Here is a 57,671-nt window from a genome sequence, read left to right on the forward strand (position 1 = left end):
GCCCTTGAAGTTGAACGTCAGATTGTCCAAATGCGGCCCGCGCAGCGTCGAGCAGTTACGCGGTTCGTAGAACCGCGTAACTTACAAAATGAGCATTGCATCGCCAAAGCTGAAGAAGCGGTAGCGCTCCTCGATGGCGGCGGCGTAGGCATCCATGATCTGGTCGCGAGTGGCAAGCGCGCTCACGAGCATCATGAGCGTGGAGCGCGGCACGTGGAAGTTCGTAATCAGCGCGTCGACCACGTGATAGGTCGAGCCGGGCATGAGGTAGAGCTGCGTCGTAGCGTTCTCGCGCACCACGATGTCGCCGCGGCCGAGCGTATCGGCCCCGTCCTCGCGGCCCTCAAAATAGCGCGCCGTCACAGCCGGATCGGACACCGGCGCCTCCGCATCAAAGGCGCTCTCGAGCGAGCGCACCGCCGTGGTACCGACAGCGATCACACGATGGCCCTCGGCCTTCGCCTTATGCACGGCGTCGACAACTTCTTGCGACACGTGGTAGCGCTCAGTGTGCATCACGTGCTGCGTGGGATCGTCCTCCTCCACCAGACGGAAGGTATCGATGCCCACCTCGAGCTCGACGGCGGCAAATTTCGCACCCTTGGCCTCGATAGCGGCCATAAGCTCGGGCGTAAAGTGCAGACCTGCCGTGGGAGCGGCAGCCGAGTGCTCCTCCTTCATGGCGTAGACGGTCTGGTACTTCTCGGGATCGCCCTCGTAATCGGTAATGTAGGGCGGCAGCGGCACGTGGCCGGCAGCATGGATGGCCTCGTCGAGCGTGCGCGGGTCGCCGGTGGCATTGCAACCGGCCGGCTCAAAGCGCACCAGGCGGCCGCCGCGGCTATCGGTGACAAAGTCGATGACCTCGGCCGTCAGCACCACGGGAGCCCCCTCGGGCGCATGGGCGCCACCGGCGCGATACTCAATCTGAGCGCCGGGCTTCAGGCGCTTGCCCGGCTTGACCAGGCACTCCCAAACGTGACCCAGCGGGTCAACGTCCTCACGGCGCTTGAGCAGCAGGGTCTCGACCACGCCGCCCGAGCCGGCCTTGCGACCTATCAGGCGGGCCGGCATCACGCGCGTCTTGTTGATGACGAGCACGTCGCCCGGCTCGATATAGTCGATGATGTCGCGGAAGATGCGGTGCTCAACGGTACCGCCGTGCTCCAACGGCGTTCCCGCCTGGGAGCCCTTGCGATCCACCACCAGCAGGCGGCAGGAGTCGCGCGGCTCGGCAGGCGCCTGGGCAATCAGTTCCTCAGGAAGGTTATAGTCAAAATCATCGGTACGCATAGACACGTCGGATACTCCTTATATAGCTAAAGTCCGCTCTACATCCTAGCAGGCTGACGTCCCAAATGAACTACTTTTTGGCAGCCTTGCGCTCGTCGCGAATGCGGGCGCGGTCCATGGCTGCTTCGACGGCCGAGAAACGACAGCCGCAGTAATTCTGCCGATACATGCCCAGCTCGCGCGAACGACGCGTGGCCTCGGAATAATACGGGCGAAAATCGCGAATGACCGGGGTGAGCCCATGTGCCGCTGCCAAGCGTTCCAGCACATCATTGCAGGTCTCGAACAGCTGATACGGCGAGACGGCGAGCGTCGTGCCCACATATTCGAACCCGCGCTCCTGGGCCATGCGGCACGCCTCGGCCAAGCGCAGGGCATAGCACGCACGACAGCGACGGGGCCGATCGGTACCCAGCGGTGCCACGCCGGTCTCCCAGCGATCGCGGTCCTCCCCCGCCTCGATAAGCTCGATGTCGCCATCGGTACACCACCGGCGCAGCTCGTCCAAGCGGCGCTGCCATTCATCGCGCGGTTGAATATTGGGGTTGGTCCAGCAAATCGTGGGCTCAAACCCTTCCTCGCGCAGCAGGCGAACCGGCTCAAGCGAGCATGGTGCACAGCACGCATGCAGCAACAACGACTTCATCGACATCTCCTCACCCAAAAAAGCGCACGCCAAAGGACGTGTCCTCGCAAGCGACAATGCGACGGTCGCGCAGAATGGTCCGCACGTAATACCAATCGCCCACGCAACCCGACAAATGCAAGCCGGCCGCCAGGTAGCACAGCAGCGGATAGCCCGAGAACGCAAACCCCAGGGCAAACGCCGTCGTCAAGGCAACCGTCGGCGCCAGGCAAACCGCCATGTACCGCCGGCGCGAATACACAACGCCCTCGGCGCAGGCGTAAATCATGCAGGTTTCGAGATTTGCCCCAAAGGTCACCCGAGCACCGGCGGGCGCGAACAGCTTAAAGAACACCGAGTGCACCAGCTCGTGCACGGCGAACGACGCCATTGAGATCGCAGCCAAGCCGACTATCCAGCCCACGACAGCCATCCAGCCGCCCGCGTCAGCCGCATCCAAGTCTGCAGGCCCACCCAGCAACATAAACACCGGCACCAAGCACACGGCAAACACGCCGACGACGACCATCCCCCACACAAAGCAAGCGTGCAGAAAATCCTCGTCTTCAAACGCATGTATGTTGGAAATCTCATTCATAGCATCTTAGGATAGCGCCCCTGCCACGTACCCGTCCGCATGTGCGATAATGTCGAACGATATGCACGAATTGACCACCGCGTCGCCAGGCCTTGCGCCCGGCCGCGCTCTCACCATATGCGAAGGAGTCCCATGGCATCCAAATACTCCATGAACGACCGTCCCAGCTGGCCTCGCCGCGCCATCGTTACCGCCGGCGAGCCCTACGGCAACAAGGGCCTTCACTTTGGCCACGTTGGCGGCGTCTTTGTCCCTGCCGACTTCTTCGCCCGCTTCCTGCGCGACCGTCTGGGCCGCGAGAACGTCATCTTCACCTCGGGCACCGACTGCTACGGCTCGCCCATCATGGAGAGCTACCGCAAGCTCAAGGAGAACGAAGGCTACGATAAGTCCATCGGCGAGTATGTCGAGTCCAATCACTCCCGCCAGGCCGCGACCCTCAACAACTACAACATCAGCTGCGATATCTACGGCGGCTCGGGCCTTGAGCCGGCTGCGCAGATTCACAACGAAGTGACCGCCGAGATTATCGAGCGCCTGCATGAGCAGGGCACCATCTCCAAGCGCTCCACGCTGCAGTTCTACGACGCCAAGGCCGGCACGTTCCTCAACGGCCGCCAAGTGATCGGCCGCTGCCCCATCCAGGGCTGCAAGTCCGAGAAGGCTTATGCCGACGAGTGCGACCTGGGTCACCAGTTTGAGCCCGAGGAGCTCATCGCACCCAAGAGCCAGCTCACCGGCGAGGTGCCCGAACTGCGCCCGGTCGACAACCTCTACTTCGACCTGCCGGCCTACCTCGACTTTATGAAGACCTACACCGCCAAGCTCGCCCAGAACCCGCAGGTTCGTTCCGTGGTCTCCAAGACCATGGAGGAGTGGCTGCTGCCGGCCCAGCTCTATATCCAAAACAAGTTCCGCGAGGCCTTCGATGCCGTCGAGGACCAGCTGCCCGAGCACACCGTGCTGGAGCCCGAGGGAAACAAGAGCAGCTTTACCGTCACCTTCCCCAGCTGGAAGGAGCGCGACGACGCCCATGCGGTGCTCGCCAACGGCGGCGTGCGCTTCCGCAGCGGCAAGGCGCTCGTGCCTTTCCGCATCACCGGCAACATCGACTGGGGCGTTCCGGTGCCCCAGGTCGACGGCGTTTCCGACGTCACCTGCTGGTGCTGGCCAGAGAGCCTGTGGGCGCCCATCAGCTATACGCGTACCGTGCTCGCGCGCGATGCCAAGGCCGCCGGCGTGACCGAGGGCGTCGCCGCCCAGGATGCCGCCCTCATGGGCGAGCCCGCTGCCGACTCCACACAGGTGCCCGCGCCCACCTACCAGCACAGCTCGCTCGACTGGCGCGACTGGTGGTGCTCGGACGACGCACAGATCTACCAGTTTATCGGTCAGGACAACATCTACTTCTACTGCATCGCGCAGACCGCCATGTGGGAGGCCCTGGGCTGGGACCTCACGCAGAGCACCGTCAGCGCCTGCTACCACCTGCTCTACATGGGCAAAAAGGCCAGCTCGTCCTCGCAGACGCCTCCCCCGCCGGCAGACGACCTACTCAACCACTACACCTGCGAGCAGATGCGCGCGCACTGGCTGTCGCTCGGCCTGTCCGAAAAGCCGGTGAGCTTTAGCCCCAAGGCATACGACACGCGTGTGACCGGCAAGGACAAGGACGGCAACGAGGTGCGCGCCTGCGACGACAAGCGCGTTATCGATCCGGCCCTTAAGGAGAGCGCCCTTTTGACCGGCGTATTCAACCGTCTGGCCCGCAGCTGCTTCTACGGCGTCGCCGTCAAGGAAGGCGACGAGAGCCCCTATCGCAACGGCTGCATCCCCGCCGGTGCAGCCTCTGCCGCCGTGGTCGAGGCTGCCGAGCAGGCAGCTCTTGCCTTTGAGCAGGCCATGTACAAGTTCGAGACGCACCGCGCGCTTGCCGTGTGCGACGACTACCTGCGCGCCGCCAACAAGCGCTGGAGCGACGCCTCCAAGGCCGCCAACAAGCTCGAGGGCGACGAAGCAAACGCAGCGATGACGCAGGCCCTGGTTGATGCCTTTACCGAGCTGCGCGTGGCGACCGTCCTGATGCACGGTATCGTCCCGGCCGGCTGCGAACTCATCTGCGAGTACTTCGACGTCGATCCGGTCGCCTTCTTTAGCTGGGATAACATCTTTGCCTCCACGGACGAGTTCGTAGAGAGCCTGGGCGAGAAGCCCGGCGACCACCGCGTGAAGCCGCTGCCCCCGCGCTTCGACTTCTTTAGCAAGCACGAGAGCCAGTACTAAAACACTCGACATGTAATGGAATGGGAAGGAAAGACGGATGTCCAAGCCGCGTCGTCGTAAGCAGAATAAGCAGGTTAAGCCCGAGCTCAAGCTCAGGCAGTTTGCTGCCACCGAGCTTTCCGACCAGCTTGCCGCCCTTCCCTGCGCCGCCGACCTGCCGCGCTTTATGGTCGACACGGTCGCCGGCGCCTATGCGCCCGCCGATGCCGAGCTCATGATCGAGGGCTTCGGCGCCGCGGCCACACGCCCGGTCACGCTGCGCGCCAACACGCTCAAGGCGACCGCCGAGGACATCGCTGCGGCGCTCGGTGCCGCCGGCATCGCCCACAACCCCGTCGCTTGGTATCCGGACGCCTTTATCCTGCCCGAGGCCCAGGTTTCCGACCTATGGGACCTCGACATCTACCGCGACGGCAAGATCTACCTACAGAGCCTGTCGTCCATGATGCCGCCTTTGGTGTTGGGCGCCCAGGCAGGCGAGGACATCCTGGACATGTGCGCAGCCCCTGGCGGCAAGACGACGCAGATCGCCGCCCTCACCCAGGGCCAGGCACACCTCACGGCCTGCGAGATGAGCATTCCCCGCGCCGAAAAGCTTGAGTCCAACCTCCACCGCCAAGGTGCCAAAAACGTGCCCGTCATGCGCATCGACGCACGCGAGCTCGACGAGTTCTTCCGCTTTGACCGCATCCTGCTCGACGCTCCCTGCACCGGCACGGGCACCGTCATCAGTGGCAACGAGAAAAGCCTGCGCGGCCTCACCGAGCAGCTGCTCGTCAAGTGCGCCCGCTCGCAGCGCGCGCTTCTGGACCGCGCCATGGGAGCCCTCAAACCGGGCGGCACGCTCGTCTATTCCACCTGTTCGATCATGCCGCAGGAAAACGAGGACGCCCTGCAAGAGGCCCTCGACAAGCACATGGATTGCGAGCTTATCCCCCTCGACGGCACACCGAGCGAAAGTGAAGCGCGTCGCGCCCAGGATGCCGGCGAGGAGCCGCATATCGAGTGCAACGCCCTCACCGAGGCCATCGCCGCCGGCCATGTCTCGGCCATCGCCAACGGTATGCCCGGCACGCTGACCATTCCGCCTAGCCGCGATTTTGAGGGCTTCTACATTGCCCTGATCCGAAAACGCAGCTAGCGCACGGATCAAAAACTCAACAAGCTATCTCTGTGCGCGTTTGCCCTGCTGGTCGCGATGCTGTTTAAGCATCGCGCGCTCCTTGCGTTCGGCCCTTTTGCCCTTAATGGCCGTGACCACAAAGTAGATGACCGCGGCGGCAACGATTGCGCCCACGCACAGGCCAATCGAGCCAAACATTGCTGTCAATTCCATACCGCGTCACCTCTCTTTTAAACGGGACTTTCAAGATAGCACCTCGATCCTCGCCACCACAGCTCCTTCACGTTCTCCCGCCCTTCGGTCTAACGGATGGTGCGGCGGGGAAAAATCAACTCGTCAAACGATTTAGCATTCGCAATTCCGGCTGCATCGCGCCGGCCACCATCGCATAGAATCGAGCCTCCATGGATACCCTCAACGACCTAAACGAACGCGTCGACGCCTTTGTCGGCACCAGCTCCTTCGACACGCCTGCCGCGGCAAACGACCAAGCTCCCATCGATTTACCCGCCGAGGTTCACGAGGACATCGTCGCCTCGGTCGATTTCTCCGAGGTCGAGCTCGCAGACGAGTTCACCGAACCCCAGGTAGCCGTGACCCCCAACGGACTGCTTCCCATGGAGCCGCTGCCCATCGACGGGCGCCTGCGCAAGGCGGCCCTTCGCATGCCCGACGAGATCGAGGAGGCCAGCGGCTTCACGCTCTTCGGCCGCCGCATCAAGTCGCTCATTTACACTACCGATGTCGCGGTTATCCGCAACTCCAACGCCGATGCCGTTTTTGCGGTCTACCCTTTCACGCCGCAGCCCGCCATTACGCAAGCGCTGCTGACCGTCGCCGAGTGCCCGGTCTTTGTAGGCGTGGGCGGCGGAACTACGACCGGTAAGCGCTCCGTGCAGATGGCAGCCGTCTCCGAGATGCAGGGCGCGGCGGGCTGCGTGGTCAACTCCCCCGCTACTGCCGAGATGGTCGAGCACATCACCAACATCGCCGACATCCCCGTCATCGCCACGGTCGTACGTTGCGACGACGATGCGCATGCCAAAGTGCGCGCCGGAGCCAAGATTCTCAACATCGCCGCCGGCAAAAACACGCCCCAGGTCCTGCGTGAACTGCGCGAGCACTATCCCAACCTGCCGCTCATCGCGCCGGGCGGCAAGACGCCCGAGAGCATCCGTGAGACCATCGCCGCCGGCGCCAACGCCATCATCTGGACGCCGCCTTCGGCACAGCAGCTACAGACCGACATGATGCAGCGTTATCGCAAGATGAAGGAAGAAGCCACACCTGTCATCTCGCGCGACGATGTGCCCATTATCGACCAGGTCGCCGCCGCCGAGGTCAGCCAGGTCGAGAACATGAATCCCGATGTGCCGATTCCCGACGAAGTCATCGAGCGCGTCGCTTCGATCCACGAGCGCGTCGAGGAGCATCGCGCCAACCGCGGCCTCAAGCCGTCACTGCACGGCTTCTTCTTCCGCGGAAAGAAACGCTAATCGTAACAGCAAGGCCCGCCCCACAAACGTGAGGCGGGCCGTTATCGTTTGAGCAATCATGCAGCGACGTGATGGGGCAAATTAATCCACGCGCTTGTCGCCCATAAAGAAGAGCGCCACCGTACCAGGTCCGGTATGCGAGCCAATCAGAGTACCAATGTCATTGATCTCAATCTTGCCTTTAAGCTGCGGAACCTGTTCCTCAATCAGCGCCGCAACCGCCTCGGCATCCTCGCGGCACGCCGAGTGCGACATGATGCACTTACCCGAATAATCCACACCGTCCTGCACGTGTGCCATCATGGTCTTAGCCATCTCGGAAATCGCTCGCTTCTTAGTGCGAATTTTCTCACGCGGCGACAGCTTACCTTCGCAATCGACCGTCATAAGCGGGCAAATCTTAAGCGCCGTGCCAATGATCGCGCTCGCAGCCGAAATGCGACCGCCTCGTAGGTAGCTCGACAGATCGGTCGAGAAGAACCAGTGGTGCAGGTTGAGCTTGCGCTCCTCGATCCAGGCAGCCGTCTCGTCGAGTGAAGCCCCGCTATCGCGCACATCGGCGGCATATTCCAGCAACAGACCAAAGCCCGAAGACGCCGCCAGCGAATCGATGACGCGCACTTTGCCGCCCTGGGGATAGCGATCCGCGAGCATCTGCGCCGCAACGCAAGCCGATCCATACGTGCCCGAAATACCCGACGACAACGTCAGGTGCAGCACGTCTTTACCCTCGGCAACAAACGGCTCCCAAAACTCCTCGTACTCACCCACGCTCACCTGAGACGTCTTGGGCATGGCGCCCGCGGCAATCTGGGCAAAAAACTTGTCCGGCGTAATCGACTGATACAGATTGTCCGTATAGACAACATCGTCGATCTCGTAATGAAAACACACGACAGGAATATTGCGCGACGCAAAGAACTCACGGGTTCGGTCGGCGGCGGATTCACAGGTCAGGACAAAATCACTCATATGAGGCTCCTTACTCATTGCTGCGCAAATTATCGCACAGTGAGCCTATATGCGGTACATATGTCCACTATTTACCAAATCGAACCAAAAATAGTGAACATCTTTACCACCATCGTCTCCACCGACCCCACGCATAAATATCTGAGAAAACACCCTCTGTCGTCTCCACCCAACCGACACATCTACCTTCACTAAATCGATTTACCAAACCGTTCAGCCGACAATTCAGCCGCTGGCGCAAAATCGAAACAAAAGCGGCGCATACTGGTAAACGTTTGACGCTGTTTATCAGTTTTACCAGCCCCATCGGAAGGTGTTTCATGGTCGCATTCGATCGCAACCCGCAAGACTTCAAGTATCTGCGCCTGCTTTCGAGACAGTTCCCCACCGAACAATCCGCGTTTACCGAAATCATCAATCTCTCGGCCATCCTCAACCTGCCCAAAGGCACCGAGCATTTTATGAGTGACGTGCATGGCGAGTACGAAGCCTTTATGCACATCCTCAACAACTGCTCGGGCGTCGTGCGCGAGCATGTCGACGAGATTTTTGGCGACACGCTCACCTTTGACGAAAAGGGCGAGCTGTGCACGCTCATCTACTACCCGCACGAGAAGATCGAGCTGGTCCGCAGCCAGCGCGAGGACTCGCCCACCTGGTACAAGACGATGCTTGACCAGCTCATCATGGTCGCTCGTTCGCTTTCAAGCCGCTACACGCGCTCCAAAGTGCGTAAGGCCATCCCGCGCGATTACGCCTACATCATCGACGAGTTGTTGCACACGCACCCGGACGAGAACAACTATCGCGTGCGCTATCACGAGCGCATCGTGGAGTCCATCCTGGAGACCGCCAGCGCAGACGACTTTATCGAGTCGCTCGCTTCGCTCATCAAGCGCCTGGCCGTCGACCACCTGCACCTGGTGGGCGACATCTTCGACCGCGGCAGCGGCGCGGCCAAGATTATGGACCGTCTGCTCACCTACCATTCACTCGACATCCAGTGGGGCAACCACGACCTGCTGTGGATGGGCGCTGCGGCCGGTGAGCCCGCCTGCATCGCCACGGTGCTGCGTAACAACCTACGCTACGACAACTACGAGATCCTCGAGAACGACTACGGCATCTCGCTGCGCGAGCTTGTTGCCTTTGCCGATGCCACCTACACCGCCGGTGAGCCCATCACCCCGCTAATCAAGGCCATCAACGTGCTGCTCTTTAAGCTAGAGGGCCAGATTATCCAGCGCCACCCCGAGTTCGATATGACCGGCCGCCTGTTACTCGACAAGATCGAACACGACAACGGCACGGTCACGCTCGCCGACGGTAGCGTATGGCCGCTAACGACCAACGACTTCCCCACCGTCGATCCGGCGGACCCCTATACGCTCACGCCCCAGGAGCAGCACATCATCGACAAGCTCGTGTCCGAGTTTGTCACCGCCGATCACCTGCATCGCCATATCGATTTCCTCTACACCCACGGCTCGATGTACAAGGTCACCAACGGCAACCTGCTGTTCCATGGTTGCGTTCCGCTCAACGAGGATGGTACCTTTAGCAGCATGAACTGCCTGGGTACCTGGCACGCCGGCCGTGATTATCTCGATTTTTGCGACCGCATCGCCCGCCGCGCCTGGCGCGTGGGCGACCGCGATGCCCTCGACTGGATGTGGTACCTGTGGATCGGCTTTAACTCACCCGCTAGCGGACGCTTGGTGCGTACCTTTGAGCGCGCCTATATCGCCGATAAGAGCACCTGGGTCGAGCCGATGGACCCGTACTTTACGCTTACCAAGTCGCCCTCGGTCTGCGACGACATCATGCACGAATTTGGCGTCGTGCCTATGGCATGTTCGCCGACTGGCCACATCATCAACGGCCACACGCCCGTTAAAACCACCAAAGGCGAGCAGCCCATCCGCGCCGAGGGCAAGCTGCTGGTCATCGATGGCGGCTTTTGCCGCGCTTACCATCCCAAGACGGGTATCGCCGGCTATACGCTCATCTCGAGCTCGCGCGGCTGCCGCCTCAAGTCGCACCGGGCCTTTACGACGGTTGCCGAGGCACTCACGCGCAACGTGGACATCGAAAGCGAGACCAACCGTTTTGACCAAGCAGACCGTCGCCGCATGGTGAGCGACACCGATACTGGCGCCAAGATCCGCAGCCAGATCCAGGACCTGCGCCAGCTGCTCGATGCATATAGAAACGGTGCTATCGAGGAGCGCGCCTAGCACCACCCGCGGGGATTGGCTAAACTTGCTAAGTTTGTCATCCCCACGGCGCCCCGGCGCCGGCTTAAGGCAGGTACCATGCAAAAGCTCCTTGCGCAGATCATGAAATTTGGCGTCGTCGGTGTCATTGCCACGGTTATCGACTTTGGCATTATGAATCTGCTCCACTACGGTCTGGGCCTCAACATCCTAATCGCCAACACCAGCGGCTTTATCATCTCACTCATCTTTAACTACCTCGCAAGCATGAAGTACGTGTTTGCGCACAAGGAAGGCATGAGCCGCCGCCGCGAGTTCATCATCTTTGTCGTGCTGTCCGTGATCGGCCTGGCACTCAACGACGGTATCGTGCTGACACTCAACGCCGGTCTGGGGCTCGAGGCCAATATCGCCAAGATCTGCGCCACCGCGCTTGTCATGGTCTACAACTTTGTGACCCGAAAGATCTTCCTGGAGGGTGACGAGACCAAGTAACTCGCAACCTTACAGCCTTACGATGCCCACGGACAATGCGTGCTCAGTACAGTATCGCCCGTGGGCATCGTTCGTTTACGGGCAAATTTTCAACGTTTGCGGATTAGCTCTTGAAAATTTGGCGAGTTCATATAGTTCTTGGCAAAGACCTTACGTTTCCCTTGTAAAAGCTCTAAAGTATCCTCTGCTCGATTCATCAACGCATTGGATGTGATTACGTGCGCAAGGCGCTGGCACAACCTCATACCAAGCAGTTCCTCAAGTTTGCTGTCGTGGGTCTTATCTCCTTTGGCATCGACTGGGGCATGCTCATTGCGCTCGTCGAGCTGTTCCACCTTGACTTTTTGATGAGCACCACGGTTTCGTTTATCACGTCCGTCGTGGTCAACTACTGGCTCAGCATGAAGTACGTGTTCGACCACCGCGAAGGCATGAGCCGCAAGCGCGAGTTCACGATCTTCACCATCCTGTCGGTGATCGGCCTGGGCCTCAACGACCTGTACATGTTTGTGGGCGTCACGTTTTTGAGCATCGGCTACCAGGCCATGAAGGCCATCGCCACGTTCCTCGTCACCTGGTACAACTACTTCAGCCGCCGCTTCTTCCTCGAGGGCGCACGGTCGTAGTCGATTCACTATTTGCTTGAATGTATAACCGGTTGGAATTCCCGTTCCAACCGGTTTTTTTGTTTGCAGAGAGACCCGGCGACCCAGTCCCATTCGCATGAAAAACGGGCGGTCCGGATGTTGGTCCGAACCGCCCGTCTGGCGCGCTATGTCGAGGCCTCTAGCCCGTTACGTAATACCAAACAACGTTGTCGCCATTGGAGAGAACGTAGTTACTGCAGGCCGTCATGGGCGTTGTGCCGTTGACGGAGTACATCCAGCCGCTCGTGCCGCCGTACTGTTTCTCGGCCAAACCACCAATCGCGGAGACATACGTACCGTACGACGAGCCATGTGCGTTGACAGAAAGGCCCAGCGCGCACAGGGCATCGTAGACGGTAGCGCCTTCGTTAAAGGTAAAGGTGCCACCAGAGGACACAGGATTGCCCACAGAGCTCGATGTGACCGAAACCGTCACCGTAACGTAGCTAGGCTGCTGCGAGCTGCCCTGGTCGCCAGTAGAGGCGTTGCCGTTATCGGGGGCAGAAGATGCCCCGCTGGATGAGGAGGAGGCGCCAGGCGTAGAGCCGGCCCCGCCAGAAGAAGTCGAGTTCTGAGAAGTCGACTGATTGCCGTCGGTCTTTTTATTGCTGTTCTTCTCTCCAGACTTCTTGCCATCCTTGTCTTCGGACTTTTTGCTATCCGAGCCCTTGTTTGATTCCTTGTCCGAAGACTCGGACTCCTTCTTAGAGTCAGATTTATCCGAACCCTTAGACTCGTCGTTCGCACCATCCGAAGATTTGGAATCCTTGGAGCCAGCTTTACCCGAAGCGACGGTCGAGTCAGACCCCTTGGCGTCCTTCGCGACGACGCTCTCCCCCGTCACGGTCTGAACGATCCAGTCAATGGACCAGGCGCCGCTCTCGGAAGGATGGACGAAGCCCAGCGATATGACAATTAGCGCAACGCACGCGGCGGTCAGGACGCCAGTAAGCGCCTTCCGTCGAGGGGCGGACGCCGCCGAAGCGGCGCCCTGTTGCTTTGCATCGTCGAACTGAATGAACGAGGAATTTGGTTGCTTGGGGTCAGCGTCCTTGGATTTATTGGACACAGCCCTCACCTACCGACGTTTGGTGAACACGAACACGCCGACGATGGCGAGACCGATGACGCCGGCGGCAACGCCAACAATGGCGAGCGGGTTGGCGCCAGTCTCCTGCTCGGAAGCACTAGAGGGCTTCTTAGCAGTGGTCGTAGAAGCAGCACCCGTATCGGACTTGGAATCGGACTTCTTGTCGGACTTGCTGTCCTTCTTGTCAGACTTCTTGTCAGACTTCTTGTCAGACTTCTTCTCGTCCTTCTTATCGGACTTATCGGAGTCCTTCTTGTTGGGCTTGTTGTCCTTGGTCTCGGTCTTGGTCGACACCGTCGTCTTGGTCATCGGCTTATGACCCGGAGCGACAGCGCCGCCAGCCTGCTGGCCCTTCGTGCCGGAGCCGGAACCCGTGCCCGTGCCAGCGCCAGCACCGGAACCGTTGCCAGCGCCGCCATTGCCGCCATTGGAGCCAGAACCGCCATTGCCGCCAGGGTTAACAGCATTCTTGGTCCACTTGGCATACAGCGTCAGATCGGCCGTCACCGGCGTACTGAAGTCATACGCCCGCGTGCAAGCCTCATCGGTGAACCAACCGCCGAAAGTGTAGCCATCGCGCGTCGGATCGGCCGGCTTGACCAGCTTGCCGTCGTCCGTAGCAACAAACTTAGTGTCGCAAGCAGACCCGCCGTTGGAATTAAAGGCAACCGTCCAAGACTCAACGGCCCCGAGCTTGAACAGCGTGCCCGAATCATTGATGTAGTACAGGCTGCCAGATGCATCGGCAATGACCGGAGAGTCGCAGTGCTGGTAATGGCCAGCCGCATCATAAATCTGCGTCGCCTCTGCATCGCCGAGCGTATAGCGATACACGCCACCACCAGCAGAGTAGTTAACGTAATCCTTGCTATCCGCGCTGTTAACGGTGAAGTACACATAGGTCTTGCCGCCCTGAACACTCACCAGCGGAGTAGCAGCAATACCGTTAAATCCGGCCGGCAGTTCTTTACCGTCAGCAGCGGTGACCATCGTGGTTTTACCGGTCTTCAGATTATAGAAAGCCAGAGCAGAGCCAGTAGCCGTCTGTCCGCCGACAATCAAGTTTTCGCCAGCCACCGCCGGTGCGCTCATGTTATTCGTAAGACCCAGGTCGACCGTCTTCTGCTCGCTCAGTACGCCCTTCGCCGAAAGCGAAATCACATGGAGCTTTCCATCGTGCGTCATCTGATAGAAGGTCGAACCATTGGACGGATCGGCGACACAGTCGGCGTTCGCGAGAGCGCCGAGCTTCATGGTCGAAACGACATCGCCCGTCGTCTTATCAATGCACTTAAGCGTGCCCGCGCTCGTAGGAACAATGGCATACTTATCCGTCAAAGCCGCACCAGTCCAGTAATAGCCCTCGGCAGGGTCGATGTTCTGCCAAGAAACTTCGCCCGTGGCAATCTTAATGCGCGAAAGGGAGCCGTTGCCGTAGGTCGCGTTGTAATTCTCGTCATACGAAATATCGACCGTACCAACATAGACGTACTCGCCGTCCGAAACGACGGTGCAGGAGCTCTGCGTCAAGTCCGTCAAACCGGGCGTCAGCCACTTGCAGATCAGCTTGTCTGCAGTAATCGCCTGGACCGCACCGCCGTTGAGCGGAACGATGATAAGGCCATTGGTATAGATCGGACGAGAGGTATAGCTCACCTTGGAGGCAAGCGGCGCAGAGGCAACCTTTTTGCCCGTGGACGAATCGATCTTAATGAGCTCGTTCTCGGTCGCGATGTACACAAAGCCGTTAGCAATGACAGGCTCGCTGCAGTTGGCATACTGCTGACCAGACTCGGCCTTCCAATCGAAGGCCCACTTAAGACCGGCGGCCTGCGCAGGCGTCTTGGCATCCGTTACGGTCGAACCGTTGCCACTGTTGCCGTAGCCGGCCCACTCGGCATCCCAATCAGGAGTCGTCGCGCTCGGATCCACGACAATCTTGTCGGGATCGGGCATGGGCGAATTTTCGGTGGTATAGGCAAGCGTGACCTTATCGCCGCTCTTGAGCGTAATCTGATTGGCGCAAAGTAAGGAGGGCTCTCCGTTGATATACAGATGCCAATATTTATTGGTCGCAGCATCCCAACCATACGGTTTGTGATCAAACGGCGAAGTAATGGAATTCAGGAACCAGTACTCACCACTCTGGGAGCCGTTGTACGCAACGCCCTTGGCCTTCAGAACTGCCTCAATAAGGTTCTGGGCCGTGGAGCCTTCGGGCAGAGAAACATTGCTTGCCGTGCCCCAACGCGTATTGTTCCCGTTGACATCGGGACCGATAACATCGACAGAACCAAGAACCTGGCCAGGAAGGGCACCGGCGTCAGCACCATACATAAAGGTGACGGCGTCACCCTCTTGGAGCTCGTAGGCACCGGCGCCAACGTCGGCGAACTTGCCATTTACGTAGAAGCGCCAATAGCTATTGGTCGCAGCATCCCAGCCATAGGACTTACCATCGAACGGCGAAGTAATGCCGTTGAGGAACCAGCCCCAAGGCGATTCGCCAGCATCGAGAGTAAGGCCGGTCTGCTCAAGGAGATCCTTAGCAGTGGAGCCTGCCTTGAGGCTCGTCTGGCCCGTCGAAGCCCAAACCTGCTGCTTGCCGTCCTTGTCCTTACCAAGTACCTGAACAGAAGCATGAACAGAATCAGAGGGCAACTGGTCGCCCCAGCCACCGTAGAACCACGTAACGGTATCGCCAGCATGAATGGTGACATTGTCCGCCGTGTAGTCGCTCGACTTGCCGTTGATAAACAGCTGCCAATAGGTCGAATAATCGAGCGGCGTACCCAGCTCAACGCCGTTGTACTTAAGGCTCAGAATGAAGGAGCCCGCAGCAACGGCGTCAATATCATTCGCCTCGAGCGCGACCTTCGTAAGGTCAAGCGCGCTCGAGCCGGACGTCACCACATACTGCGCGTTATCGACCCAAGTCTGAGTCTTGCCCTGGGCATCGCGACCAATGACGGTCACATTTGCGGCAACCTGGTCCTTAACGACAGGGGACGAGCTACCAGCCGTATAGGCAAACTCAATCTTCTGCCCCTGGGTGAGCTTGACGCTGCTCGCGCCAACCGAGGAAGACGCGCCGTCGACGAACAGCTGCCAGAAGGCATAAGTCGTCGGATCGTAGGCGAGCGTGCGGCCATCGCTCGGGGATGTGATGCTTTCGAGGTAGAAACCGTATGCCGTGTTCGGATCGTACTTCGCCTTGAAGCCCGTCTTCTCCTGCAGCTTAATGAAGGCATCCGCAGCCGTCGCGCCCTCATCGAGCTTGAGCTGCGTAGGTGCCACCCAGGTCTGAGCCTTGCCGTCGGCATCGGTGCCGATAATCGAGAACGAGACCTCGACTTGCTTCTTGGCGACATCGCCGGTTTCTGTCGGGTTCTCTGTCTGGACGGCAGTCGCGGCGGCAGATCCTGCTTGGCCAGCGGATGCCGTCGAAGACTGCTCGCTCGTGGCAGGGCTCCCCCCCGTCGCCGAGCCTTCGTCGCCAGTTGCTGCCTCTGTTGTGGCGGCACTGGCTGCAGGCGCGCTCCCGGAATCCGAAACCTCGGCGCCGCTCTGCTCAGCGGTACCGCCCGCAAGCGCTGCGTCCTCGCCTGGCGTCGTAGCCTGAGCCACAGCGTCGGTAATGCCCTCGGCACCCTCGGCCCACAGCTGAGCCGGCGTGGTGCTGAAGGCCATCGCGAAGGCCAGGAATGCCACCAGGCCGCGCTTGGCTACGCCGCGCGCGATTACGCCACGGCGACGAAGCGAGGCACGCTGGCACTCGTCCTCAAACATATCCATTTGTCTCCTACTGTCTGTACTTGGAGCGTTGCCTTGAAGCTGCCCCACGTCATCGCGCATGTTGCGCTCGAGTTCCCCCATCGGGGTCCCCCTTCCCTCCAGAGCCCTATGCACACCGGCGGCATACGCCGCAGCCGCATGCAAGATGGGAGGCGATCCGACTTAACCTTAACGACTCGGGCGCGCCGTCCGATCTGCGACGCGAACATCCCGAGCCAAGAGGAATTACGGTTACTGGTACAGCCGGGGACTTGCACCCCGATTCTCCCAAACGCGCAGGAAAACCGCGCATTCGTGCGTCTCCGCACCACCATCTAGGCCATCGATTAAAACCGTCAATATGCTATCACGCAAAAGGGCCTCGCACGCAGGCGAAGCCCAAGGTAAAAGCTATTGTTTGCGATAGGAAAATGCGGTGACGGCCGCAGCCTCTAGTGCTTGCCGCCGTGACTGTTGAGCCAGATATTGCGACCCAGCATAAGCGCCAGCACCAGCGCGCTCACGTAGCCCATAAAGCCAATGACTGGGATACCAAACACAACCGGCTCGATGCGTGCGTAGTACACCACCGACGAACCGATAAACAGGCCGGCGATAACGATAGCCATCGACATGCGGTCGATAATTCCGCCCAGCTGTCGCAGCGCCTTATCGCTGCTCATGATCTGCGTGTTTACCTTAAGCTGGCCGCGCGTAAGCATACGCGAAGCCAAGCCCAGATACTCGGCCGCCTCGAGCGAGCCTTTTGCCGCGCGATAGCTGCTCGCGGCAAGATCGCGGCTCATCTCGCGCATGCGGGCGTAGGTGCTCTTCTCGTTTTTGATGTGCGTCTGGATGATCTGGATCATGTTGACGTTGGGCATGTACTCGGTCAACAGGCCCTCGAGCGTCACCATGCCGCGGGCGAACATCGTCACCACGCTCGGCAGCTCAACGTCATTTTTGCGCGCGAGGTTTAACAGCGAAGTCAAAAACTCGCCGATATCCAGGTCTTTAAGGTCGAGCCCGGCAAAGTCGGCAACAATAAAGTCCAAGTCGGACAAAAAGGCCGAATGGTCAAGCTCGGCCGAATCGCCGCGCGTCACGGCAAAGCGCATGAGCGAATCCTTGAGCTTGGGCACGTCACCCTCGGCCACGGCGAAAATCATGTCTTTGACGATACCGCGGTCATGGCTCGACATACGTCCGACCATACCCAAGTCGATAAAGTAGACGATACCGTCCTTGAGGATGATGTTTCCCGCATGCGGGTCGGCATGGAAAAAGCCGTCGTCGAGCACCTGCGTCGAGTAGTCCTCGACAATCGCGGCACCGATCTTTTCCAAGTCATAGCCCTCGACCACCAAGCGTTCAGGATCGGCGATCGAAATGCCGTCGACGTAGTCCATAACCACCACGTGCTCGGTGCACAGGTCCAGATAGGATTTAGGGCACGTCACGCCATGAACGCTCTTATGGAACTCGTAGAAGTCGTTGAGGTTTTTGGCCTCGGCCAAAAAGTTGGTCTCCTCGCGAAACGAGGTCCACAGCTCCTCGACTACGCCGTGCAGGTCAACGAATTGATCGGTGTTGACGAACTTGGAAACGATACGCACCACCGAGCGGATGATATCGATGTCCTGTGCCATAACCTGCTGCGCACCGGGGCGCTGAACCTTGACGGCCACGTCCTCGCCCGTCACCAGACGAGCGCGATGTACCTGTGCGAGCGATGCGCTACCAAGCGGATTGGGGTCGATCGCATCGAACATCTCCCCCAGGCGCAGGCCGTATTCCTCTTCCAGACAGCGGAGCACCACCTCATACGGCACCGGCTCCACGTCGGAGCGCAGACGACGCAGCTCGTCGCAAAAGCGTTGCGGCAGAATCTCGGACCGGTTGGCCAGAATCTGCCCCATCTTGACGAACATGGGGCCGAGTTCCTCGAGCAGGCGGCGCAAACGAACCGGCGTGAGGTTATCCCACACGCGGTACTTTTTGACCAGGCGAACAATCTGCCCGATGCGTTCGCGACGACCCGCCGGCGTGAGCTGGTATTCCTCGTCCGGCGCCATCGCGTCGGGCTCCTCGGGCACCATATCGACAGCGCGCGGCTTCTTGCGAGCGCCCGAGACGGCGGCGTCGACCTCATCGACAACCGCCGCCTCGTCACCCAAGGGATCTAGATTGTTGTAATCGGTGGTGGAATCTGCCATCTGCGCTGCTACTCGGCCTCTTCGGTATCCTTCGCATCGTCGGGCTCAACGGACTCGACGGGCACCGAGGTCACGTTGTCCTCGACCGAATCGACGATGTCGCGCACATGGGCCAGGAAGGCCGTGCGCTCGGGGGCGGTCATAACGCGGACGCGAGCCAGAATGAGCTCGTCGAGCACGCGCTGGGCCGCGGTCTCGCCCTGCGTGCCCAAGCGCTCGGTCAGATCGGAGATGGTACCGCCGGCCTGCTCGAACATATCGGACACGCTGCGGGCGATATCGGGGGCGCCTGCGTCCTTGCGCACCTGCTCACCCTTGGTATTGAGGTCGTCGAGAACCTTCTTGCTGCCCTCAACGGCAACGGCGGCAGCGCCAAAGCCAACGTTGATGGCGCCGTTAACAAGCTGATCGAATTTCATAACCATGGTTGTCTCCAATCACAAACAACTGCATTGGCGTTCTTGTACCCAAGATTGAGTGAAAGCGACAAAGCGTTTTAGCGCTATTCGATCGACGGGAAATCCCTACCTCACGTTGTCGTTCATCGCGAAAGAGTTCTTCATGGCGCAGCTCGTGGTGTAGAGCACCTTGCCCAGCAGGGCATCGGTCTCCACGCGGACACGCTCGGCAAAGGCCTCGTTGGCGCGTGCAAGCTCGGCAGGCACCTCGGCCTCGGGCAGAGCGGCTACGGCAGCGTCGACGTCATGGATCTGCTTGTGGCCCATGCCACCGACCTTCTCCTGATAGTCCTCCACAGCGCGGCCGCACTCATGAAAACGGACGTCGGCTAGCGCGCCGATCAGGCGGTTGGCCCAGTAGAAATTCTCGGACGTCACGCGAGCCTGCGTGTCGGCATAGTACTCGGGCATGGTCTCGACATTGGCGTACAGCGGCACGAGCGCGTTAAACGAGTTAGAGCCAAACGCCATCCACTGCACGGCGCGATACGCCGGCTGTACATAGGGACGCAGCTGCAACACGGCAAGCTGGCTGTTGCGGTTGATGCCGATGGGACGATAGGCACCGCGCGTGGCGGGCGTGCCCTTGCTGCCGTAGCAGTCGTACTCCGTGCCCTGGTAGTGGCTCGAAAGCACGTACTTGATGTCCTCGATGGTCACCTTGCGCTCGGGCACGCGGCTCCAAGGGATGTCGTCGCTCTCGGGCGTGTAGTCGGCGTCGGGACCGTCCCATACATCGCTGGGGTTGAGGCAGCGCTGCATATACCAGGCGCGCGGCGTGTTATAGACGTGGTCACTGTCGCTGTGCGAGCCAAAGGCCTCGCGCGGGTTAAAGACCGTCGCCGGACCGTCGCCCCCGACGCCCAGCGTCAGGTCCAGATGCCACTCGGCCATCCAGGAGCGCAGGTCGGCAGAGCACATATGATCTGCCTGGGTGCCCTCGGCATCGTCCAGGTCAAAGCCGTCGATACCCAGCTGGTTGGGCATGGTCACATAGGCGTCATCGGGCACGCGCTTGGCGATCCAGTGGTGGCCGCCGATGGTCTCGAGCCACCAGATCTCGTCAACGTCACTAAAGGCGATGCCGTTGTTCTCGTAGGTACCGTAGCGCTCAAGCAGGTCGCCCAGAATGCGCACGCCGTCGCGGGCGGACTTGGCGTACGGCAGCACCAGGGTCACCATGTCCTCCTCGCCCAGACCGCCGGGCTGCGCCGGCACATAGCCGTCCTCGCCCTCGTTGCCCTTGGCGGGAACGTAATCGACGAGCGGGTCGGCGCCGCGAACGCGCTCGTTGGTGGTGAGCGTCTCGGTTGCGGACATGCCAACGTTAAGCTCGTTGAAGCCGGCCTCAGCCCAGATGCCGTGGCCCGGGACAACATCGGGGACGCTCGTGTAGCGCATGGGGTTATCGGGCAGTTCAACGGTCAGGTGACTCAGGACGCTCGTGTAGACGCGCGGCTGCTCGTCGGGATGCACCACGCGCATACGCTTGGGCTCAAACACCCCGTTGGACGAGTCCTCGTTGCGGGCGACAAGCGTCGACCCGTCGTAGCTCGCGTTCTTACCAACCAAAATCGTTGTGCACGGCATGCGCATCCTCCTTAAGCGAAGAAATCAAACGATAACAGTGTATCGCTTCGACACGAAAAGGGCGAAACCACGGCTTCGGCAGCCCCTGTGGGCAAAAACGCCTATTTCGATGCGCGCCCCGCCGCCTCGATCACGTGTTTGGCGAGGATCGCCGTGGTCACAGCCCCCACGCCGCCCGGCACGGGAGTAATTGCGCCAACGATCGGTTCCGTAGCATCAAAATCGACATCGCCGACCAGCTTGCCAGCGGCCTCGTCCCAGTTAATGCCAACATCAATGATCGTCTGGCCCTCGCGAACGGCATCCGCGCCAATCGTGCTCGCGCGTCCAACGGCCGCAACAACGATATCGGCAGAACGGCACTCGGCAGCAAGATCGCGTGTATGCGTATGGCACGTCGTCACGGTCGCATTGCGCGCCGTAAGCATGGCGGCAACAGGACGCCCGATCACCAGCGAACGCCCGGCCACAGCAACCTTAGCTCCATCCAGCTCAACACCGTAATGGTCCAGCAACGCTAACACTGCCTCGGCCGTGCAGGGAGCAAAACCCTCGCCGCGCCCCGAAAGCGTGGTAAGCAGCGAAGACGGCGTCATGGAGTCAACGTCCTTGGCGGGATCGAGCGCTGCGGCGACGGCGTTCTCGTCAAGGCCGGCGGGCAGCGGGCGGAACATCAGACAGCCATGAACAGCCGAATCGGCATTGATGTCCTCGACGGCCGTCAACAGCTCGTCCTGCGAAACATCGGCAGGAAGCAAAACGCGGCGAGCCTCAATGCCAACCTTCTCGCAGCGCTTGAGGGCACCGCGCTCGTAGGACAGGTCGTCCTCGCGCTCGCCCACACGAACGATGGCCAGCGTCGGTACAACACCGCGCTCGCGCAGGGCTGCACAGCGAGCAGCAAGTTCCTCGGTCAAAGCGCGAGCAACGGGAGCACCCTTCAGCAGTTCAGCCATGGCTATCCTCTCTTCCTTGCAGCGTCGGAGGCGCGGCGCGCCAGCGCATCGGCGCGCGGCAACCATGTGTCGAGCAACTCATCACACGCCGTCTCGAGCTCCTCAGCACGAACGCGATCTTTCATAGACGTGGTGTTCGCAAAGAGCGTCAAGCTCGCGCCCTGCATAGCGGCACGGCAGAACACGGCGCCGCACGCCACATCGGACAGCAGCTGACGCGAACCCTTGTCGGCCATGTCCTCGAGCAGCGCCAGCGCACGCCCGCAGGCATCCATAATGCGATACGGCGGCATAGCGGCCACATGCAGCGCATCCTGAATCGCGGTCGCTCGAGCCGGATCGTCACGCGGAATACCGTACGCCGTGGACACCTGCCCGTAGGCACGAACGTCCTCGGCGACCAGACCCACAAGTTCCTGCGCCAACTCATCCGCCTGGGCAAACGCGCGCGTCAGATCGTCTGCGCGATCGGCAAGCGCAGGATTTGTCGCCCCATAGCGAGCAACCATCCCGCAAAGCGAGGCGCCCAGTGCACCTACAAAGGCGCTCGCGCTACCGCCGCCGGGAACCGGCTCGCGTGCGGCAAGCGCCTCGGCAAACTCTCGACATGTTTTATCCATCATCTCTTGGCTCATACGCACGCACCTTCAAGTCATATACATCGGTCGGGTGGCAACCGCCGACCGACCGCATCAATCACATAATGGTGCTAAGTCTAGCCCATAAGTACATGAGCGTCAGCGCACCTGGCCATCGCGGATTTCTATGACGAACGATAGGCGTCGGCACCGCAAACATGGGACACATGGCCCACCTTTCGAGACTTCCGGACGTCAAAAACTGAGGCATATCTATAAACAAGGAACCTGTTGGGGCAACGCCCACGCACGCGCGCCCCATTAAATCAACGGGCACCTCACCCCGGGGAGGGCCGACAGCATCGGCCCTCCCCTCTTTTGCGTCCGGACATATTGCCACTTAACGGCGCAAATCCGGCACCCAGAATGGGACACATGGCCCACCCTAGCGAGCCGTCCGCGCGTACAGTAAAGGCAGGTAATCCATGGGCGGTTACAGATCGAGGAGGACACGACCATGAAAAAGAAGGCCTTTGCGATTCTCACCCTCTGCATCAGTCTCTTTGCCGCAGTTGCCCTGGTGGGTTGTGGCGGAAGCGGTGGCGCTACCGGCAGTGGCGGTGGCGGCGGAGCAGAAAAGCCAGCCGTGGATATGAGGACCGACTTCATTTGGTTTAAGGTCGAGGTCCCCGAGGGCGTCGAGGTCATCGACGTCGCAGGCGATACCGCCGACAGGGCCCAGTTTAAGTTCACCGAGAGCGAGCACGCCAGCGATCGCTTCATCCCCGTCTTCGATCCTGACAAGAACGCCGATGAGCTGTTCGACTACGAGGCAAAGTGGAATGCCAGCTTTGAGTGGACCGAGAATGACCCCGTCAAGTACAACGGCAAGACTTGGCGCAACGCTTCCTATACACACTCGGGCGGCGTGACGACTGAGTACTTCACCGAAGCAGGCGGCGGCAGCGTCTACGTGCGCATCGACAACGTCGAGGAGCACAAGGATGCCGTCGAAACCATGATGAAGTCTCTGGAATTTGCCGACGACATCGCCAAGGCAAAGACCAAGGCCATGGACGTTAAGCTCGACGATATCGAGATCAAGCGCTAAGCGACTGGCGAGCGCAGCGGGAAACGCGGGCGCAGTGCAAACAAGCGACGGTGCCCCAGCGCTTCGTACCCAGGGAGGGCCGGTAAACCGACCCTCCCTTTCTTATGCCGGCAGCCGACGAACGCGAAGATGCCGGACGCCGGAACCACTCCAAATGTGGCAACAGTACGAAAACGGCAAGCACCCCAACACGTCCACCCGCCGATTTATAGCGCCGCGCACACAATTTAAGCCGGCGCCTTTAAACATCTGGACGGTATAGTTACCAAAATGAGTGCATAACCGCACCCTGCGAACGGAGGAGTTATGACCGAACACCACGCCATCAGCCGTCGAGCATTCACGTTGGGCCTAGGACTCGCAGCATTGTCGCCATTTGTAAGCCTGCCCGAAACCGCGGGATTGGGCCTTCCCATGCGCGCGGCATTTGCAGAAGACACGCCCACACCGGCGAAGAGCCTCCATAGTTTCGTCATTCGCCTTCGCCCCGCGGGCTATTTTCGCACCGCAAGCGTCAACGAAGGCGGCAACGTCATCGGCAACGTCTGCCACCTGTTTAATGACGGCACGTCCAGCAAACTCATCCTTGAGCGCGTAGAGACCGATGCAGATAATTCAAATTGGTATGCCATCCGCACCTTACTCAATTTCGAAGAGCATAAAAAGACGGGCTACAGCATTTGGTCGGTCGACGGCGACTCGGACAAAGATGGAAAGGTCATCCACGTATGGAGTGGCGAGTATGACAACAAGCCCAGCCGCGCTTTTGCGTTTGAACGCCAGTCAAACGGAACCTATATCATCCGAGACCGCACAAACGAGAAAAAAGACATTAATTACCTGGCCATAGAAAAGGACGGCAAAGACCAGGACAACAACAAGATCTGCCATAAGAGGAAGAGCATTCCGTGGGAGCTCGAACTTGTCGGTTACGACATGGGCAAGACCAATACCACGGTTAGCAGTATCGACTGGACCACGTATAGCAGCTACGTCGACGGGCCCTGTTGGATGAAATACGTCGACAACAACAAGTTCCTCGACGAACTGAGCATCCCGGGCACGCACGATTCGGGCACCTGCAGCGTGGACAACGACACCGAGCCCCAATCCTCCCAAGCAAAATGCCAGCAGGATTACATCCCCACGCAGCTGCTCGAAGGCGTTCGCTATTTTGATATTCGACTCGGAAAGGGTGAGAACCCCGGCATCGACCACGGAGCTTGTTACCTGCTCAAAAAAGACGGGAACTTTATGCATCTCTCCGATGTCATCGGGTACTTCAATACGTTTTTGAGCGAAAACCCGACAGAAGCGCTCATCATGCTCGTGTCGCGGGGCAATGGCGAGGCTACCGACGAAAGCCTCACGACGGCTTTGGGCAAGGTTTTTGATGAGAACCCCGACCTGTTCTACACATCGAGCCGCATCCCCACGCTGGGCGAGGTGCGCGGAAAGATCGTCCTGCTGCGTCGGTTTGGGCTCGCCGGCAACAGCGTAAGCAGCCACACATGGGGCCTCGACCTCACCCAATGGGACGACAAAATCGCAGCACACACCGACAGCACCTCTATGTGTCTCGTTCGAGACGAGCGGGGCTTTGAAGCCGTGGGGAAAACGGGTGACGAAGAGCCCTATTGCACCAAGGTATACGCCCAGGACCATTACGAATGCACAGGAACCGACAAAATCGGCTGGGTCGATATGGCGCTGCAGGAGACAACCAAGCTCGCCCGCATCATGGTGGACGTCGAGGACAATGACGGGGCCAAGGTAAAGGTCCTGGAGCACAGCTGGTGTATCAACTACACCAGCTGCACGAACTACAAGCAAGGAAGCAATCCTTTTACCGCAGCACGAGTGGTCAACGAGCATCTATACAAGAGCCAGTATATAAACAGCACCGGAAATGAGAGCACAAAGGAGGACTGCCTCAAGCACATTGGCATCATTGCGTCCGACTTTGTTGATGCGGCACTGGCCCGAAGCATCTACCAGCGCAATTACGATGCGAAGCACAAGCAGACCGTTTCGTACTACCTCCCGACCCGTATACGCATGACATACGGCGACTCGTTGAGCGATGCCTCACTCCAGGATGGAAAGACCGTTGGCGAGGGTCGTTTCCGCCTTGTCGACAGCAGCAACGTACTCAGCGTGACGGCTTCGGGCAACACGTTTGCCATCGAATACGTGGATGTCGACGCTTTGGGCAACGAGACCGTTACGGAACTGCAGGGTTCCGTGCCCATCGATATCGACCCGCGCGCACTGACGCCCCACTTTGAAGGGCTCGAGGGCCTTAAGGCCGGCGAGGACGTGCGCGCAAAGATCGCGGCACCGCTCGAGGGCAAGCTCGAAGGCGATGCCTGCACCGCCCAGCTCGAGTTTATGCACGATGCAAACGGCGCTCCGGGCACGGAAATGGCCGAGGGCGAGGCATTTACCGCGGGAACGTACTGGGTGCGTGCGAATGGGCTTTTGGGCGACGCGGCGCAGAACTACACGCTTGCCAGCGACGGAGCCGCAAGCTTTACCGTAGCGGCCTCGGACGGTGCAGGCGGCGCCGGCACCGGCACTGGCGCCAACGCGGGCAGCGCTGATAAGAACGGTAAGGGCAACAAGGGCAAGGGCTCGGGCGGAAAGCTCGCCGACACGGGCGACGGCTCTGGCATCGCCGCCGGGCTCGCCGCTGCCGCCGTGGCAACAACGGTTGCCGGCGCAGCAATGCTTGCCAATGACCGCGAAGACAACGAAGGTGCTAGCGAATAGGCAAGCCAGTCTTTTGGGCGCATCAACTCAATCGGGGCGCAGAATACCGTTCTGCGCCCCGATTTTCACCTTGGCCCGTACGCCGTTATCGGCTACATCACCATGTTCAGCGCGTTAACAAACTCCTGGGCCTTCGCACGACTGCTCGGGCTAAAGACGCAAGCGGTTAACAGTCGATTGCGCAGAAAAACGTCGCGGCCCTTAATCCTGTTGACCCCCGTGATGTCCTTAAGGTAGACAATCTCGGTGTGCTTGCCTCCAAAAGTGCCCTTCTTGAGTACCTCAATGCGGTTAGGGTAGATCATGACGTCTTTAAACCTACCCGAACCTTTGTCCTGGAACAGCAAAGTGTTGTTGTCCATGCGCGTCACCTCCATAGGGCTCGTTAAAACTGTCTCTATGGCCACATTTAAGTCACCGCAAGGCTCCCATGCGAAGGTGCTAGACAGCACAGCAATTCGTGTCCGCGCGAGGCTTTAAACTAAATGCAATAAAGATGCATTCCACAAGAGGAAAGTGGGGCGACAGTGATGGGCGAACTGGCAAACCGTGGAGAATCGGCAATCGTGCCAGAAGTTTTTTACAAGCAGGTTTCCTCGATTCTCAACGCCGCTCGCGACAAGGCCTATACCGCCGTTAACTTTGCGATGGTTGAGGCGTATTGGGAGATCGGCAAGAGCATTGTTGATGAGCAGGGCGGAGAGGAGCGCGCAGCATATGGAGAGGCATTGATTGCGGGCCTCTCCAGAAGGCTTACCGCGGATTTCGGAAGAGGCTTTGGCATCGCAAACCTTCGCAATATGCGTCAGTTCTTTCTTGCGTTTCCAATTCGCGACGCACTGCGTAGCGAATTGAGCTGGACTCATTACCGCAGGTTGATGCGCATTCCCGAACCCGAAGCTCGCACCTGGTACATGAACGAATGCGCCGACTCTCGCTGGAGCACGCGCCAACTCGAACGCCAAATCAATACCATGTTCCGCGAGCGCCTGCTTGCCAGCAAGGACAAGGAGGCCGTCACCCAGGAAATCGAAAAGAGCGCCCCGGCTCGTCGCCCCGAGGATATCATCCGCGACCCATATGTACTGGAGTTTTTAGGTTTCTCGGACGATACTGCGTTTCGCGAGAGCGATCTAGAGCAGGCGCTCATCACGCATCTTCAGAAGTTCCTGCTGGAGCTTGGCCGTGGTTTCGCCTTCGAGGCGCGCCAAAAGCGCATCACCTTTGATGGACGCCATTTCTATATTGACCTTGTGTTTTACAACTATCTGATGCGCTGCTTCGTGCTCATCGACCTTAAGACCGATGACCTTACGCATCAGGACCTGGGCCAGATGCAAATGTATGTGAACTACTACACGCGCGAGCTCATGAACGAAGGCGACAATCCGCCCATAGGCATCGTGCTCTGCGCGGACAAAAGCGACTCGATTGTCGAGTACACGCTGCCCGAAGACAACGACCAAGTGTTTGCCGCCAAATACCTGCCGTATCTTCCAAGCAAGGAAGAGCTGGCGCGCGAGCTGAGTGCCGAGTACCGCGCCATCAACGAAGCGACTAATGGCGAAGCGCAAGGGTAGCAGCACGTTGCGACCGATACCCCCGATGGCGCTCCACATCACCCGGGATAAAAGGAGTTTTCCATGACAGACAGACCGAAACCAGCGCTACGCGACTGCATCTACGGGCTTGCCGTCGGCGACGCTCTGGGCGTTCCTTACGAGTTCAGGCCCCGCGGCACGTTCGAATGTACCGACATGATCGACTACGGCACGCATGGGCAGCCCGCCGGCACCTGGAGCGATGATACATCTATGACGCTTGCTACCTGTGACTCGATTAGGGAACTCGGGCATATTGACACCGCAGACATGCGTGACAAGTTCGTAGGCTGGATTGCCCGTGGCGAGTATACGATCGACGGCGTTTTCGATTACGGCGGCACGACCGACCGCGCCCTGCACACCGGCAAAGGAGGCTCCGGCGAGCGCGACAACGGCAACGGTTCGCTCATGCGCATCGCGCCCCTGGCGTTCACCGATGCAACAGACGATAAGGTCAGCAAGGTCTCCGCGATTACGCACGCCCACAGAACGTCGACCGACGCGTGCATCATATTTGTCGAACTGATGAGGGATGTGATGAACGGCGCGCTCCCCTCGTGGGCGTTGCAGCTGAAAAGCGCACCCGAGTACGAAATCAGGTCTGGCGGCTTCGTGCGCGACACGCTTAAGGCAGCCACCTGGTGCTTCGTCAACACTAACAGCTACGAAGATTGCGTGCTTACCGCCGTCAACCTGGGCGACGACACCGACACCACCGCAGCCGTCGCCGGCGCCCTCGCCGGCACGGCATACGGCATGGACGCCATCCCACGGGAATGGATCGACACCCTGCGCGGTAAAGAGCTGATAGAGCAGTGTTTGTTTTAGGACACGCCTTCAACGAAGACAGTGTCAGTCAGCGCAAATGATTAAGGGACCGCGTAAACGATGATTACAGAGTGCGCCGTCATGGGTCCGTTCGTCACAGAGCAAAGTACCGTGGGGCCGTACACTGTGTTGGTATTCGCATCCCCGCTGCCGCAGAAAAGGGCCGGTTGCAGCCGGCCCTTTAGACGATAATACCTGCGTTGCCCGCGCTTCCGAAGTGTGACTAGCTGAGGAGCGGGTTCCGCGGCACACCTTGATTTTACCCGGTGGGGCGGCTCTTTTGCAGCCGTCCCACCGTTTATTTAGATCTACTACGACGGACAGCTCGCACTACTGCGCACTGTCCCGTACCGCCCCCCTACTTCCCAAATATCGCGCCAAACAAACCCTTGCGTTTGGGCTTTTCCTCTCGGTAGGAACCCTCCGCCGCCGCTGCCACCTGCCGCGGTTGCTCGCCGCCTCCGCGGCGTACGATCTGGTATAGGGAGGGCGATTTAACGTATTTGACCTCGATGGGCATGGCGTGCACGGTGCTTTCGCTCGACAGCATCACGTTGGGATTGAGCGGTGCCACCACATGCGTCTCGCGCTTGTCGCTAAACACCACCGCGGCCGCGCGACCCGTCTGGCCGTTCACGGCGATGCGCACCTGCTCGCCGTCGCGGCTATCCGACGCCGGGCGATCGACAAAGTAGACCGGCACCATCACCAGGCCGTCCTTGTGCTTGCGAGCCTTGCGCGCCCACGTGCGGATGCTCTTTTTATTGAGCCCCAACACCGCCTCGGCATCGTTGCCGGCAATATCGAGCGCCAGCTTATCAATAACCACCTGGTCCTTGGTGGACGCATCGACGGAAACGACGCGGAAGTCACCTTCCTGCATGGCGGGATCGAACGGCCCCACCTTGCCAAAGTCCCACGGCTCCAAAATGCCCATAAGACGAACATCCAGGTAGTTGGCCCTGGGATATGCCCAGTCGAGCACCTCGTAGTACACCAGGGTCTCCTTGCTCAGGCCCTTGCCCGGGAAGGACGCCATCATGCGCAAATCCGCGAGCGCCATGGGGAAATAGAAGAGCATCATGTCATTTTGGATCGCATCTTCCACGTCATGCCCGGCTAAGGCCTCCGGGTACTGGCGCACCAACTGCAGCGCGTTGGCACGTGCCTGCTGCGGCGATATCTCACAGGGGACGCCCTGTTTGGGAACGTATTCGGCACCCACGCCCATGGTCAGGCGTTTACTAAACGTGCCGGGCTTGAGAAGGTCAGCCACGCCAATCATGTTGCCGCACGACGGGCACTCAAACACGCGCTGGGTCGATGACCCCTCAAAGGACGCGCCGCAGAAGGGGCAGGGAATGCTCACGCGCGTCGCCTCTTGGAACTCCTGCGCCGTGCCGCGGTCCTCCCACAGCAGATGCTCCAGAACCGACTGGTTGCGCCAGTGCGCATTGAAGAAATACCAGTCCGGGTCCTCTGGGCGCTCGAGTTGCGACACATGCGTGAGCTTGAGCAGCCCGTCAACCACCGTCAGCGGCGTATGACGGATACCCAGGGCGCTCTTGGGCTCCCCGGCGTCCGCTTGCCACGGAATAACCGTTTCGCAATAGGCGCACTCAAAGCTGCGCTTTGCCTGGTGCGAATACATGGGGCCGCCGCAGTTTTGGCATTTAATGGCAAACATCTCGTCCATGGAAACGTCCTCCTTTGCACAGGGCTGTCGACATTAAGTATGTCGAGCAAATCGGCGCGTGCCCATACCCATGTGGCCCAAAATGAAGCACTCGGTCGGACGGGAAGGTGCAGTGAACTCGAAGGCGCGCGGGCAGTCGTCCCCCTCTGCCTCGCGCCCGTTAGCGCCGGCAGACCATTGCTGCATTTTCTGAGCATCGGTACACGTTGCGTCTGCGCGAGCTACACTATCCCCTTAATAAGAATGCGAGGAGATACGCCATGCTATTTGTAAATCGGCTGGTACATACGCTTGTTCCCGGCAGCGAAAGCAAGCCGGTCGATACCTCCTGCCGCACCAACGCGGGCTTTGCCGCAAGCCTCATCTGCATCGGGCTCAACATCACGCTGTGCCTGGCCAAGGGCATAGCTGGTCTGCTCGCGGGCTCCGTCTCGCTTATCGCCGACGCCTTCAACAACCTTTCCGACGCCTCGAGCAACATCGTGAGCCTGCTCGGATTCCGCCTTGCCAGCCGCCCGGCCGACGAGGGGCACCCCTATGGTCACGGCCGCTACGAGTACCTCGCCGGCTTGTTTGTCGCCGTCCTCGTTTGCGCCGTCGGCATCAACCTAATCCTGGAGTCGGTCACCAAGATCATCAAGCCCTCCCCCACCGCGTATTCGGCGCTCTCCATGGCAGCCCTTGTCCTGTCCATGCTCGTCAAGTTTTGGATGGCGGCATTCAACCGCACGCTGGGCAACCGTATCGATTCCGAGACGCTCATCGCCACGGCGCAGGATTCCAAAAACGACGTCATTGCCTCGGCCTCGGTCCTGGCCGCAGCGCTTATTTCGCAAACGACAGGCTTTGACCTCGACGGCTGGGCGGGCCTGGGCGTAGGCATCTTCATCTGCATCAGCGGCATGGGCCTGGTGCGCGACGCCATCAGCCCGCTGTTGGGGCAAGCGCCCGACCCCAAGCTCGTCCAGGCAATCCGCGACAAGATCATGTCATATCCGCAGGTCCTAGGCACGCACGACCTCATGGTGCACGACTACGGTCCCGGCCGCCAGTTTGCCAGCGCACACGTGGAAATGCCCGGCGAGGGCGATGCGTTTGAACATCACGAGATCCTGGACACTATCGAGCACGATATCAAACGGCAGATGGGCATCGGTATCACGCTACACTGCGACCCTATCGCCACCACCGGCGACGACCTGCGTGGCTGGGTCAAGCGCGGCATAGCGCAAATCGACCCCACGCTTTCCATCCATGACCTGCACGAACACGACGGGTTCGTTTCGTTTGACCTGGTGCGTCCCGACGGCTTTGACATATCCGACGAGGAGCTGCTGGAGCTCGTAACGCGCATCGTGCACGAGCGCAGGCCCGACGCCTCGTGCGTCGTCACATTTGACTCGGGCTTCAGCTCGCCCGACCGTCCGGCCGAGCAGCTGTAATCGACAGCAAAACGGGACGCAGGACCGCCGACCAACGCGCCTACGCGCCCGGTCACGCGATCCTGCGCCCCGTTTTTGTTTGCACTGCTAAGGCTCTAGCCGCTCGACCGCTAGTTCCCCTGTGCGCCCGAAATGCCGTTTTGCAGGGCATCCCAAGCGTTCGTTGCCATATCGCCCAGGTTCTGTGCGGTATCGCCGAGGTTCTGAGCCGTGCCGCCCAGCTCTTGGACCTTATCCCCCAGCTCCTGCGCCTTGTTGCTCAGGTCCTCCAGCGTGTTGGAGCTCGAGCTGTCCGCGCCGCCCTGGTCGCCGGACGCATTACCCGACGAGCTGCCCTTGCGCGTGAGCTGAATCTCGAGGTTACCGTTGTCGTTATAGTAGGCAGACGTCACGACCCAGTTGGCATCGACAACGGGCGTCGAGCCGTCGTCGGTCAGAATCACGGCATTCGAAAGATCGGCCCCGCGCGACTTGAGGAGCTTCTTGGCGTTGGACCAGTACTGACCCGGGATATCGCTCAGGTCGACGGTGCCGGACTGGGTAGTCTCGGTCTGCTCGGCCGTGGTATCAGTCGTGGCACCCCGCTTGTTGAGCATGCCCGACACGATGGCAAACACAACCGACAAGGCAAAGAAGATCGCCAGAACGATCAGGTTTTTCTTGACCACGCTCGACGAACGCGAAGGCTTCTTCTCCTCGTCCTCGCCATACTGAGGGATGGACTTGGGATACTCACGATACGGCTCGCGCGCATATCGGTCGCGCGACTCGTAGCGCGGCTGTGCCGTGCGCGGCATATAGGTCGTCTGCTGAGGTTGCGGAATGGGATTTTGCAGCAGGTCATCATAAGGGTCTGCCGCCGCGTTGCCGTAGGGGCTCTGCGACGAGGCGCCATACGGGTCCTGCGCTGCGTTTCCGTAATTCACAACGCGCGTGGGATCGGCCGACGCCTGCGTCGTATCGGGAGCAGCGTAGCCGGGATTCGGCACGACGCGGGTCTCATCGGCGCCATTGCCCGTCCGCGGGGAGTCGTAGCCACCCATTACGGTCGTCTTATCCTGGTCCATGCAACGATTCCTTTCCGTCGCCCGTAAGCATCAAGTTATCCATGCATTCTACCCGCGCAAAAGCCTATGATGGGCAAAGCCCGCCGGTATCTACAAGACATGCGCGGCCGACGGTCACAAGCGAATCGAGGATATGCCATGGCAAAAAGCAAACTCATCAAGGACACGACGCGTGCCGAACGTGAGGAGATCATCAAGCTAGCACTCGCGGGCTGCGGGACCGGCCGCTGCGACAACTGCGGAAGCTGCAGCTTGGGAGCCGGCGATCCATATGGCACCTACCAGCCCTACATTGACGGCGAGATGGAAATCGCCGACATCAACATGATGGTCGCCGAGCGCAACGCCAAACTCTTCGGCCTCCAGCGCGGCTAATGATCTCTTCTTGGGCCGTGCACCAAAAAATGCGCCCATCTACTACGTTTAACCCAAGGGTGCCAACCATAGCCATATTTGTGTTAACAAAACCGCAGGTAAACGTCTTGCCACATTGTTAAAAAACGCTCCATGGTCGGTCCAACCCTGACAAACGTAGTAGATGGGCACTTTTCGTGGCGCGGCTGGCCCAGATAGCTTGTTTGGAGCCAATTTGCATCAAAAAGTCCCCGGTGGCGTTTTGCTTGACGCCACCGGGGACTGTTCAATTTATCCCTCGCGGTCCACCTTACTCATTGGGTACGTACGTAGCCCTGGCTCGCTCGGGCGTTACATCCTGGCCGCAGGAATAGCTCGAGTCGAAGGCGTGCGCAACCAAGTCGTGGGTATCCCATGCCATGCAGTCAAACTCGCCAGTATCGAGGACGATGACATAGCCCTTGCCGTCGTAGTAGAAATGATCTTCGGTGTAATTATCGTCATCGTCGATGTTGTCTTCGGACACGGAATCTATATCCGGCTTTGCTGTCTTAATTGCCTGCTTGGCCTCGCTCTTGAGGGTATCAAACGAAAGCCCATGCTGCGCAAGCGAATCCTCGAGCGAAACCTGCTCACCCGTCTTGAGGTTGTAGTACGCCGACCTCGTCACCCTTTCCGATCGATACGGAGGTTGATAGCTGTCGGTGTAGGTTCGCACGCAGGCGATATCGCCGTCAATCGAGACGATCTCGGCGGTATACATCATGGTCACGCGGCTGTCCTCGTCATCCATCGAGGCCTGCTTGCTCGCATCGAGCGTGTCCGCAACGAGCTGGACCATATCCTTGTTAAACTTGGCGACGCCCACGCCCTGGCCCTTCACCTGGGGATAGGTCCACGTAGCCGTGATCTGACACGTGTCATCGGGAGACGGATTCAGCGGCCCTTCGCCAACTGCAGCCGTAAAGTCGACATCCTGCGTGGCAGAGACGGCCTCGTAGCTCGCCTGCGCATCGTCGCCGGCATCCTTAGACTTCAGCTGCTCCAGCGTCGTGGCCACCGTTGCGATGCCTTTTGCTACAACTTCCTCGCTGCTGAACAACTCAGCGTCAAACTCACGTACTTCATTGATGTCTTTCACCTTCGAATCGTCAATCGACACAGGGCCAACAATGGCGCTAAATGACTTGCCGTCATAGGCGTTGAATTCGCACTCGTAGCCATCATGGGATTGGTTAAAGCCATCAGGGACTTCTTTGAAATTAATTGTCTCCCCATCATGCAGATACCGTTTGAATCCATAGGTACCATCATATTCGTATACGTAAAGCGAGACGCCAGCGCACATGGTGTAAACCTGAGTGTCGGGCTCGTATACCTTCTCGATCTCACCATCGCGATAAGCCCAGACCTCTACCTTGGCAGCAGTGGCGCCATTGTCGTTTTCAATCGGCTCGTCAGAGTACTCAATCAACAGTTCGTCCTGGCCATCGCCGTCAAAATCGATGAGCCTAGCGTAGGCAACGCCCCGTGTTCCAAACATCGAAGAATCATCAATCTCGACAGCCTCGCCCTCGCCGTGCTTTTTCTGGTACTCGAGAATCTTGTCGGTAAATAGCTCGTTTGCCGTCTTGACCGCTGCCTTGGCAGAGGCCTTGGCCTCCTTCTTGGACTGCATGAGCTCGACGTTCTTGGGGGCGTCCGAGCCCTCCTTGGCGTAGTCGACCTTCATGGTGGTCGTGCTCTTCTTTTTACCCTTGCCCGAGGTGATTATCATCTGGTACTTCTGGTCGGGCAGCTCACCAAAGTCCTCCATGGCAAAGCCATCCTCGCCATCGACCTTATTGGTGTAGCTCTTGCCCTTGCCATTCGCGGGCACCAGCTCGACGGTATAGCTCTTGAGCTTTTTGCCCTTACTGTTTTTGGGCAGAATCTTGGTCTCGCACGCGCAGACAACATAGCCCTTGCCACCCGAGGTTACCTCGGAAGATGCGCCGATACGCGGCACGACGACAATTGCCGCCACAATGGCGACAACGGCAACGCCACCGATAACGGCCGCGACGATACGGCCCTTGCGCTTGGGTTTCTTGGGCTGCGGCGTCAGATCGAACGGCTCAGCAGGTTCGGCGAACGGTTGCTCATATTGAGGCTGTACCGCCATGTGAGCCGGAGCACCTTGCGCGGCCTGCCGCCCCGCAGGAGCTGATGACGGCGCAGGCGAAGCAGGGTCGCCCACCAGCGCGCTATCCCCTACCGGAAACGCCACGGGCTCCGCTTGATCCTCGGCGGCGTCCACACGCGTTCCGCAACTCGTGCAAAACATGGAGCCATCGGGTATCTGGGCCCCGCACTTGGTGCAATACATCGCATCTCCCGTCTCTCATCGCAGCCGCAATGCGCCCGCGCAATTCTTCCAACTACACCGTACGAGAAAAATCCCCATTCTTGTTGCGCAACATTGCCGCCGCATCAAAAAGCCCCGCCGGGCCTTGAAGGCACGACGGGGCGGACAAGCGGCTATGGGAGGCGGGCTTAGAACAGGCCGGTGATATTGCCGTCGTTGTCGACGTCGATATTCTCGGCCGCGGGAACCTTGGGCAGGCCCGGCATGGTCAGGACGTTGCCGGTCAGTGCGACCACAAAGTGGGCACCGGCAGAAACCTTGAGCTCGCGCACCGTGATGCGGAAGCCCTCGGGGGCGCCCAGCGCCTTGGCGTTGTCGCTAAAGCTGTACTGCGTCTTGGCCACGCACACCGGCAGGTTGCCAAAGCCGTTCTCGCGCAGCTCGGCGAGCTGGCGCTTGGCAGCCGGCGTAAAGTCAACGCCGTCGGCGCGGTAGACCTTGGTGGCAACGGCCTCGAGGGCGTCGGCCACATCGGCACCGTCCTCGTAGGCAAACTTGAGCTCGCTCGGCTGCTCGATTAGGCGCATGACCTCATCGGCCAGGTCGAGCGCACCCTCGCCGCCCTTGGCCCAGACCTCGGACAGCTTCACATTGACGCCCAGCTTCTGGCACTCGGACTCGATGAGGGCAAGCTCTGCCTCGGTATCGGTCGGGAAGCGGTTGATGGCGACCACACAGGGCAGACCGTAGACATTCTGAATGTTGTCGACGTGGCGCAGCAGGTTGGGCATGCCGGCCTTGAGGGCCTCGAGGTTCTCCTCGTTAAGGTCGGCCTTGGCAACACCGCCGTTGTACTTAAGCGCGCGGGCAGTGGCGACGACCACGACAGCGCTGGGGCGAACGCCCGTCATGCGGCACTTGATGTCGAGGAACTTCTCGGCACCCAGGTCGGCGCCGAAACCGGCCTCGGTAATGGCGACATCGCCAAAACGCATGGCCATACGTGTGGCCATGATGGAGTTGCAGCCGTGGGCGATATTGGCGAAGGGACCGCCGTGGACAAACGCAGGCGTGCCCTCGAGCGTCTGAACCAGGTTGGGTTTGAGCGCGTCCTTGAGCAGGGCCGCCATGGCACCCTGAGCCTTAAGGTCACGGGCGCGGACGGGCTCGCCGGCAAAGCTGTAGCCGACGACAATCTCGCCCAGGCGCTCCTTGAGGTCATTGATGCTCGTGGACAGGCACAGGATTGCCATGACCTCGGAGGCAACAGTGATGTCGAAGCCGTCCTCGCGCGGCACTCCCTGGGCCTTGCCGCCAATGCCGTCGATAACATGGCGCAGCTGACGGTCGTTCATGTCGACAACGCGCTTCCAGGTGATGCGCTTAACGTCGATGCCGAGCTGGTTGCCCTGCTGAATATGGTTGTCGAGCATGGCTGCCAGCAGGTTGTTGGCGGCACCGATGGCATGGAAGTCGCCGGTAAAGTGCAGGTTGATGTCCTCCATGGGGATGACCTGGGCCCAACCGCCACCGGCGGCACCGCCCTTCACGCCAAACACAGGACCGAGCGAAGGCTCGCGCAGTGCCACGGCGCTCTTGACGCCGCGACGACGCAGACCGTCGGCCAGGCCGATGGTCGTGGTGGTCTTGCCCTCGCCTGCGGGCGTGGGATTGATAGCGGTCACGAGGACAAGCTTGGCCTGGTGATCAGTTGGCTCGTTGAGCAGGGAATAGTCGACCTTTGCCTTGTCAAAGCCGTACGGAATCAGATGCTTAACGTCGACGCCGGCGTTCTTGGCCACCTCGGTAATAGGCAGCGGCGTAACAGAACGTGCGATTTCGATGTCAGTAGGCATGGGCGGTCCTTTCGTTACCGGATGAGAAAAAGACCAATCCAGCATAGCACGCGCGCGCAATAGTAAAACGCCCGTAACCGACGAACGGCGATATGTTTACCCGATGCCCAGCGATAGCCTACAGATGCGCTAAAACAAGCCCATTCCTACAGGGTCGGTTCAATACCCAAATGCTCAAAGGTGCGCAAGGTTGCCTGACGGCCCTGGGGCGTGCGGATCATCAAGCCGCACTGCAGCAGATAGGGCTCATAGACATCCTCAAGCGTTCCCGGGTCCTCGCCCACCGCGCTAGCAAGCGTCGTCAGGCCCACGGCACGACCGGAGAACGTCTTGGCAAGCGTCTCCAAGATGCGAATGTCCATCCAGTCCAGACCAAGCTCATCGATCTCGAAAAACTCGAGCGCCTGACGGCAAATGTCAAGCTCAATAGGACCGTCGCCGCGCACCTGCGCGTAGTCGCGCACGCGCTTGAGCAGACGGTTGGCAAGACGCGGCGTACCGCGCGAACGCGAGCCGATCTCGAGTGCACTGGGATGGTCGATCGTCACACCCAGAATGGTCGCCGAGCGTGTCACAATCTGAGCGAGCTCCTCAACGGTGTAGTAATCCAGGCGATACGAAATGCCAAAACGGTCGCGTAGCGGGCCGGTCAACATGCCCGAGCGAGTCGTTGCCGCCACCAGCGTAAACTTAGGGATATCCAGGCGAATCGAGCGTGCAGCCGGACCCTTGCCGATCACGATATCGAGGGCAAAGTCCTCCATCGCAGGATACAGGACCTCCTCGACCGAGCGGTTGAGGCGGTGGATCTCGTCGATAAACAGCACGTCGCCCGGTTGCAGGTTGGTAAGGATGGCAGCCAGGTCGCCGGTGCGCGCGATGGCCGGACCGCTCGTCGTCTTAATCTGAGCGCCCAGCTCGTTGGCGATAACCGTAGCCAGCGTGGTCTTGCCCAGACCCGGAGGGCCCGAGAAGATCACGTGGTCGAGCGTCTCGCCGCGGCTTTGCGCCGCCTCGATGAGCACGCGAAGGCTCTGCTTGATATGTTCCTGACCGCAGTAGTCATCCAAGCGTTGGGGACGCAGGGTACGGTCGACATCGAGGTCCTCGGGCGTCAGCTCCGAGCCCACCATGCGCTCGCCATGCGCCATGGATGCCGCCGGCGAGTTGCCGGGCGTCGCCCACAGGTCCTGAGAGTCATCGGCTTCCCACATCACGCATCCATTCCGAGTCGCTTAAGCGCCGCGCCGAGCAGATCCTCGACACGCATATTCTGCCCATCATACCCGCTCAGGGCAACATCGGTCTCCTGCGGGCTAAAGCCCATGGAAAGGAGCGCCGCACGAGCGTCATCGATCGCCGAGGGAGCGGCGGCGGGAACCGGCATCGCAACCTGTCCGGGAATCACGTCGACCGGCACAAAGCCCTTATCCTTGGCAAAGGTGCTCTTGAGCTCCAGGATCAGACGCTGCGCGGTCTTTTTACCCACGCCGGGAACCTTGGCCATGCCCTTGTCATCCTCGGCCATTACCAGGGAATACAGCTGCCCCACGGTATAGGTGGAGAGCACGGCGAGCGCCAGGCGTGGGCCGACGCCCGAGACGGACACGAGCCGATCGAACATCGTGCGCTCGTCCTTGGAGGCAAAACCAAAGAGCGTCATGGCGTCCTCACGCACCTGCATACGGGTATAGAGGCGAACCTCGCCGCCGGGTGTAGGCAGCGTGGCGGCAGTGCTGCCCGAGATGCCAAGCTCAAAGCCCACGCCCGACACATCGACGACGGCCGAGCTCATCGTGGCCTCGACAAGCGTTCCATGGAGCTGGGAAATCATCAGTATCCGGTTCCTCTCTGTTGATAGAACTCGCCACCGGTAAGCGCCCGGGTGCGGCTGAGATTAACGTGGCAGATGGCGCAGGCCAGAGCATCGGCGGCATGGTCGGGATGCGGGTTGTGATCGAGCTGCGTGAGTGTACGAACCATATACGCGACCTGCCGTTTGTCCGCGGCGCCGGTGCCCACAACAGCCTGCTTAATCTGCATAGGCGTGTACTCGCCAATCTCGAGCGCGCATTCCGAAAGCGCTACGAGTGCAGCACCGCGAGCATGCGCCGTGGGGATGGCCGAGCGGACATTGGCGCCAAAATAGATGCTCTCGATAGCAGCGGTATCGGGTCGATAACGCTCCACGACACCCTTGAGGTCGCGGGCGATATGCGACAGGCGCACCGCGAGCGGACTACCCGCGCTGGTCTCGATGCAGCCATAGGCACGGCAGCGAACCTCGCCACGCCGCTCCTCGATAATCCCCCAACCCGTATGAGCCAAGCCGGGGTCGATGCCCAAAATAACCAAGCCAACCTCCCCTCGCCACAAGCACGGCGCAAGGCAAGGCCCCACGCATCATTCACGAACGTCTGTTCTAGAATAACACAATGCTAGCCCTATAAGTCAGCCGAGATCGAATTGTAGGTTGAGCATACGCAAGCGAGCGCCCGCCAGAGCGAGCAAGGTGCCTTGAAAGAGGAGGGCATTGACCTGGCGGTCATGCCCGACGATTGAAAGGCAGATTGCCGCTCTGGCGGGCGCGCAGCGACCTAGTTTTGAGAGAAGAACGGGAACTGCCTCGGATCCACCGGCGGATGCGGCATCGGCGTGCCCTGGGGCCCGCCCTGCGGTCCGCCCTGGCCGCCCATCATCTTTTCGATGGCATCCTGGACCTCGCCCTCAAACTTTTTCATACCCTCATGCAGGCGACGCTGGCCATCCTCGGAGCGCAGCTCCTCCATCTGCTCGGGCGAAATACCCAACAGGTCACCCAGTATGCCCATCATCTCGCCACGCATGCGCTCGCTTGTATCCTCGTCGGCAAAGCGGTTCACCTCGGCGCGTGCCAGCGCATCCGCCGTCATGCGTTCCTTGCCGCTCAGCCCCAGGTCGGACCACGCGAGCATGTACGGCCAAGCGCGCTCGACAAACGAACGGGCCGAGACGATCGGCGCCGTCGGCAGCATGCGGCGGGCGGCCTCGCCCTGACGCACGAGCATCAGCAGCAGCGAGCAAGCCTCGGGCTTGCCGGCGGCCATTGGGATGTCGTCGAAGGGTCGGTTGCGGTCCACGTGCGCCTCGAGCGTGCCATCGACCTCGCCCGGCTCGAGCCCACCGAGCAGTTGCGCCGCGCGGTCGAGCATGTCGACCGGGCCGTCGAGCGTCGAGAGCGCCCGCGCCAGCACGCGCTCCATGCAATCTTCCACCGCGTTGAGCGTCACGAGCTCCTGCGGCACCACGGCAGACGTGCGGTTGCGCACGCGCGCCACAAACTCGAGGGTCGACAGATACACATCGCCAAAGGGCGCGTAATCGCCCTGGTAGCCACCGCAAAGCGCCGATGCCGCCAACGCGTACTCGGTCTTGGAAAGCGGGCTCAGAGCCATCGCGCCCAGCTCGAGCGCCGTGTCCTCCAACATGAGGCCCAGCGTACGCGAGCGCAGACGCTCGGCATCGCCTGCCGACACATCGCGGTCGAGTACGCGCGCCGCATCCGGCGCATCGCGCTCAACCGTGCGAATATGCAGGCGCTCGGCAATCGCGCGAACGGCGGCGCAGCGGGCAGCCTCGGCCTCCTCCTGCGCCGGCGTAAAGATGCGGTTGCGGTCCAACACCAGGCCGATCACGTTGCGCGAGCCCAATGCATCGACAGCCAGCGCCGCAAGCAAAGACGACGGCAGATCGCCCTCGAGCGCCACCACGGCGCGCGACGTACCATGGGCACGGGCGTTATCGCGCACAGCGAGCACCAGCGCCTGCCACAACCACTCCTCGGAACGAAACTCGGGCAGCTCGTGGTCCTCCAAAGCATCGAGCATTACGCCGCGCTGAATCTCCTGAACCAACAGGCTCTCCTCAAAGCACGGCGCTTGGGCCACCACGCGCCCGCAATCGTCGAGCACAAACGACCCGCCGGTATAAACCGACTCGTCATAGGCACCGACCGGCGCCATGCAGGCAAACCATACGCTGCGCTTGGAGGCGATCTTGCGGTAGGCTCCGCTGCGCACGGCGGCGATCGCGGCCGTCTCGCGGTCGGTCATATCAAACGCGTTGAATTGGAAATAGGCAATGAGGTCAACGCCGGTCGGCAGCATCTCGAGCTCACGGTCCAAGTCGAAGATCACGGCGATGCGCACGCCGTCCACATCGAAGACTGGCGGCGCCCAACGGGCATCGCCGTTCCCACCGCGCTGCAGGGCAATGCTCGAACGGGCCGGCACCACACGACCGTCCTTGAGCATCATATAGTCGAGCAGGGGCTGGCCCTCAAACGAAACCGCCGCGGGCACGATGCAGATCATATCGAGCTCTTGGATACGCTCGGCGACGCCGGTCAAGCCGGCAAGCATGTCGTGCTCAAAGTCGGCAGCGCCCACCAGGCCGCCGGGCAGGGCTCCCATAAAGAGCGGAGCCGGCACGCACAGCACACGCGCACCACGCTCGTGGGCCAGGCGCGCCTGGTCCTCGATGCGACCGCAGATACCCTCAATATCACCCAGGCGCATATCGATCTGTGCAAGTGCGAGCTTCATGGCTCAGCCCTTTCCGTCGTAAACCATCGTTGTCGTAGTAAAAGCGCCGGCCGCATGATGCAGTCGGCGCCCGTATGTGCATATGCTAGCTATGATACCCCGAGCGGGGGCGCGCTCCTAGAACGTCGCGGACCACAGCCCGTGCAGGTTGCAATAGGCATAGACGGTACCGGTCTTGGAGCCGCCGGCAAAAAACGTCGCGGGCTTCATGCCGGGCTGGAGGTAATGGACCTCCAGACGGCCCTCGGCCTCAAGGGCAATCCACTCGATGTAGTGCTCGGGCAGGCTGGGATGCTCAACCGAGCCCACGCGTGCGCGGATCACGTGACCGTCGCGCTCGCTCTCAACGACCGGCACGTGCTTTTCGAGCGCCGCGTCCTCGGTGTTCGCGGTCAGCTCCGTGCAGCCGGCAGGGGTCGCAACGTCGTCGCCAAGGGCGGCGATAAGCTTGCCATCGGGGTCCTTAAAGAATTTCGCCATGATGTTCTCCTTTGCTGATGTGCCAATGTTCTCGATGGTTCTTATGCCCAAAGGTAAGCGAACCATCCACGGCATCGCAAATGAACACATAACGAGCGAGGCTAGCACCCGGGGTCAGAGCGCGCCGGCAACCCGGAGCCGCCTCAACAGCCCCGGTTGCCATCTGCGCAGCTAGCGCCCGTCGCCGCCGAGCAGCGCCAGAACATCCTCGCGGGTAAACAGCGCCGAGGAGATGCCGTCGCCGCCAAGCACGCTGTTGACCAGGTCGCGTTTGGACTCCTGCATCTGCATGATGCGCTCCTCGATCGTGTCCTTGGCGATGAGCTTGTACACGGTCACGGTATGTTGCTGGCCAATACGGTGCGCGCGGTCGGTCGCCTGGTCCTGCGCGGCAACGTTCCACCACGGGTCGTAGTGAATGACCACGTCGGCCGCCGTCAGGTTAAGGCCCACGCCGCCCGCCTTGAGCGAGATCAAAAAGACCGGAACCTCGCCCGCCTGGAACTGCGCGACCATCTTGGCGCGGCTCTCCTTGGACGAAGCGCCCGTGAGCTTAAGAAAGCCGATGTCCTCCTTGGCCAGGCGCTTGCCAATGATATCGAGCATGCCCGTGAACTGGCTGAACAGCAGAATGTGGTGCCCGCCGTCGAGCGCACCGTGCACGAGCTCCATGCAAGCGTCGAGCTTGGCGCTCCCCGCCTTGTAGTCCTCGTAGTGTAGATGCGGGTCGCAGCAGATCTGGCGCAGCTTGGTGAGCTCGGCGAGTACCTTGAGCTTGTCCTTCTTAAACTCGGATGCCTCGCGATGCTGCACCTGCTGGGCGATGCGGTCTTGGTTGGCCAAGTAGAGCTTGCGCTGCTCGCCGGTAAGCTGAGCCACGACAGTGTCCTCAATCTTCTCGGGCAGGTCAGCAAGCACGTCTTCCTTGACACGGCGCAGCACAAACGGCGACACGAGCGCCTGCAGGCGAGCGGCGCTATCGCCCTCGGCGTGCTCGACCGGGCTTTCGAAGCGCTTGGCAAACGACTCGCGCGTGCCAAGCAGGCCCGGCATCAAAAAGTCGAAGATGCTCCAGAGCTCGGACAGGCGGTTTTCGATGGGTGTGCCCGTCAGGGCAAAGCGCACGCCGGCAGGCAGGCGCTTGGCGGCGCGCGCTACCTGCGTGAGCGGGTTTTTAATGTACTGGGCCTCGTCGAGCACAACGCGGGCAAAGTCCTGTTCGGCATACTCGTCGATATCGCGGCGCATGAGGTCATACGACGTCACGACCACGTTACGCTCGTCGGCGCCGGCTATCTGCACGCGGCGCTGCGCCTTGGCGCCCACGATGGCACACGCGTCGAGCGAAGGCGCAAAGCGCTCCAGCTCGGCAGTCCAGTTATACACGAGCGACGCAGGACACACCACAAGCGTGGGCTTGGCGTCCCCCGCCTCCACGCACGCCAGGATATGTGCGATCATCTGCAGTGTTTTGCCCAGGCCCATATCGTCGGCCAAGATGCCGCCGAGGCCCAGGTGCTCAAGCGAGCCGAGCCACTGGTAGCCATCGACCTGATAGCCGCGCAGTGTGGCCTTGAGCGAGACCGGCACCGTAAAGTCCATCTCGCCGAGCGTGTCCAGGCGCTCGACGGTGCGGCGGAACGCGGCGTCGCGATCGGCCTCAAGCGCCGGCGTGCGCGCGAGCATGCTGTCGACAAACAGGGTACTCGACGCGGGAAGCGACACGCCGTCGAGCAGATCGACGGCATCGACGCCCAGGTCCTCGGCAAGACCAAACGCGGCGCGGGCACCCTCGTCCAGGCGTACGATGTCGCCGGACGTCAGGCGCGCGAATGTCTGGTGACGCTTGTAGGAGTCGAGGTAGATGGCAAGGTCTGCCGCCGAAAGGCCGCTCGCGCCCAGTTCGACGTCGAGCAGGTTACTCTTGACGGTTGCACGCACCGAAAGCCTGGGCGCAGGGCGGACCGAGATCTGGCGTAGGCGGTCGCTGAGCATGACCTCGCCCAGCTCGGACAGGGCGGACAGCCCCTCGGTCAGCAAGTGGAACAGGCTCTCGTCATCGCGTTCCCCAAACGCCAGGCCGCCCTCGTAAAAGTCGAAATACAGGGCCGCCGTGTCCATAACGCGAAACTCTGCCACCTCGTCGCGCGGCGGCACGCCCGGACGCCGCTCTTCGAAGGGGCCGCCCGGAGCGCCCAAGCTAAAGAGATCTGCCGACCAATCACCATAGGCAACCGTAATCTTGCAGGTCACAAGCCCATCGTCGACACCGATTGCCATGGCAAAGCTCGGCTCGGGCGCCACGGTGTCGAGCACGGCGGGAGCGGTGAGGTCAGTGTATTCGCACAGCACGGGCAGCGCCATACGGCAGAATTCGCCCACCTGTTCGGCGGCGATATGGACCGGCGTGCGACAGGGCAGCAGGCGCGACAGAAACGGTGCGGCATGCTGGGCAAACGCCGCATCGGCGCGGCGCGCGCGGTGCGTGTCGACCAGATAGGCAACGTCGTCCGAGACAAAGCAGTACATATCGGCGGGTAGGCGCAGGTCGTAGCTGCCACCGGCCGCCGGCGCGATCTTGGCGGCAAGGAGCGGCGGCTGTTTTGCCGAGGCCTCGTCCTCCCCCACCGGCGACAACTCAACCGCTACCTCGTAGGAACGATGCGTCGTCGTTCCCCGCGACCAGGCGGGCTCAAAGGAAATGGTCCGGCCACGCAGCAAGTCCAGCATGTATACGATGTCATGCTCGGACAGGGGCAGCTGGCGCTCGGCGACAAAACCGCTGCGCGCAAAATCGTACGACGCCGAGCGCGAACTCGTGATGTCGCTCAGATACACAACCGTTGCCACAACAAGGTCAAGCAGACGCACCGAAACCTCGTCAAAGGCCTCGGGCGTATGGAGGAATGTGAGCTTCTTGCCGTACGAGAACGTGCCGCCGCGCACGTAGGCGGCGGCCATGCCGTCGATGTCCTTGACCACGTAGGACACCGAGCCGCATCGGATGCGAAGCTCGAGCGCCCAGCTAAAGCGGTCGGCGAACAGCGGATTGTAGTACGGCACCAGCGAGGGCTCCAACACCGCCTTGGGGGCATCGGGGTCGACAGTGCCGGCGAGCTTGCGGCGCATGCCCGCCAACTCATCCATGCGCGCGTCCGAAAGATCGGAGAGCGCCTTCATGAGGCTCGGGCTCGTGGGAACTGGCGCCGGGAAGGGAAAGTTAGGGTTGACCGCCGGTGCGGCAGACGCAGGACGCGCGGGCTGCCTGGATTGTGCGGGCGGCACCGTAGACGTACGGACCGGTGTGCGCAGGCCCTCGACGGGCTCGGCGCCGCTTGCGTCCAGATACGCCAGCGCTGTGGCGATGGCGTGCTTGCACATGCCGGGATAGCGATAGGCAGCGGGGCAATCGCAGTCGTAGTCGATCACCTCGTGGTCGTCCATGTCGAGCGCCACGTGCGTCTTGTACAGGTCGCCGCGCGAGCCACGCACTGCACCCTCAACCGTCACGTTTTTGGAGAAGCGCGAGCCGCTGTCCTCGATCGACAGCACGGCGCCGTTGAGCATGAGCGAACGCCCCTTCATAAAGGTGCCGCTCAGCGCCGCCTCTTTCCGGAGCGCCTGCACAAACGTCCCCTGTGCCATCACTTCCTCCAATCCACGCAGCAAATGATTTTTCTGGGACGGGGATTTAAAAATCATTCCCCATCCCAGAAAGACTGGTCCGCCGCCCTATGTCATCCAAAATGATTTTTAAATCCCCGTCCCAGAAAAATCATTTTAGATAACCGTCACGCGGCCCTGGTTACCCACGATGGCCTTGGCCTCTGCCAGCAGCGGAATCGAGCGTGCGTTGACCTTGGCCGGCACCTCGGCACGCAGTACGCGCCCGTCCACCTGCTCGATAAAGATCTCCACGCGGTCGCCGCCCGGGTTGGCGGTAAGCACCGTGGCAAGACGCGCCATATTGCCCTGGCTAAAGCGGCTGTTGGGCACCATGACCTCAAACACCTTGGGCTTGTTGTTCTCCTCGTTAAGCTCAAGCGGCACGATCTCCTGCGCGATGATCTGGTCGCCGCGGTCCGAACGCTCGAGCTTGCCCTTAATGCGCACAAACGCATCGGACAGCTGCGCACCGGTCTCGGGATCGACCTCGCCGTACAGGTATCCCTCGGCCTCTTTGTAGGTCTTGGGGAACACCACGACCGTGGCCTCGCCTTCCATGTCCTCGAGCTGCACAATACCCATGGGGTCGCCGTTTTTGGTCACGCGCTTGGACACGCTCGAGACCATGCCGGCCCACCACAGCGCCTTGCCCTCGGGAATCTCCTGGTTGATGGTACCGCCCGTGGGGTTTTGCACCTCGTAGCCGGTATCGATCTGCGAGAACGAGAAGTCGCGTGCCTTGGCTAGTGCATACTCAAACGGGCGCAGCGGGTGGTCCGAGACATAGATGCCCAGAACCTCCTTCTCCTGGCTCAACTTAAGGTGGCGGTCCCACTCCTGGCCATCCGGATCGGGCACGCTCACCTCAAAGCCCGAGCCCTCAACGTCGCCAAACATATCGAAGAACGACGTCTGGCCGCTCGCGCGATCTTTCTGGCGCTTTACCGCTGCATCGATGATGTTCTCGGGGTTGTTCTTGTCCACGAAGTGCATCATCTGGCGACGCGGATACCCCGTGGAGTCGAAAGCACCTGCCTTGATGAGCGATTCGATCACGCGACGGTTGGCCTGGCTCGAGTCCACGCGCTCGACAAAGTCGTGCAGTGTCTTAAACGGGCCGCCCGCCTCGCGCTCGGCGATAATCGCCTGCGCCACGCCGGTGCCCACGCCGCGAATGCCGGCCAAACCAAAGCGCACGCCTTCCTTGGTAGCCGTGAACTCGGTACCGGACTCGTTAACATCTGGCGACAGCACGGGGATGCCGTCGTGACGGCACGCCGAGACGTAGTGAACGATCTTGTCGGTCTTGCCCGTATAGGACGTCAGAACGGCCGCCATGTACTCGTGCGGATAGTGCGCCTTGAGCCACGCCGTCTGCATAACTAGGATGGCGTAGCCGGCGGAGTGCGACTTGTTAAAGGCGTAGGACGCGAACTCGAGAACATCGTCCCAAATCTTCTGGGCGACCTCGCGCGTGTAGTTGTTCTTGATAGCGCCGTTCATCCAGTGGTCGTAGGTGGTCTCGTCCGAGCCATCCTCCCAGTGGAGCACCGTCGAGGTGAGCAGCTTGATCTTTTTCTTAGCCACGGGCTTACGGATACGCGAGTCCGATTCGCCCTTGGAGAAGCCGCACATCTCAACGGAGATGAGCATAACCTGCTCCTGGTAGACCATGGTGCCGTAGGTTTCGCCCAGGATGTCGTCCAGGCGGTCGTCGTAGGAGACGGCCGGCTCCTTGCCGTTCATACGGTTGATGTAGGACGAAACCATGCCGGCGCCCAGCGGGCCCGGGCGGTATAGAGCGATCAATGCCACGACGTGCTTGTACTCGGTGGGCTTCATGTTCTTGATCGTGGCCGTCATGCCGGCGGACTCGACCTGGAAGACGCCGGCGGTGTGACCGGAGCCCATGAGCTTAAAGATCTCGGGGTCGTCAAAGGGAATCTCTTCCTCTTTGATGTCGATGCCGAAGTTCTTTTTGATGTTTGCCTTAGCCTTGGAGATAACCGTCAGCGTGCGCAGGCCCAAGAAGTCCATCTTGAGCAGGCCCATGTCGGCAACGGTATGGCCCTCGTACTGGGTAATCTCGACGCCGCCCTTGGTGTCGAGCTTGGTGGGCACGTGCTCGTTGACGGGGTCGCGGCAGATCAGAACGGCGCACGCGTGCACGCCCTCGCCACGGGTGAGGCCCTCGATCGAGAGCGCCGTGTCGATGATGCGGCGGGCGTCGTCGTCCTTTTTATATGCCTCGGCAAAATCGGGGTTAAACAGGTCCTCTTTGCCGGGTTGCTTTTCGAGCACCTGCTTGAGCTTGACCTTGGGGTCGCTCGAGACCATCTTGGACAGACGCTGGCCCATGTAGACCGGGTAGTCCAGGACGCGAGCGGCGTCGTTGATGGCCTGCTTGGCCTTAATGGTCGAGTAGGTGATGACGTGGGTGACCTTCTCGGGGCCATAGAGCTGGCGAACGTGCTCCACGACCTCGAGGCGCCGCTCATCGTCGAAGTCCATATCGATATCGGGCATCTCGGTACGCTGCGGGGACAGGAACCTCTCGAACATCAGGCCGTTCTCGAGCGGGTCGAACGCGGTGATGTTCATGGCGTAGGCGACGATAGCGCCGGCGGCCGAGCCACGGCCGGGGCCGACGCCGATGCCGTTGTCCTTGGCCCATTGCACGTACTCGGCGACGATCAAAAAGTAGGCGGCAAAGCCCTTGTCGCAGATGACCTTGTATTCGTACTCAAAGCGCTCTTTGATGTTGACGCCGCCGATCTCGCGCGTGGCCCAGTCGTCGCCGTAGTGCTGGCGCAGGCCCTTCTCACACTCGCGGCGGAACTGGCTCTCGTGCGTCTCGCCGGGATCGAGCAGCGGGAAGCGCGGCAGGATGATGGAATCCCAGTCCAGCTCCACGTAGCACTTGTCGGCGATCTCGAGTGTGTTGTCGCAGGCCTCGGGGCAATACGGGAACATCGCCCGCATCTCCTCCTCGGTCTTCATATAAAACTCCGAGCCGGTCATGCGCATGCGGTTGGGGTCGTCGACCTTGGCGTTCATGCCAATGCACATGATGACGTCCTGCACGGGCGCGTCCTCGCGGCGCAGGTAGTGGAAGTCGTTGGTGGCGATGACCTTGACGCCCACCTGCTTGGCGATATCGATGAGCGTGCGGTCCATCTGCTCGTCGGTCAGGCCGTTGTCGGTGGTGATGCCGTGTTCCTGGATCTCGATGTAGAAGTCGCCGGGCTCGAAGGTGTCACGGAAGGTCTCGGCCCACTTGATGGCGCCCTCCATGTCACCGCGGTCGATGTACTTGGGGATGATGCCCGCGATGCAGGCGCTGGTGCAGATCATGCCCTTGGCGTGGCGGCGCAGGTTGTCGAGCGTCACGCGCGGCTTGTAGTAAAAGCCCTGCACGGCGGCCTCGGAGACCGTCTGCATCAGGTTGACGTAGCCCTCCTGGTCCTTGGCCAGAAGGATCATGTGGTAGAGCTCGGGCTTGTGGTCGCGGGCAAGGGTCTCGTCCGGCGTAAAGTAGACCTCGCAGCCAAAGATGGGTTTGATGACCAGGGGCGGCTTGAGCTCGTCGATGTTGCCCTTCTCGTCCCACATGGCCATGTCCTTCACATACTGGGCATGCTCGCGCGGGTTTTCCTCGGGATCGGGCTCCACCAGCTCGTCGCGGCGGTCCTTTTCCAAGAAGGCCTTGTCGTGGCTCCACGTCTTGTACTCGGGCGTGTTGTGGTTGACGGCGTCGCAGGCCAGCGCCAGGTCGGGCACGCCATACATGTAGCCGTGGTCGGTAATGGCCACGGCGGGCATGCCCAGCTCAACGGCACGGTTGACCATATCCTGGATACGGGTTGCGCCGTCGAGCATGGAGAAGACAGTGTGGTTGTGCAGATGGACAAATGCCATGTGATGAGCTCCGATGCGGGTTCGTGTTCTGACTGAACGATTTTACCCCACGGCACGGACAGCACCCGAACCTAGCCAAACCCACACGGGCAGTCTTTTTGGGACCTTCAAAAAGGGGAATGAGGGCACCCAGATATATCGAGTATTACTGGAACCCCGGCGATGCGCGGAATGATTTGTGACGAATAGTCATGTCCATCAAGAAGGCTCGACGCTTCGGATAACTCGTCAATCGATATATCAATTCTTGGAGACCTGTATTCCAGCCATTTTTAATGAAACAACGGCGGTAATTGCTATCGCGATTGCACCAATAATACCGAGCGCTATCTGAATGGGATATAACCCCAACACATGTCCAAATATGGAGAAAAACACTGCAGAAAAGAGAGCCCTTACCAGAGACGCGACGGAAAGGATCGTCGCGCGGAGATCGTCCGCTATCGCGTCTTGGATTAAGTTTTCCGAAGTGATGTACACCACTTCTGGGAGAAAACAAAGCACCATGCTAAGGCCAAACAAACACAGCGGATTTGAAGCGAACCACGGAAGAATCATGAAAAGGCCAGCCTCGATTAGCATCGAGCCGAGCATGGTATTTCTTTTCCCGAAACGCAATGAGAAGAAATCTGCTGCAATGTAGGCCGTCGCATTTACTGCATAGGATGCACCGAAAAAGATTCCTATTATGGAGACGGGAGCATCAAATGCGTCGAATACCAACTGATTCAAGTTGTAATAACTCCCATAGAATCCATCGAGCATGCTTGTGCCGATTAGAAGAAGCAATACCGCAAAAGCGGATTTTCCAACACGCCAGGTTTCGCGTCTGAACATCTTGGCCGCGTCAAACCTTCCCTTTTCAGAGCTTTCAGAACGGGTCGCTTCCGTCCTCTCAATGGGATACAGAAGGAAAAGCTGCAGGAGATAGAAAACGGAGACACATACGTAGAGGGCGCTCCAAGATACTTGGGCAATGAAAGATCCGAGCACAATCGCCATTCCCGTAGCGATTGATTGCGCGGCAAGCAGCCGAGCGTTGATGGTGAGGAAACGCTCTCCTTGACCGGCATTCCGGGCAATTTCATATAAAAGTGCTTGTTCGGATCCCGATTGAAGGGAGTAGGCGAGTGCCTCAACAAGGGAAAGCACGACAAGAAAGGGACCTGAGAGCAACAGCATGCCAGCCGTATGGAAGAAAAGCAGCAGCACGCCCACTTGAATCGAAAACTTCTTTCCAAAGAAATCGCCTATCAGCCCTGTTGGCAGCTCGAGGACGACCGTTGTAATGTTAAACAGGGCTTGATAAAGCGCGATTTCCGTGACAGACATTCCTTTCTCCGCAAGGAAAAGTAGAAACACTCCCCGATTTAAAACAAATCCCGCGAGAACGAAAAAGGCGGAATAGATGTGCAGTTGCGTAGCGGCATTCTTATTCATTTGGCACTTCCATCAACTACTTTTGTCGGGCCGCTCGCTACTGACTCGAAGCCTGAAGTGTTCACAGTTGATGTGAAGAGCGGTAAAACTTTTGCACAGGGTATCAATGGAATACATCCGAAGCGTTTTCGGCAGTATCATCGGCGAAGGCGGGATTAGCCTTTACGCGGCGCTCACCCTCGATATATTTGACGATTTGATCAATCGTCTGGTTGGCGTGGCTCTTGAGCTTGCGCTCATAGAAGAAGAGGCCGAGCTTGCCGCGCGTGCCAGACGTGTTGCCACCCACACCCTGAAAATCCTCGGTATAGGTGAGCTCGCAGACACCATCGCCAGCAGGTGCAGCCTCATAGCGCATAGTATTGATGCCCGCCGCATACTGAAAACGGACCTCATAGAGACACGGGTAGTCAAAGTGCTTGATTTTAACCTTGATCGCCATGCCCTTGGCCTTGCCTTTTGCGGACTGGGCGCGCTTCTCGTACTTATAGCCGTTGAGCTTGTTGCGGCTGGGACGCTTGCCCGTGGCGTTCTCGATATCCTGCATGATGGACCCCGCCAGAGCGTCAAAAAGCTCCTCCGGCGTCACCTTAAGCGTTTTGGTGAGCTGCATGATGGCTCCTTATTCGTTTGAACCGTTCGAGCCATTGTACCGCCCCAGGCTCTCCCATGCGTTGCGGTGAAATGCGGACTGTTTGGCGGCTTTTTTGGCCAAAACAGTCCGTATTCCACCGCAAGTTATTGAGGGCTAGCGGCTGTAGGTGACCACCTGAGGCTCGCACGGGTTGGCGAGGTCGACTTGCTCCACGCGGACGAACTTGACGGTCACGGCCTCAAAGCCCGCCTTGTGCAAAACATCAGCGTAGACGCGCGCCTGCAGGGCGTGCTTCTCCTGCAGCTGTTCCGGCGTCTCGTCCGGTGTGCCGCCCGTCTTGTAGTCGATGACCAGCGCGTGCGACGGATCGGCCGGGTCGGTTGCCAAGGCATCGATAGCGCCCTCGGCATATGCGCCGTAGCGGGCGATGTCCTCGTCCTCGCAGCCCAGCGAAAAGAACGGCACCTCGGCGCGAACGCACGGCCAGGCAAGCAGCTCGGCACGGACCGCCGACTTGAGCCAGCGGTCCAGGGCAACGTCGAAGCGTTCGCGCTGCTCCGGCGTTAGGCGCCACAGGCGAGCCAGGGCGTCGGCACGCTCGGCGGGCAGCTCATTGGCACCCATCTCGATCAGCCACTGGCAGGCGGCATGGAACGCCGAGCCCAGCGCCATGGGGTTGCCGGCGGGCTCAACGGCGGCCACGTCTGCATCCGTCATCTCGGAACCATCCGACTCCGCATCATCGCCAGCCTCGTCCATGGGCACATGCGCCTCGGCGGCTCGGTCCTCGGACTCGGCATGCAGCGCCGCGGCAATTGACGAGTAGCTGTACGAATCGCGCGCCAGATACGGGCAGGTGCCCATGCGCACGCCCACCGCCTGGGGATACACGAGCTCAAACGCATCGGGCTCGGGGTCGGCAGGACCGGGAACGGTGGCGCGGGCATCCGCACCGGCACCCTCCGGCTCCGCATCGCCGCGGACAAGCCCGCCCTCGACATCCAGCGAAGCGTTGGCCTCAAACGCCTGCTCGCCAAAGGTAAAGTCCGCGAGCGAAATGAGCTCGTAGTCGCCCGGCTGGGAGTTGTCGAACACCAGGCGGTCGGCATCGAGCTGCGGCATGTCCAGAGCGTCGGTAGGCAAAATACGACGCAGCACGTCGTAGGTCAGATCGGTCTCGACGTCGAAGGTCGGCGCCGTCACCTTGCCGCGGCTCACGCCGGCATCCATCGCCAAGATCACCAGCTCGCGGGCACGCGTCATGGCAACGTAGAGTAAGCGGGCCCGCTCCTCGAGCGAAAGCTGCAGGTCGTCGTTGCGCAGGCGGGCAAATGCCTCGGCGGGAGAGCCCGTCGCGCAGATGTCCTCCATGAGCTCCAGCGGCAACCACAGCGACGTGCCCTTGCCCTTAAACGCGTGTTCAAACTGCTTTTTGACGTCATCGCCCTTCACGAAGGTCCCGTCGGCAAGCTTAACGCCATCAAAACGAGCCGGCAGCGCCACGACTTGCGCCCCACCGTCGACGCGGCCCATCTGTGCCGCACCGGACGATTTGCGCACGCCAAAGCACTCGGCAACCGCTACGACCGGATACTCCAGACCCTTGGATGCATGCACGGTCATGATGCGCACCGCGCCGTCACCCCCCTCGTTGAGGGCGCACGGGGCCTCCTTGCCCGCCAAGAAGCGGTCGAAGGCCAGCGCAATGGAGCGCGGAGAATTGCCGAGCTCGGCCTCTGCCTCGGCCACGGCATCGAGCGCCTTGAGTACGTTGGCGGCAATGGCCTTGCCCTCGGGGCCGCGCTGCGCCAGACGCACGAACCAGCCGGAGGCATTGACCACGTCGCGCGCGATGGCGGCGAACGAATCGCGTCCCACGCGACGAAGCGCATAGCGCAGCACCTCGCGGGCACGCGTCACGAGCGGCAAGTCTTGCAAACCCGGCACGTCGAAATCACTCATGATGCCCACGTCGATATTCCGGCGCGAAGTCTCCCCCGTCTCGCTATCGAGCTTGGTCGCCAGCGCCAGGAACTCCTGGGCGCCGAGCGCAAACATCGGCGAGGCGAGCAGTGGCATAAGGCCCTGCGCCGTATCGGCCGGATTGGCGAGTGCGCAGACCAGGGCACGCACCGTCTGCACCTCGGCTGCCTGGGCAAAGACCGAGCCGCCTGCGATCACGCAGTCGAGCCCCTGGTCGCGGAAGGCCTGGGCGTAGACGTCTGCGTTGGTCATGCGGCCCAGCAGCAGGACCATGCTGCCCAGGGGCTGTTTTTTATCGGCAAGCGCGCGGAAACGCTCGGCAATCGCACGAGCTTTCGCCCGCGTTCGCTCCTGCGTGCTGCCGCCGGCAACAAAGATCGCCTGACGGCGCGAGGCATCCGCCACCAGCGTGTCTTTGCGCCCATCGCTCGCCTCAAGGTCCAAAAAGCCCTGCATCAGGCCGCCGTCATCGCCGTCGAAGACGCGTGCCACGTAACGCAGCACCTCGTCGTGGCTGCGGAAGTTGCGTACAAGCTTGACGAGCTCGCCGGCGGGGGCATCGGACGTGGCGACCGTCTCGGACGCCGTCGTCGAACCCACCTTGCGCTCCTGGCGACGGAACACCTCGACCTCGGCACCACGGAAGCGGTAGATCGACTGCTGCGCATCGCCTACGGTGCACAGCGCGCGCTCCCCCGCGCCCGTCAGGTAACGGATCAAATCGACCTGCATCTGGTCGGTATCCTGGAACTCATCGATCATGACCATCTTAAAGCGGCCCTCGTACGCAGCACGAATGGCAGGGTAATCGCGCAACGCCTCGTAAGCCATGCGCAGCAGGTCGTTATTATCGAGGGCGGACTGGTCAGCCTTGAGCGCGCGGTATTCCGCCTCCACAGCACGAGCAAGCCCCACCAGCGCATCGAGCGCCGGACCGCCGCAGGCAAGCACGATATTGATAAATGCATCGGCAGCCTCGGCCTTGAGCAGCTCCACCTGCTCCTTAGGAAACGCCTTGCTCGCCCGAGGCATACTGCACGACATCATGAGTCGCGCCGCATCCTCCATGGTTTTGCCGCTCGCCTCAAACGCGTCGATGGCATCGAGTGCCACCTGCGCTTTCTCGGTCGCGGCCTTGCTCGCACCCAACGCCGCGCGATAGGCGTCGGCAAGCGCAGAGGTGTCGGCCTGGCCGCGCGCCACGCACACATCGTCCATGCCGCCCGGCAGCTGGCTCGAAAGCTCCAGCAGGTCGCGCACCAAACCCTTGATGGTGGTGCCGCCGCCAAAGGGACCGCCCTCGCCCGCCATGGGATACCAGGCATAGAGGGCTTTGAGCGAAGCGGCAAGCTCGGGGGCGGCATCGGGCGCCGTCGCACGGCCCAGTACATGCTCGACAGCCTGATCCATAAGCTCATCGGTATCCGTGAGCACGGTGAATTCGGGGTCGATACCCAGCTCCAGCGCATGCGCGCGCAGGATACGCGAGCACATGCCGTGGATGGTCGAAATCCAGGCATCGTCAACCGTCAGGGCTTCCTCGTCCATACCTTCTTCGATAAGCGCGCGGCGCACGCGGTCGTGGATCTCGGCCGCGGCGTCCTTGGTAAAGGTAATGGCGAGCACCTGGTCCAGATGCTCAACGAACGGACCGGATTCGGGCGAGAGCGCGTAGACGATACGGCGCGTTAGGGTGAAGGTCTTGCCCGAACCGGCGCCCGCCGAGACAAACAGCGGGCGGTCGAGCGTTTTGACGACTTGCAGCTGTTGCGGCATCAAAGTCGAAAGATCCATGGTCTACACGTCCCTCCTTACAAACGTTCCTTCGTGGTTATACGAGCAGCGCGCATGCGCGGCCTGAGCCGACGTCGGATCGACGGCAGCAACGTTGCCCGCCTCGAGCTCGCGCAGGCGCTCGGCAATACCGGCCTCCACGCGGTCGAGCAGGGTGTCGAAGTCCATATTGCCGCCCTCGCCCGGAAAGCCCTTCTTAAGGCCTGGAATACGACCGTCGCCGCGTTCCTCCTCGAGCAGCTCGTCACTCGCGGCGCCGCGCAGCGCCGGCTTGCCGCCCTTGGTCGAAAAGTAGAGCGCCGCGCGCGTGTTCAGATCCAGCGCCCGCCGCATGGCCTGCGCGTAGATGAGCGTCTGGGTATGCGGCGGCAACCAACGCGGGTCGTCGGCGGGCACCGCGCCCGTCTTCTCGTCGAACACCGTGGGGTCGGCGAGCTTATATTCCTCGACGCCCGAACGATGCTTGTAGTCGATCACCACGGCACGGTTCTCGGCATCCACGTCCACGCGGTCGATGCGCCCGCCGAGCGGCCAGCCGGCATACTCGACCTTAAGCTCGTTAAACGCAAATTCCAGATAGCGCGGGACAAAGGGCGCAAGCGCCTCGGACTCATAGGCGAGCACGCCCTCCAGCTGCGGCAAGATCTCGGCCACCTGGCGCTCCTCCACCGGAGAGAGTGGCACGAGCGGGCCCTCGGTACCGCGCTTGCCGGCGTGCTCGGCCAGGGTCTCGTCGAAGACCTCGCGCAGCAGCTCCTGTGCGCGCGGCAGGTTCATGGGCGTCACGCGCTCCATACCTTCCTGCGGCAGGCGAGCATGCAGGTGCTCCAACACGTCGTGTACAAAGTTGCCCTTCTCCATGTTGCCAAAGCCCGCATCGATAGACTGGGGTTTTACGCGATAGGACACAAACCAGCACAGCGGGCAGGTGGAATAGGCCTCGATCTGCGAGGCGGACGTTAAACGCGGCACGAGCGGCGCATCCTCGCCCTCACCATCGCGGCGGCGCAAAACCAGATACGGCACGGCCTCGGCGCTCAGATGCTGAGGGGCTTCGCATGCGACCCGCTTGCGCTCGAGCCCTTCGCCGGCGGCGGGGTCGAAGTCCCTCACGATATCGCCCTCGCCCACGCACGTCGCCTTGGCGGCGCCGGCGGCCTTGTCGGCGTCAGCGGCCTTGGCGTGCGCGCGCAACTCGGTCCACACGGCAGCCGGATAGCACTCGCGCGCCTGACGGTCGTGGGTCACGCGGGCAAGCACAACGGAGCCGCGCGCAGCCTGCATCGCACGCCCAAAGCGCACGCGCAGCAGGGCGGCGGGCTCAAGCGTCACGCCGCCGCGATCCAGCTCTTCCGTCAACGTGGCCAACGGGCCCTCCTCATGCGAGAGCGGATAGCTGTCCAAGTCGACATCGGCAAACAACACCGCATCGTAGCTGTTGGGACGCAGCGCTGCCGCATCGGCAAGAGACACAAAGCGCACCTGGGCACGCGGGGTGCGATCGACCTCGTAGGTCTCGTAACCGTAAGCGGCGCTGCGCTTATCCACCTTAGTGCGGACGCCGTCGAGCACGGGCACGGTAGCCGCCTGCGACACGTCGAGCGCGCGGGCGTCGTTCATAAGGATGTCGATGGCATGGCGCAGCAGGGCAGTCTCGGCCTGGCGACGGGCCTGGCCGTCGAGACCGCCAAACGCGCGATCGGGCAGCGCCTCGGCAACGGCAAG

General features: G+C 60.7%; 40 protein-coding genes (1 of these 40 running past the window's edge). 12 read left to right on the forward strand and 28 right to left on the reverse strand.

Annotated features, from left to right (window positions below; genetic code table 11):
- Positions 1-81: 81 nt before the first annotated feature.
- The 3 genes from queA to DXC52_RS04630 form a co-directional block, all read right to left on the reverse strand.
- A complete protein-coding gene (gene queA / locus DXC52_RS04620) occupies positions 82-1,293 on the reverse strand; it encodes a tRNA preQ1(34) S-adenosylmethionine ribosyltransferase-isomerase QueA (protein ID WP_117746337.1) in 1,212 nt (403 codons plus the stop codon).
- A gap of 70 nt (positions 1,294-1,363) precedes the next feature.
- A complete protein-coding gene (locus tag DXC52_RS04625) occupies positions 1,364-1,939 on the reverse strand; it encodes an epoxyqueuosine reductase QueH (RefSeq protein WP_117746338.1) in 576 nt (191 codons plus the stop codon).
- 10 nt (positions 1,940-1,949) lie between these two features.
- Positions 1,950-2,516, reverse strand: a complete 567-nt coding sequence (locus tag DXC52_RS04630; RefSeq protein ID WP_117746339.1) for a DUF3267 domain-containing protein — start codon at positions 2,514-2,516, stop codon at positions 1,950-1,952.
- Between the two features lie 132 nt (positions 2,517-2,648).
- Between DXC52_RS04630 and DXC52_RS04635 the strand changes: the two genes are divergently transcribed.
- Positions 2,649-4,799, forward strand: coding sequence for a class I tRNA ligase family protein (locus DXC52_RS04635; protein WP_117746340.1), 2,151 nt, complete (start codon positions 2,649-2,651; stop codon positions 4,797-4,799).
- A 37-nt stretch (positions 4,800-4,836) separates the two neighbouring features.
- A complete protein-coding gene (locus tag DXC52_RS04640; RefSeq protein WP_117746341.1) occupies positions 4,837-5,940 on the forward strand; it encodes an RsmB/NOP family class I SAM-dependent RNA methyltransferase in 1,104 nt (367 codons plus the stop codon).
- 24 nt (positions 5,941-5,964) lie between these two features.
- Here DXC52_RS04640 and DXC52_RS09975 read toward each other — a convergent pair whose 3' ends face one another.
- A complete protein-coding gene (locus DXC52_RS09975; protein ID WP_006235403.1) occupies positions 5,965-6,135 on the reverse strand; it encodes a hypothetical protein in 171 nt (56 codons plus the stop codon).
- Between the two features lie 191 nt (positions 6,136-6,326).
- Between DXC52_RS09975 and DXC52_RS04645 the strand changes: the two genes are divergently transcribed.
- Positions 6,327-7,418, forward strand: a complete 1,092-nt coding sequence (locus DXC52_RS04645; protein ID WP_117746342.1) for a hypothetical protein — start codon at positions 6,327-6,329, stop codon at positions 7,416-7,418.
- A gap of 81 nt (positions 7,419-7,499) precedes the next feature.
- Here the strand turns inward: DXC52_RS04645 and DXC52_RS04650 are convergent, their stop codons facing one another.
- Positions 7,500-8,390 carry a DegV family protein gene (locus DXC52_RS04650; protein WP_117746343.1) on the reverse strand — a complete coding sequence of 297 codons (891 nt, stop codon included), beginning with the start codon at positions 8,388-8,390 and terminating at the stop codon, positions 7,500-7,502.
- Positions 8,391-8,710: 320 nt separating this feature from the next.
- On the opposite strand from DXC52_RS04650, the gene DXC52_RS04655 reads away from it, so the two are divergent.
- From DXC52_RS04655 to DXC52_RS04665, 3 genes are all read left to right on the forward strand, one after another.
- The gene (locus DXC52_RS04655; protein WP_117746344.1) at positions 8,711-10,627 is read left to right on the forward strand and encodes a fructose-1,6-bisphosphatase; all 1,917 of its coding nucleotides are present in this window, start codon (positions 8,711-8,713) and stop codon (positions 10,625-10,627) included.
- Between the two features lie 78 nt (positions 10,628-10,705).
- Positions 10,706-11,101, forward strand: coding sequence for a GtrA family protein (locus DXC52_RS04660; RefSeq protein WP_006235398.1), 396 nt, complete (start codon positions 10,706-10,708; stop codon positions 11,099-11,101).
- A gap of 218 nt (positions 11,102-11,319) precedes the next feature.
- Complete coding sequence (locus DXC52_RS04665; protein WP_022095123.1) at positions 11,320-11,727, forward strand: GtrA family protein; 408 nt, start codon at positions 11,320-11,322, stop codon at positions 11,725-11,727.
- Positions 11,728-11,887: 160 nt separating this feature from the next.
- Here DXC52_RS04665 and DXC52_RS04670 read toward each other — a convergent pair whose 3' ends face one another.
- The 7 genes from DXC52_RS04670 to DXC52_RS04700 form a co-directional block, all read right to left on the reverse strand.
- Positions 11,888-12,817 carry a DUF4430 domain-containing protein gene (locus DXC52_RS04670; RefSeq protein ID WP_158554592.1) on the reverse strand — a complete coding sequence of 310 codons (930 nt, stop codon included), beginning with the start codon at positions 12,815-12,817 and terminating at the stop codon, positions 11,888-11,890.
- A 9-nt stretch (positions 12,818-12,826) separates the two neighbouring features.
- Positions 12,827-16,714 carry a DUF4430 domain-containing protein gene (locus DXC52_RS04675; protein WP_117746346.1) on the reverse strand — a complete coding sequence of 1,296 codons (3,888 nt, stop codon included), beginning with the start codon at positions 16,712-16,714 and terminating at the stop codon, positions 12,827-12,829.
- Positions 16,715-17,064: 350 nt separating this feature from the next.
- On the reverse strand, positions 17,065-18,828 hold the full coding sequence (locus DXC52_RS04680) for an AarF/ABC1/UbiB kinase family protein (protein ID WP_117746347.1): 1,764 nt from the start codon (positions 18,826-18,828) through the stop codon (positions 17,065-17,067).
- 8 nt (positions 18,829-18,836) lie between these two features.
- On the reverse strand, positions 18,837-19,253 hold the full coding sequence (locus DXC52_RS04685) for a hypothetical protein (protein WP_117746348.1): 417 nt from the start codon (positions 19,251-19,253) through the stop codon (positions 18,837-18,839).
- A gap of 99 nt (positions 19,254-19,352) precedes the next feature.
- A complete protein-coding gene (locus DXC52_RS04690) occupies positions 19,353-20,876 on the reverse strand; it encodes a C69 family dipeptidase (protein WP_117746349.1) in 1,524 nt (507 codons plus the stop codon).
- A gap of 101 nt (positions 20,877-20,977) precedes the next feature.
- On the reverse strand, positions 20,978-21,832 hold the full coding sequence (locus tag DXC52_RS04695; protein ID WP_117746350.1) for a bifunctional 5,10-methylenetetrahydrofolate dehydrogenase/5,10-methenyltetrahydrofolate cyclohydrolase: 855 nt from the start codon (positions 21,830-21,832) through the stop codon (positions 20,978-20,980).
- A 2-nt stretch (positions 21,833-21,834) separates the two neighbouring features.
- Complete coding sequence (locus DXC52_RS04700; RefSeq protein WP_117746351.1) at positions 21,835-22,467, reverse strand: cyclodeaminase/cyclohydrolase family protein; 633 nt, start codon at positions 22,465-22,467, stop codon at positions 21,835-21,837.
- A gap of 460 nt (positions 22,468-22,927) precedes the next feature.
- On the opposite strand from DXC52_RS04700, the gene DXC52_RS04705 reads away from it, so the two are divergent.
- Positions 22,928-23,521, forward strand: coding sequence for a hypothetical protein (locus DXC52_RS04705; RefSeq protein ID WP_117746352.1), 594 nt, complete (start codon positions 22,928-22,930; stop codon positions 23,519-23,521).
- 306 nt (positions 23,522-23,827) lie between these two features.
- Positions 23,828-26,293, forward strand: a complete 2,466-nt coding sequence (locus tag DXC52_RS04710; RefSeq protein WP_117746353.1) for a phosphatidylinositol-specific phospholipase C — start codon at positions 23,828-23,830, stop codon at positions 26,291-26,293.
- Positions 26,294-26,385: 92 nt separating this feature from the next.
- Here the strand turns inward: DXC52_RS04710 and DXC52_RS04715 are convergent, their stop codons facing one another.
- Positions 26,386-26,655: a hypothetical protein gene (locus DXC52_RS04715; RefSeq protein WP_147330597.1), complete on the reverse strand. Its 270-nt coding sequence runs from the start codon at positions 26,653-26,655 to the stop codon at positions 26,386-26,388.
- Positions 26,656-26,859: 204 nt separating this feature from the next.
- Between DXC52_RS04715 and DXC52_RS04720 the strand changes: the two genes are divergently transcribed.
- Positions 26,860-27,873 carry a YhcG family protein gene (locus DXC52_RS04720; RefSeq protein WP_148327159.1) on the forward strand — a complete coding sequence of 338 codons (1,014 nt, stop codon included), beginning with the start codon at positions 26,860-26,862 and terminating at the stop codon, positions 27,871-27,873.
- Between the two features lie 63 nt (positions 27,874-27,936).
- Complete coding sequence (locus DXC52_RS04725; RefSeq protein WP_117746356.1) at positions 27,937-28,725, forward strand: ADP-ribosylglycohydrolase family protein; 789 nt, start codon at positions 27,937-27,939, stop codon at positions 28,723-28,725.
- A 358-nt stretch (positions 28,726-29,083) separates the two neighbouring features.
- On the opposite strand, the gene DXC52_RS04730 is transcribed toward DXC52_RS04725, so the two are convergent.
- Positions 29,084-30,421, reverse strand: a complete 1,338-nt coding sequence (locus DXC52_RS04730; RefSeq protein ID WP_117746357.1) for a hypothetical protein — start codon at positions 30,419-30,421, stop codon at positions 29,084-29,086.
- A gap of 260 nt (positions 30,422-30,681) precedes the next feature.
- On the opposite strand from DXC52_RS04730, the gene DXC52_RS04735 reads away from it, so the two are divergent.
- The gene (locus tag DXC52_RS04735; protein ID WP_117746358.1) at positions 30,682-31,863 is read left to right on the forward strand and encodes a cation diffusion facilitator family transporter; all 1,182 of its coding nucleotides are present in this window, start codon (positions 30,682-30,684) and stop codon (positions 31,861-31,863) included.
- 110 nt (positions 31,864-31,973) lie between these two features.
- Here DXC52_RS04735 and DXC52_RS04740 read toward each other — a convergent pair whose 3' ends face one another.
- Positions 31,974-32,930, reverse strand: coding sequence for a hypothetical protein (locus DXC52_RS04740; protein ID WP_117746359.1), 957 nt, complete (start codon positions 32,928-32,930; stop codon positions 31,974-31,976).
- A gap of 138 nt (positions 32,931-33,068) precedes the next feature.
- On the opposite strand from DXC52_RS04740, the gene DXC52_RS04745 reads away from it, so the two are divergent.
- Positions 33,069-33,305 carry a hypothetical protein gene (locus tag DXC52_RS04745; protein ID WP_117746360.1) on the forward strand — a complete coding sequence of 79 codons (237 nt, stop codon included), beginning with the start codon at positions 33,069-33,071 and terminating at the stop codon, positions 33,303-33,305.
- 289 nt (positions 33,306-33,594) lie between these two features.
- On the opposite strand, the gene DXC52_RS04750 is transcribed toward DXC52_RS04745, so the two are convergent.
- The 13 genes from DXC52_RS04750 to DXC52_RS04810 all read right to left on the reverse strand — a co-directional run.
- Positions 33,595-35,652, reverse strand: a complete 2,058-nt coding sequence (locus DXC52_RS04750; protein WP_117746361.1) for a zinc ribbon domain-containing protein — start codon at positions 35,650-35,652, stop codon at positions 33,595-33,597.
- Between the two features lie 167 nt (positions 35,653-35,819).
- Positions 35,820-37,487: a formate--tetrahydrofolate ligase gene (locus tag DXC52_RS04755; RefSeq protein ID WP_117746362.1), complete on the reverse strand. Its 1,668-nt coding sequence runs from the start codon at positions 37,485-37,487 to the stop codon at positions 35,820-35,822.
- A gap of 146 nt (positions 37,488-37,633) precedes the next feature.
- Entirely contained in the window at positions 37,634-38,701 is a 1,068-nt protein-coding gene (gene ruvB / locus DXC52_RS04760) for a Holliday junction branch migration DNA helicase RuvB (protein WP_117746363.1), read from the reverse strand.
- On the reverse strand, positions 38,701-39,321 hold the full coding sequence (gene ruvA / locus DXC52_RS04765; protein WP_117735947.1) for a Holliday junction branch migration protein RuvA: 621 nt from the start codon (positions 39,319-39,321) through the stop codon (positions 38,701-38,703). The genes ruvB and ruvA overlap by 1 nt, the downstream gene beginning before the upstream one ends.
- Positions 39,321-39,842: a crossover junction endodeoxyribonuclease RuvC gene (ruvC, locus tag DXC52_RS04770; RefSeq protein WP_117746364.1), complete on the reverse strand. Its 522-nt coding sequence runs from the start codon at positions 39,840-39,842 to the stop codon at positions 39,321-39,323. Before ruvC ends, ruvA begins: the two co-directional genes overlap by 1 nt.
- 242 nt (positions 39,843-40,084) lie before the next feature.
- A complete protein-coding gene (locus tag DXC52_RS04775) occupies positions 40,085-42,070 on the reverse strand; it encodes a hypothetical protein (protein WP_117746365.1) in 1,986 nt (661 codons plus the stop codon).
- Positions 42,071-42,187: 117 nt separating this feature from the next.
- Positions 42,188-42,550: a desulfoferrodoxin family protein gene (locus DXC52_RS04780; protein WP_117746366.1), complete on the reverse strand. Its 363-nt coding sequence runs from the start codon at positions 42,548-42,550 to the stop codon at positions 42,188-42,190.
- 171 nt (positions 42,551-42,721) lie between these two features.
- On the reverse strand, positions 42,722-46,195 hold the full coding sequence (locus DXC52_RS04785; RefSeq protein WP_158554593.1) for a DEAD/DEAH box helicase: 3,474 nt from the start codon (positions 46,193-46,195) through the stop codon (positions 42,722-42,724).
- 135 nt (positions 46,196-46,330) lie between these two features.
- Positions 46,331-50,134, reverse strand: a complete 3,804-nt coding sequence (gene dnaE, locus DXC52_RS04790) for a DNA polymerase III subunit alpha (RefSeq protein ID WP_117716861.1) — start codon at positions 50,132-50,134, stop codon at positions 46,331-46,333.
- A gap of 240 nt (positions 50,135-50,374) precedes the next feature.
- Positions 50,375-51,574, reverse strand: a complete 1,200-nt coding sequence (locus DXC52_RS04795) for an MFS transporter (RefSeq protein WP_117746368.1) — start codon at positions 51,572-51,574, stop codon at positions 50,375-50,377.
- A gap of 103 nt (positions 51,575-51,677) precedes the next feature.
- The gene (locus DXC52_RS04800; RefSeq protein WP_117746369.1) at positions 51,678-52,187 is read right to left on the reverse strand and encodes a DUF3284 domain-containing protein; all 510 of its coding nucleotides are present in this window, start codon (positions 52,185-52,187) and stop codon (positions 51,678-51,680) included.
- A 135-nt stretch (positions 52,188-52,322) separates the two neighbouring features.
- Positions 52,323-55,946, reverse strand: a complete 3,624-nt coding sequence (locus tag DXC52_RS04805; RefSeq protein WP_117746370.1) for an exodeoxyribonuclease V subunit beta — start codon at positions 55,944-55,946, stop codon at positions 52,323-52,325.
- A 3-nt stretch (positions 55,947-55,949) separates the two neighbouring features.
- A protein-coding gene (locus DXC52_RS04810) for a PD-(D/E)XK nuclease family protein (RefSeq protein ID WP_117746371.1) crosses the window boundary here: on the reverse strand, positions 55,950-57,671 show its 3' portion. 1,395 nt of this gene lie beyond the right edge of the window; the window shows 1,722 of its 3,117 coding nt (coding positions 1,396-3,117); its start codon lies off the right edge, out of view; the stop codon is at positions 55,950-55,952.

The organism is Collinsella sp. TF05-9AC, from assembly GCF_003438495.1.
Taxonomy (GTDB): Bacteria; Actinomycetota; Coriobacteriia; order Coriobacteriales; family Coriobacteriaceae; genus Collinsella.

Coding starts and splice junctions, on each gene's coding strand:
- ruvB (WP_117746363.1), bottom strand. CDS start 38,701: ATGTGGGAAGCCGATGACTCTCAGGACCTGTGGGCGACGCCCGGCAAC.
- DXC52_RS04735 (WP_117746358.1), top strand. CDS start 30,682: ATGCTATTTGTAAATCGGCTGGTACATACGCTTGTTCCCGGCAGCGAA.
- DXC52_RS04690 (WP_117746349.1), bottom strand. CDS start 20,876: ATGCCGTGCACAACGATTTTGGTTGGTAAGAACGCGAGCTACGACGGG.
- DXC52_RS04710 (WP_117746353.1), top strand. CDS start 23,828: ATGACCGAACACCACGCCATCAGCCGTCGAGCATTCACGTTGGGCCTA.
- DXC52_RS04785 (WP_158554593.1), bottom strand. CDS start 46,195: ATGGCACAGGGGACGTTTGTGCAGGCGCTCCGGAAAGAGGCGGCGCTG.
- DXC52_RS04750 (WP_117746361.1), bottom strand. CDS start 35,652: ATGTATTGCACCAAGTGCGGGGCCCAGATACCCGATGGCTCCATGTTT.
- DXC52_RS04730 (WP_117746357.1), bottom strand. CDS start 30,421: ATGGACGAGATGTTTGCCATTAAATGCCAAAACTGCGGCGGCCCCATG.
- DXC52_RS04680 (WP_117746347.1), bottom strand. CDS start 18,828: ATGGCAGATTCCACCACCGATTACAACAATCTAGATCCCTTGGGTGAC.
- DXC52_RS04640 (WP_117746341.1), top strand. CDS start 4,837: ATGTCCAAGCCGCGTCGTCGTAAGCAGAATAAGCAGGTTAAGCCCGAG.
- DXC52_RS04625 (WP_117746338.1), bottom strand. CDS start 1,939: ATGAAGTCGTTGTTGCTGCATGCGTGCTGTGCACCATGCTCGCTTGAG.
- DXC52_RS04780 (WP_117746366.1), bottom strand. CDS start 42,550: ATGGCGAAATTCTTTAAGGACCCCGATGGCAAGCTTATCGCCGCCCTT.
- DXC52_RS04635 (WP_117746340.1), top strand. CDS start 2,649: ATGGCATCCAAATACTCCATGAACGACCGTCCCAGCTGGCCTCGCCGC.
- queA (WP_117746337.1), bottom strand. CDS start 1,293: ATGCGTACCGATGATTTTGACTATAACCTTCCTGAGGAACTGATTGCC.
- DXC52_RS04740 (WP_117746359.1), bottom strand. CDS start 32,930: ATGGACCAGGATAAGACGACCGTAATGGGTGGCTACGACTCCCCGCGG.
- DXC52_RS04705 (WP_117746352.1), top strand. CDS start 22,928: ATGAAAAAGAAGGCCTTTGCGATTCTCACCCTCTGCATCAGTCTCTTT.
- DXC52_RS04755 (WP_117746362.1), bottom strand. CDS start 37,487: ATGCCTACTGACATCGAAATCGCACGTTCTGTTACGCCGCTGCCTATT.
- DXC52_RS04675 (WP_117746346.1), bottom strand. CDS start 16,714: ATGGGGGAACTCGAGCGCAACATGCGCGATGACGTGGGGCAGCTTCAA.
- DXC52_RS04630 (WP_117746339.1), bottom strand. CDS start 2,516: ATGAATGAGATTTCCAACATACATGCGTTTGAAGACGAGGATTTTCTG.
- DXC52_RS04795 (WP_117746368.1), bottom strand. CDS start 51,574: ATGAATAAGAATGCCGCTACGCAACTGCACATCTATTCCGCCTTTTTC.
- DXC52_RS04715 (WP_147330597.1), bottom strand. CDS start 26,655: ATGGACAACAACACTTTGCTGTTCCAGGACAAAGGTTCGGGTAGGTTT.
- DXC52_RS09975 (WP_006235403.1), bottom strand. CDS start 6,135: ATGGAATTGACAGCAATGTTTGGCTCGATTGGCCTGTGCGTGGGCGCA.
- DXC52_RS04685 (WP_117746348.1), bottom strand. CDS start 19,253: ATGGTTATGAAATTCGATCAGCTTGTTAACGGCGCCATCAACGTTGGC.
- DXC52_RS04650 (WP_117746343.1), bottom strand. CDS start 8,390: ATGAGTGATTTTGTCCTGACCTGTGAATCCGCCGCCGACCGAACCCGT.
- DXC52_RS04775 (WP_117746365.1), bottom strand. CDS start 42,070: ATGAAGCTCGCACTTGCACAGATCGATATGCGCCTGGGTGATATTGAG.
- DXC52_RS04645 (WP_117746342.1), top strand. CDS start 6,327: ATGGATACCCTCAACGACCTAAACGAACGCGTCGACGCCTTTGTCGGC.
- DXC52_RS04700 (WP_117746351.1), bottom strand. CDS start 22,467: ATGAGCCAAGAGATGATGGATAAAACATGTCGAGAGTTTGCCGAGGCG.
- DXC52_RS04800 (WP_117746369.1), bottom strand. CDS start 52,187: ATGCAGCTCACCAAAACGCTTAAGGTGACGCCGGAGGAGCTTTTTGAC.
- DXC52_RS04805 (WP_117746370.1), bottom strand. CDS start 55,946: ATGGATCTTTCGACTTTGATGCCGCAACAGCTGCAAGTCGTCAAAACG.
- DXC52_RS04745 (WP_117746360.1), top strand. CDS start 33,069: ATGGCAAAAAGCAAACTCATCAAGGACACGACGCGTGCCGAACGTGAG.
- DXC52_RS04695 (WP_117746350.1), bottom strand. CDS start 21,832: ATGGCTGAACTGCTGAAGGGTGCTCCCGTTGCTCGCGCTTTGACCGAG.
- dnaE (WP_117716861.1), bottom strand. CDS start 50,134: ATGGCATTTGTCCATCTGCACAACCACACTGTCTTCTCCATGCTCGAC.
- DXC52_RS04655 (WP_117746344.1), top strand. CDS start 8,711: ATGGTCGCATTCGATCGCAACCCGCAAGACTTCAAGTATCTGCGCCTG.
- ruvA (WP_117735947.1), bottom strand. CDS start 39,321: ATGATTTCCCAGCTCCATGGAACGCTTGTCGAGGCCACGATGAGCTCG.
- DXC52_RS04660 (WP_006235398.1), top strand. CDS start 10,706: ATGCAAAAGCTCCTTGCGCAGATCATGAAATTTGGCGTCGTCGGTGTC.
- DXC52_RS04725 (WP_117746356.1), top strand. CDS start 27,937: ATGACAGACAGACCGAAACCAGCGCTACGCGACTGCATCTACGGGCTT.